This is a genomic window from Nisaea sp. (genome assembly GCF_017640745.1).
GTDB lineage: Bacteria > Pseudomonadota > Alphaproteobacteria > Thalassobaculales > Thalassobaculaceae > Nisaea.
In genome coordinates this window covers 57,672-110,953 of the sequence record NZ_JAEPQA010000017.1, presented here as the reverse complement: position 1 = coordinate 110,953, position 53,282 = coordinate 57,672, and the positions used below count along the sequence as shown (strand labels likewise).

49 protein-coding genes (1 of these 49 only partly in view) are annotated in these 53,282 nt (G+C 64.1%); 25 read left to right on the top strand and 24 right to left on the bottom strand.

From position 1 onward, the window contains the following. Positions 1–78: 78 nt before the first annotated feature. Positions 79–1,749 carry a urocanate hydratase gene (hutU, locus tag JJ959_RS13365; protein WP_292884342.1) on the top strand — a complete coding sequence of 557 codons (1,671 nt, stop codon included), beginning with the start codon at positions 79–81 and terminating at the stop codon, positions 1,747–1,749. A gap of 109 nt (positions 1,750–1,858) precedes the next feature. After that, a complete protein-coding gene (locus JJ959_RS13360) occupies positions 1,859–2,734 on the top strand; it encodes a ferric reductase-like transmembrane domain-containing protein (protein WP_292884340.1) in 876 nt (291 codons plus the stop codon). Here the strand turns inward: JJ959_RS13360 and JJ959_RS13355 are convergent, their stop codons facing one another. Beyond that, positions 2,735–3,361, bottom strand: coding sequence for a DsbA family protein (locus JJ959_RS13355; protein ID WP_292884338.1), 627 nt, complete (start codon positions 3,359–3,361; stop codon positions 2,735–2,737). Positions 3,362–3,446: 85 nt separating this feature from the next. On the opposite strand from JJ959_RS13355, the gene JJ959_RS13350 reads away from it, so the two are divergent. Then, complete coding sequence (locus tag JJ959_RS13350) at positions 3,447–3,635, top strand: DUF2256 domain-containing protein (protein ID WP_292884336.1); 189 nt, start codon at positions 3,447–3,449, stop codon at positions 3,633–3,635. On the opposite strand, the gene JJ959_RS13345 is transcribed toward JJ959_RS13350, so the two are convergent. From JJ959_RS13345 to JJ959_RS13335, 3 genes are all read right to left on the bottom strand, one after another. Then, complete coding sequence (locus JJ959_RS13345; RefSeq protein WP_292884334.1) at positions 3,590–5,119, bottom strand: cryptochrome/photolyase family protein; 1,530 nt, start codon at positions 5,117–5,119, stop codon at positions 3,590–3,592. The two genes, JJ959_RS13350 and JJ959_RS13345, sit on opposite strands and share 46 nt — an antisense overlap. 84 nt (positions 5,120–5,203) lie before the next feature. Next, positions 5,204–5,626 carry a response regulator gene (locus JJ959_RS13340; RefSeq protein ID WP_292884332.1) on the bottom strand — a complete coding sequence of 141 codons (423 nt, stop codon included), beginning with the start codon at positions 5,624–5,626 and terminating at the stop codon, positions 5,204–5,206. Continuing rightward, a complete protein-coding gene (locus JJ959_RS13335) occupies positions 5,623–8,700 on the bottom strand; it encodes an ATP-binding protein (RefSeq protein ID WP_292884330.1) in 3,078 nt (1,025 codons plus the stop codon). Before JJ959_RS13335 ends, JJ959_RS13340 begins: the two co-directional genes overlap by 4 nt. A gap of 228 nt (positions 8,701–8,928) precedes the next feature. Between JJ959_RS13335 and JJ959_RS13330 the strand changes: the two genes are divergently transcribed. The 3 genes from JJ959_RS13330 to JJ959_RS13320 are packed head-to-tail and all read left to right on the top strand — an operon-like array spanning position 8,929 to position 10,773. Then, positions 8,929–9,603, top strand: coding sequence for an ABC transporter ATP-binding protein (locus JJ959_RS13330; RefSeq protein ID WP_366817052.1), 675 nt, complete (start codon positions 8,929–8,931; stop codon positions 9,601–9,603). Then, positions 9,600–10,199: an energy-coupling factor transporter transmembrane protein EcfT gene (locus JJ959_RS13325; protein ID WP_292884328.1), complete on the top strand. Its 600-nt coding sequence runs from the start codon at positions 9,600–9,602 to the stop codon at positions 10,197–10,199. The genes JJ959_RS13330 and JJ959_RS13325 overlap by 4 nt, the downstream gene beginning before the upstream one ends. Positions 10,200–10,221: 22 nt before the next feature. Next, entirely contained in the window at positions 10,222–10,773 is a 552-nt protein-coding gene (locus JJ959_RS13320) for a biotin transporter BioY (protein WP_292884326.1), read from the top strand. A gap of 71 nt (positions 10,774–10,844) precedes the next feature. On the opposite strand, the gene JJ959_RS13315 is transcribed toward JJ959_RS13320, so the two are convergent. From JJ959_RS13315 to JJ959_RS13290, 6 genes are all read right to left on the bottom strand, one after another. Then, positions 10,845–11,129 (bottom strand): hypothetical protein, encoded by a 285-nt coding sequence (locus JJ959_RS13315; RefSeq protein ID WP_292884325.1) that lies wholly within the window; start codon positions 11,127–11,129, stop codon positions 10,845–10,847. 93 nt (positions 11,130–11,222) lie between these two features. Then, positions 11,223–12,200: a PLP-dependent transferase gene (locus tag JJ959_RS13310; RefSeq protein ID WP_292884323.1), complete on the bottom strand. Its 978-nt coding sequence runs from the start codon at positions 12,198–12,200 to the stop codon at positions 11,223–11,225. A gap of 3 nt (positions 12,201–12,203) precedes the next feature. Then, positions 12,204–13,346: a hypothetical protein gene (locus JJ959_RS13305; RefSeq protein WP_292884321.1), complete on the bottom strand. Its 1,143-nt coding sequence runs from the start codon at positions 13,344–13,346 to the stop codon at positions 12,204–12,206. 22 nt (positions 13,347–13,368) lie between these two features. Beyond that, positions 13,369–14,913, bottom strand: coding sequence for an acetolactate synthase large subunit (locus JJ959_RS13300; RefSeq protein WP_292884319.1), 1,545 nt, complete (start codon positions 14,911–14,913; stop codon positions 13,369–13,371). Between the two features lie 115 nt (positions 14,914–15,028). Next, positions 15,029–16,291 (bottom strand): polyhydroxyalkanoate depolymerase, encoded by a 1,263-nt coding sequence (gene phaZ, locus JJ959_RS13295; protein ID WP_292884317.1) that lies wholly within the window; start codon positions 16,289–16,291, stop codon positions 15,029–15,031. Between the two features lie 147 nt (positions 16,292–16,438). Continuing rightward, the gene (locus JJ959_RS13290) at positions 16,439–17,395 is read right to left on the bottom strand and encodes a S1C family serine protease (protein ID WP_292884315.1); all 957 of its coding nucleotides are present in this window, start codon (positions 17,393–17,395) and stop codon (positions 16,439–16,441) included. A 522-nt stretch (positions 17,396–17,917) separates the two neighbouring features. On the opposite strand from JJ959_RS13290, the gene JJ959_RS13285 reads away from it, so the two are divergent. The 3 genes from JJ959_RS13285 to JJ959_RS21355 all read left to right on the top strand — a co-directional run bounded on the left by JJ959_RS13285 (position 17,918) and on the right by JJ959_RS21355 (position 21,209). Continuing rightward, a complete protein-coding gene (locus JJ959_RS13285; RefSeq protein ID WP_292884313.1) occupies positions 17,918–18,433 on the top strand; it encodes an HAD family hydrolase in 516 nt (171 codons plus the stop codon). 125 nt (positions 18,434–18,558) lie between these two features. Further along, positions 18,559–20,733: a malate synthase G gene (locus JJ959_RS13280; RefSeq protein WP_292884311.1), complete on the top strand. Its 2,175-nt coding sequence runs from the start codon at positions 18,559–18,561 to the stop codon at positions 20,731–20,733. Positions 20,734–20,735: 2 nt separating this feature from the next. Further along, complete coding sequence (locus JJ959_RS21355; protein ID WP_366817050.1) at positions 20,736–21,209, top strand: GIY-YIG nuclease family protein; 474 nt, start codon at positions 20,736–20,738, stop codon at positions 21,207–21,209. On the opposite strand, the gene JJ959_RS13275 is transcribed toward JJ959_RS21355, so the two are convergent. Next, the gene (locus tag JJ959_RS13275) at positions 21,210–21,395 is read right to left on the bottom strand and encodes a hypothetical protein (RefSeq protein WP_292884309.1); all 186 of its coding nucleotides are present in this window, start codon (positions 21,393–21,395) and stop codon (positions 21,210–21,212) included. 354 nt (positions 21,396–21,749) lie between these two features. On the opposite strand from JJ959_RS13275, the gene ppk2 reads away from it, so the two are divergent. The 4 genes from ppk2 to JJ959_RS13255 all read left to right on the top strand — a co-directional run bounded on the left by ppk2 (position 21,750) and on the right by JJ959_RS13255 (position 26,201). Next, positions 21,750–22,553: a polyphosphate kinase 2 gene (ppk2, locus tag JJ959_RS13270; RefSeq protein WP_292884307.1), complete on the top strand. Its 804-nt coding sequence runs from the start codon at positions 21,750–21,752 to the stop codon at positions 22,551–22,553. A gap of 97 nt (positions 22,554–22,650) precedes the next feature. Continuing rightward, complete coding sequence (locus JJ959_RS13265) at positions 22,651–23,832, top strand: acetyl-CoA C-acyltransferase (protein WP_292884305.1); 1,182 nt, start codon at positions 22,651–22,653, stop codon at positions 23,830–23,832. A 13-nt stretch (positions 23,833–23,845) separates the two neighbouring features. After that, positions 23,846–25,045, top strand: a complete 1,200-nt coding sequence (locus JJ959_RS13260; protein WP_292884303.1) for an acyl-CoA dehydrogenase family protein — start codon at positions 23,846–23,848, stop codon at positions 25,043–25,045. 13 nt (positions 25,046–25,058) lie between these two features. After that, complete coding sequence (locus JJ959_RS13255; protein ID WP_292884301.1) at positions 25,059–26,201, top strand: acyl-CoA dehydrogenase family protein; 1,143 nt, start codon at positions 25,059–25,061, stop codon at positions 26,199–26,201. Between the two features lie 111 nt (positions 26,202–26,312). Here JJ959_RS13255 and queF read toward each other — a convergent pair whose 3' ends face one another. The 3 genes from queF to JJ959_RS13240 all read right to left on the bottom strand — a co-directional run bounded on the left by queF (position 26,313) and on the right by JJ959_RS13240 (position 31,078). Continuing rightward, positions 26,313–26,783: a preQ(1) synthase gene (gene queF / locus JJ959_RS13250; RefSeq protein ID WP_292884299.1), complete on the bottom strand. Its 471-nt coding sequence runs from the start codon at positions 26,781–26,783 to the stop codon at positions 26,313–26,315. Positions 26,784–26,864: 81 nt separating this feature from the next. After that, on the bottom strand, positions 26,865–29,486 hold the full coding sequence (locus JJ959_RS13245; RefSeq protein ID WP_292884297.1) for a DUF4347 domain-containing protein: 2,622 nt from the start codon (positions 29,484–29,486) through the stop codon (positions 26,865–26,867). A 461-nt stretch (positions 29,487–29,947) separates the two neighbouring features. Next, positions 29,948–31,078: a TauD/TfdA family dioxygenase gene (locus tag JJ959_RS13240; protein ID WP_292884295.1), complete on the bottom strand. Its 1,131-nt coding sequence runs from the start codon at positions 31,076–31,078 to the stop codon at positions 29,948–29,950. A gap of 183 nt (positions 31,079–31,261) precedes the next feature. On the opposite strand from JJ959_RS13240, the gene JJ959_RS13235 reads away from it, so the two are divergent. Next, on the top strand, positions 31,262–32,167 hold the full coding sequence (locus tag JJ959_RS13235; RefSeq protein WP_292884293.1) for a LysR substrate-binding domain-containing protein: 906 nt from the start codon (positions 31,262–31,264) through the stop codon (positions 32,165–32,167). A 205-nt stretch (positions 32,168–32,372) separates the two neighbouring features. Further along, the gene (locus JJ959_RS13230) at positions 32,373–33,137 is read left to right on the top strand and encodes a class II aldolase and adducin N-terminal domain-containing protein (RefSeq protein WP_292884292.1); all 765 of its coding nucleotides are present in this window, start codon (positions 32,373–32,375) and stop codon (positions 33,135–33,137) included. A gap of 153 nt (positions 33,138–33,290) precedes the next feature. Here JJ959_RS13230 and JJ959_RS13225 read toward each other — a convergent pair whose 3' ends face one another. After that, positions 33,291–34,049 (bottom strand): DUF3750 domain-containing protein, encoded by a 759-nt coding sequence (locus JJ959_RS13225; RefSeq protein WP_292884290.1) that lies wholly within the window; start codon positions 34,047–34,049, stop codon positions 33,291–33,293. A gap of 52 nt (positions 34,050–34,101) precedes the next feature. Continuing rightward, entirely contained in the window at positions 34,102–37,590 is a 3,489-nt protein-coding gene (locus JJ959_RS13220; protein ID WP_292884288.1) for an indolepyruvate ferredoxin oxidoreductase family protein, read from the bottom strand. A 315-nt stretch (positions 37,591–37,905) separates the two neighbouring features. On the opposite strand from JJ959_RS13220, the gene JJ959_RS13215 reads away from it, so the two are divergent. After that, positions 37,906–38,898 (top strand): NAD-dependent epimerase/dehydratase family protein, encoded by a 993-nt coding sequence (locus JJ959_RS13215; protein ID WP_292884286.1) that lies wholly within the window; start codon positions 37,906–37,908, stop codon positions 38,896–38,898. A gap of 10 nt (positions 38,899–38,908) precedes the next feature. Here JJ959_RS13215 and JJ959_RS13210 read toward each other — a convergent pair whose 3' ends face one another. The 3 genes from JJ959_RS13210 to wrbA form a co-directional block, all read right to left on the bottom strand. Continuing rightward, positions 38,909–39,226 carry a DNA-binding transcriptional regulator gene (locus tag JJ959_RS13210; protein ID WP_292884284.1) on the bottom strand — a complete coding sequence of 106 codons (318 nt, stop codon included), beginning with the start codon at positions 39,224–39,226 and terminating at the stop codon, positions 38,909–38,911. Further along, positions 39,183–39,596: a type II toxin-antitoxin system RelE/ParE family toxin gene (locus JJ959_RS13205; protein WP_292884282.1), complete on the bottom strand. Its 414-nt coding sequence runs from the start codon at positions 39,594–39,596 to the stop codon at positions 39,183–39,185. Before JJ959_RS13205 ends, JJ959_RS13210 begins: the two co-directional genes overlap by 44 nt. A 647-nt stretch (positions 39,597–40,243) precedes the next feature. Beyond that, a complete protein-coding gene (gene wrbA / locus JJ959_RS13200) occupies positions 40,244–40,876 on the bottom strand; it encodes an NAD(P)H:quinone oxidoreductase (protein WP_292884280.1) in 633 nt (210 codons plus the stop codon). Between the two features lie 127 nt (positions 40,877–41,003). Between wrbA and JJ959_RS13195 the strand changes: the two genes are divergently transcribed. Beyond that, complete coding sequence (locus tag JJ959_RS13195) at positions 41,004–41,924, top strand: LysR family transcriptional regulator (RefSeq protein WP_292884278.1); 921 nt, start codon at positions 41,004–41,006, stop codon at positions 41,922–41,924. A gap of 6 nt (positions 41,925–41,930) precedes the next feature. Here JJ959_RS13195 and JJ959_RS13190 read toward each other — a convergent pair whose 3' ends face one another. Together JJ959_RS13190 and JJ959_RS13185 are read right to left on the bottom strand one after the other, a co-directional pair. Continuing rightward, entirely contained in the window at positions 41,931–42,410 is a 480-nt protein-coding gene (locus tag JJ959_RS13190) for a tetratricopeptide repeat protein (RefSeq protein ID WP_292884276.1), read from the bottom strand. Positions 42,411–42,491: 81 nt separating this feature from the next. Continuing rightward, positions 42,492–43,685 (bottom strand): TIGR04372 family glycosyltransferase, encoded by a 1,194-nt coding sequence (locus JJ959_RS13185; RefSeq protein WP_292884274.1) that lies wholly within the window; start codon positions 43,683–43,685, stop codon positions 42,492–42,494. 523 nt (positions 43,686–44,208) lie between these two features. Between JJ959_RS13185 and JJ959_RS13180 the strand changes: the two genes are divergently transcribed. The 4 genes from JJ959_RS13180 to JJ959_RS13165 all read left to right on the top strand — a co-directional run bounded on the left by JJ959_RS13180 (position 44,209) and on the right by JJ959_RS13165 (position 47,293). Beyond that, positions 44,209–44,934: a glycosyltransferase family 2 protein gene (locus JJ959_RS13180; protein ID WP_292884272.1), complete on the top strand. Its 726-nt coding sequence runs from the start codon at positions 44,209–44,211 to the stop codon at positions 44,932–44,934. Between the two features lie 41 nt (positions 44,935–44,975). Then, complete coding sequence (locus JJ959_RS13175; RefSeq protein WP_292884270.1) at positions 44,976–45,260, top strand: lipid-A-disaccharide synthase N-terminal domain-containing protein; 285 nt, start codon at positions 44,976–44,978, stop codon at positions 45,258–45,260. Positions 45,261–45,349: 89 nt separating this feature from the next. After that, on the top strand, positions 45,350–46,528 hold the full coding sequence (locus JJ959_RS13170; RefSeq protein WP_292884268.1) for an alpha-D-ribose 1-methylphosphonate 5-triphosphate diphosphatase: 1,179 nt from the start codon (positions 45,350–45,352) through the stop codon (positions 46,526–46,528). 39 nt (positions 46,529–46,567) lie between these two features. Then, positions 46,568–47,293, top strand: a complete 726-nt coding sequence (locus JJ959_RS13165) for a hypothetical protein (RefSeq protein ID WP_292884266.1) — start codon at positions 46,568–46,570, stop codon at positions 47,291–47,293. 4 nt (positions 47,294–47,297) lie between these two features. Here JJ959_RS13165 and JJ959_RS13160 read toward each other — a convergent pair whose 3' ends face one another. The 3 genes from JJ959_RS13160 to tsaD are packed head-to-tail and all read right to left on the bottom strand — an operon-like array spanning position 47,298 to position 49,833. Next, positions 47,298–47,717: an EVE domain-containing protein gene (locus JJ959_RS13160; RefSeq protein WP_292884264.1), complete on the bottom strand. Its 420-nt coding sequence runs from the start codon at positions 47,715–47,717 to the stop codon at positions 47,298–47,300. Between the two features lie 20 nt (positions 47,718–47,737). After that, positions 47,738–48,754 carry an NAD(P)H-dependent glycerol-3-phosphate dehydrogenase gene (locus tag JJ959_RS13155; RefSeq protein WP_292884262.1) on the bottom strand — a complete coding sequence of 339 codons (1,017 nt, stop codon included), beginning with the start codon at positions 48,752–48,754 and terminating at the stop codon, positions 47,738–47,740. Continuing rightward, positions 48,751–49,833 carry a tRNA (adenosine(37)-N6)-threonylcarbamoyltransferase complex transferase subunit TsaD gene (tsaD, locus tag JJ959_RS13150; protein ID WP_292884260.1) on the bottom strand — a complete coding sequence of 361 codons (1,083 nt, stop codon included), beginning with the start codon at positions 49,831–49,833 and terminating at the stop codon, positions 48,751–48,753. Before tsaD ends, JJ959_RS13155 begins: the two co-directional genes overlap by 4 nt. A 31-nt stretch (positions 49,834–49,864) precedes the next feature. Here tsaD and hemC point away from each other — a divergent pair, with 31 nt between their 5' ends. The 4 genes from hemC to JJ959_RS13130 form a co-directional block, all read left to right on the top strand. After that, complete coding sequence (gene hemC, locus JJ959_RS13145; protein ID WP_292884258.1) at positions 49,865–50,821, top strand: hydroxymethylbilane synthase; 957 nt, start codon at positions 49,865–49,867, stop codon at positions 50,819–50,821. A 5-nt stretch (positions 50,822–50,826) separates the two neighbouring features. Then, positions 50,827–51,549 carry a uroporphyrinogen-III synthase gene (locus JJ959_RS13140; protein WP_292884256.1) on the top strand — a complete coding sequence of 241 codons (723 nt, stop codon included), beginning with the start codon at positions 50,827–50,829 and terminating at the stop codon, positions 51,547–51,549. A gap of 102 nt (positions 51,550–51,651) precedes the next feature. Then, positions 51,652–53,064, top strand: coding sequence for a mitofilin family membrane protein (locus JJ959_RS13135; RefSeq protein WP_292884254.1), 1,413 nt, complete (start codon positions 51,652–51,654; stop codon positions 53,062–53,064). Between the two features lie 4 nt (positions 53,065–53,068). Then, a protein-coding gene (locus JJ959_RS13130; protein ID WP_292884252.1) for a heme biosynthesis HemY N-terminal domain-containing protein crosses the window boundary here: on the top strand, positions 53,069–53,282 show its beginning. Its footprint extends 1,298 nt past the window's final position; the window shows 214 of its 1,512 coding nt (coding positions 1–214); its start codon is at positions 53,069–53,071; its stop codon lies beyond the right edge, outside the window.

Sequence of the window (53,282 nt, the reverse complement as noted above, 5' to 3'; positions counted from 1 at the left end):
ACCTCAGCATCGTCAAGGCAAGCGGCCATCTGCCGCTGATGGAAATTTCCAGCCGCTACTGATCCCCGGAGAGACGCCATGAAAGATCCCCGCAAGAATGTCCGCGACATCTTCCCGCCGACCGGTCCGGAACTGAACGCGAAGAGTTGGACCACCGAAGCGCCCCTTCGGATGCTGATGAACAACCTGCATCCGGACGTCGCCGAGAATCCCCACGAGTTGGTGGTCTATGGCGGCATCGGCCGCGCCGCCCGCACATGGAACGACTTCGACCGCATCGTCGAGAGCCTGAAGGAACTGGAAGAGGACCAGACGCTTCTCGTGCAGTCGGGCAAGCCGGTCGGCGTCTTCCGTACTCATGCCGACGCGCCGCGTGTTCTGATCGCGAATTCGAACCTGGTGCCGCACTGGGCAACCTGGGAGCATTTCAACGAGCTCGATCGCAAGGGCCTGATGATGTACGGCCAGATGACGGCCGGCTCCTGGATCTATATCGGCAGCCAGGGCATCGTGCAGGGCACCTACGAGACCTTCGTCGAGGCCGGGCGCCAGCACTATGGCGGCAACCTGACCGGGAAATGGATCCTGACGGCAGGGCTCGGCGGCATGGGTGGCGCTCAGCCGCTCGCCGCTGTGTTCGCCGGTGCCTGCTGCCTTGCCGTCGAATGCGACGAAACGCGGATCGATTTCCGCCTGCGCACGAAATATCTCGACGAGAAGGCGACCAGCCTCGACGAGGCTTTGCAGATGATCGAGCGCTGGACCGCAGCCGGCGAGGCGAAATCCGTCGGCCTGCTCGGCAATGCCGCCGACATCGTGCCGGAGATCCAGCGCCGCGGCATCCGTCCCCATATCGTCACCGACCAGACCTCGGCGCACGACCCGGTGCACGGCTATCTGCCGCAGGGCTGGAACGTCGCCGAATGGCGCGAGAAGCAGGAGAGCGATCCGAAAGCGGTCGAGAAGGCCGCGCGCGCTTCGATGAAGAAACATGTCGCGGCCATGGTCGCCTTCTCGGAAAGCGGCGTGCCGACGGTCGATTACGGCAACAACATCCGCCAGGTCGCGCTCGAGGAAGGGCTGGAGAACGCCTTCGCCTTCCCGGGCTTCGTGCCCGCCTATATCCGCCCGCTCTTCTGCCGTGGCGTCGGTCCATTCCGCTGGTGCGCGCTCTCCGGCGATCCGGAGGACATCTACCGCACGGACGAGAAGGTGAAGGAGCTGCTGCCGGGCGACAATCACCTGCATAACTGGCTTGAGATGGCGCGCGACCGCATCGCCTTCCAGGGCCTGCCGGCACGGATCTGCTGGGTCGGGCTCGGCGATCGCCACCGGCTCGGCCTCGCCTTCAACGAGATGGTCCGCAAGGGCGAGCTCAAGGCACCGGTCGTGATCGGCCGCGACCATCTGGACTCGGGTTCCGTCGCCTCGCCGAACCGGGAGACCGAAGGCATGCGCGACGGCTCCGACGCGGTTTCCGACTGGCCGATGCTGAACGCCCTGCTGAACTGCGCCTCGGGCGCGACCTGGGTCTCGCTGCACCATGGCGGCGGGGTCGGCATGGGGTTCTCGCAGCATGCCGGCATGGTCATCGTCTGCGACGGCTCGGAGGCGGCGGACAGGCGGCTCGAGCGGGTGCTCTGGAACGATCCGGCGACCGGTGTCATGCGGCACGCGGATGCCGGCTACGAGATCGCCCTCGACTGCGCACGCGAGCACCAGCTCAACCTGCCCGGCATCCTCGGGTAGGACGAGCGCACGGCATGGTCACGCGATCGTGCGTTCATGTCAGCACCACCACTGACCAGCTTGCCCGGAAGCGCTTGAATTCCGCCTCCGGGCAAGGAGAATGCACCGCATGAGTTCCGCGACCGTCCGCCGGCCTGCCGCCAGCGTGTTTCCACGCCACCTGCCCTGGACCGACCGGGCGGGCCGGCTGTCGCGGCTGAAGCTTGCGGTCTTTCTCGCCCTGCTCGCGCCGGCGCTGCTGCTCCTCGCCGATGCGCTCGCCGGCACCCTCGGCGCGCGCCCCTGGGACGCGGCGGTCCACCGGGTAGGCTGGTGGACCACCCTCTTCCTGATAGCTTCGCTGGCCGTGACACCGCTCCGCCGCGCTCTGCGCTGGGGCGAACTGATGTCGATCCGGCGCATGGTTGGGGTGACGGTCTTTTTCGGCGCCGTCCTGCATCTCGTGCTCTATGCCGGACAGCAGGCCTGGGACCTGCCGAAAGTGGCGAGCGAGATCGTGCTGCGCTTCTATCTCACCATCGGCTTCGTCGCCCTGCTCGGCCTCGGGGCCCTCGCGGCGACCTCGACCGACGGCATGGTGCGCCGCCTTGGCGGGCCGCGCTGGCAGAAACTGCACAAGCTTGTCTATCCGATCGCCTTGCTGGCGCTGGTCCATTTCTTCCTCCAGGTGAAGAACGACGTGACAGAGCCGCTGCTCTTCAGCGGTCTCTTCGCCTGGCTGATGCTCTACCGAGTCTGGAACTGGAAGATCGGCGCGCCCGGGACGGCCACGCTCTCGGCTCTCGCGCTTCTCTCCGCGACGCTGACCGCCGGCCTCGAAATCGTCATCATCACGCTGAAATACCCGGTCTCTGTTGCGACCATGCTGGAGGCGCAGTTCGATTTCGCGGCCGGCATCCGCCCCGTCTGGTGGGTGCTTGCGGCGGGCCTGGCCGTGGTCGTTCTTGCCGAGGTCCGCCGCAGGCAGAAAGCACGCACCGCCTGATCAGGCGAGCCGAGCCCAATTGTCCGCAAAGGGCCTCTCCAGCGCCCGCGCGACCAGTTCCAGCCGATCCTGACCGTAGAAGACGTCGCCGTCGACGACATAGGTCGGCGAACCGAAGAAGCCCCGTTCGATGGCATCGGCCGTGTTCGCCTCGTGCCGCGCGCCGATTTCCGGGGCAGCGGCCGCAGCGATCAGCGCTGCACCGTCGAGGCCGACTGCGCCCGCGAGCTTTTCCAGAGTGAGCAGGTCCGAGAGGTCTGCATCGTCCGCCCAGTGCGCTTCGAGGAAGGCATGCGCGAGGCGGTCGGTTCCGGGATCCGTCTCGCCATTGGCGATCAGCATCCGGTTCGCGGTCTCGTAGGAGGCCTGATGGTACGTCGGCGTCCGTCCCAGCATGCGCACGCCGCGATATTCGGCCCAGCGCTCGATCTCGCGGCGGAAGGCATAGTTCCGGTAGACCGGGTCCGCGATCCGCTCCGCGTTCCCCCGCGCGGCGACAAGCGTCCGGAGATGAAACGGCCGGTGAACCAGCACCGCGCCCGCGGCGGCGGCGATCTCCATAAGTTTGGCGGAGCCGATCCAGGCATAGCCGGAATAGGCGGCGTAGAAATATTCGATGCGCTTCATGCGAGACGGCTCCCGGTACCGGCACTGATCCTTCATGCAGCGCCCACCGTAGAAGGTGACACCGACACCTCTCCGTGGCCAGACAATGAAGATGAAGCGCAAGGGCGACCTGCCCGAGAAGATCTGTGTGACCTGCCGGCGCCCGTTCGCCTGGCGGCGCAAGTGGGCGCGCGCTTGGGACGAGGTGCGCTACTGCTCGGAGCGGTGCCGGCGATCAGCGAAGACCGGTCATGAGGAAAGCTCCGCGAGGAAAGACGCCGCGCTCTCTCGATAGGCGGCCTGTTTGTCCTCCGCCATCCGGTCCCAGGTCCGATAGACCGGACCGAGACGCGGATTGCCGTCCAGCTTCTCGCGGTTCCGGGCGAGGAAATCCCAATAGAGATAATTGAACGGGCAGGCGTCCTTCCCGGTTTTCCGCTTCACGTCGAAACGGCATTCCTCGCAATAGTCCGACATCCGGCTGATGTAGTTCCCACCGGCGGCGTAGGGCTTGGAGCCGAGCAGTCCGCCGTCCGCGAACTGGCTCATCCCGAGCGTGTTCGGCATCTCCACCCATTCATAAGCATCGGCATAGACCGCGAGATACCATTCATGCACCTCGTGCGGATCAACCCCCGCCAGCATGGCGAAATTCCCGGTGATCATCAGGCGCTGGATGTGATGGGCGTAGGCCTCTTCCTTCGTCTGCCCGATCGCGGCCGCGAGACAGGTCATCTCCGTCTTGCCGCTCCAGTAGAAATCCGGCAGCGGACGGTCGGCGCCGAAGAAGTTCGACTCCGCGTAGCCCGGCATCTTAAGCCAGTAGATCCCCCGGACATATTCCCGCCAACCGATGATCTGGCGGATGAAGCCCTCCGCCGCGTTCAGCGGGACGTCACCGTCCCGATACGCCTGCTCGACCTTTCGGCAGACTGCGAGCGGATCGAGCAGCCCCGCATTGATGTAGAGGCTAACGACGGAGTGATAGAGGAACTTCTCGCCCCTCAGCATCGCGTCCTGAAAGTCGCCGAAGCGCGGCAGGGCCTCCCCGACGAAACGATCGAACGCGGCTTCCGCCTGCTCCCGCGTCACCGCGAACCAGAAGGGCTCGAGATCCCCGAAATGATCGCCGAAGTCCTGGGCGACGAGATTGAGCACCCCGCGCGTCACCCGGTCCGGAGCGGTTTCGAGCGGCTGCGGCATGAAGAGATCCGACGAGGCGGGCTTGCGGTTCTCCGCATCGTAGTTCCACTTGCCGCCGGCGGGCTGATCGCCGTCCATCAGCAATCCCGTCCGCCGCCGCATGTCGCGGTAGAAATACTCCATCCGAAGCTGTTTGCGCCCCTCGGCCCAGGCCGCGAAATCCTCCCGGCTCGCTAGGAAACGCGTGTCGGGCAGGATCTCGACGGGGCGCCCGAGCCCCTCGCTCCAAGCTTCCATCTCCCGCAACAGCCGCCACTCGCCGGGCTCGGTCACCACGACGCGCGCGGCATCGTGACGGCGCGCAAAGCGCGCGACCTCGTCGCCGAGCGAACCCGTATTGTCCGGGTCGTCGTACCGGACATAATCCACCGTCCAGCCGTCGCCTCGGAGCTCTTCCGCGAAGTGGCGCATGGCCGAGAAGACGAAGGCAATCTTCTTCTTGTGGTGCCGCACATAGGTCGCTTCCGCCGCGACCTCGGCCATGAGGATTCGGTCAGACGCCTTGCGAGCCGCTGTCAGCGACGAAAGTGACGGCGTTAGCTGGTCGCCGAGAATGAGCACCAGACAGCCCGTCATGCGGATTTTCCTCTCCTGATCGACTAAGCGCTTTACGGAGAGAACACCGCACTGGATTGATCGCGGGGCGGCCGAGGAAAGCGGTCAGCTCTCCCGGCGCGCCTTGTGCTCGGCCAGGACCGTGTCGATCTTGATCTTCAAATGCGCGAGGGATACGGGCTTCGCGATATAGCCGTCCACACGCAGCTCCTTCGCCTTCAGCACCGTGTCGACCTCCGCATCCGCCGTCAGGAAGATGACCGGAAGGTTGGCGACATCTCTCGTGTTCAAGTTCCGGACCGTCTCAAGGAACTTCATGCCGCCCATAGGTTCCATGTGGATGTCGCAAAGGATCAGGTCGGGACGGACCCGGAGCAATTCCTTCATACCGTCAATGCCGTCGCTCGCTTCGTAAATCGTATCGAAGCCGATCTCCCTCAGCAGACGCACGATGATCCTGCGGATATGCGTCTCGTCCTCCAGGACCAGAACGCGTTTCAGGTCGTAGGCGGATTGAGCCCCGGTCATTTCCGATGCCCCTCTTGGTGAAAGATCTCCCGGACTGTCTCTTCGAACTCGGTCAGTGTCGGGGTCAGGATCTCGACCATGATCGAGGCCATAGCCTCGTCCTTTTCGTCGAGCGCTGCCTGCAGGTCACCGGCAATCCGGCCCAATCTGAGCGCGCCGACAGACAGAGCGGCGCCCTTTAGAGAATGTGCCGCATTTCGGGCCGCATGATGGTCACCGGATTCCAGTGCCCGCGCAATCTCCTCGATTCGCGGGCCCCAGACCGCCTGCGCGGAAAGAACGAATGCCCTGGCTTCCCCGTCGAGCGATCCGAATGCCTCTTCCATCGAGGACGGATCGAAGATCTCCCGGTCCCATTTGGCAGCGGCCTCGGCGGGAGCGCGGCTCTCTGCAGCTGCGCTGCGCCTGAGATCAAGCGCTTGCGGCAGGTACTGCGCCAGCATCGCGCCGAGCGCGCGGCTGTCGATCGGTTTCGTGAGGCAGGCATCCATGCCGGCATCGAGGCATTCGGCTTCGGTCTCGGCCATGGCGTCGGCGGTGAGTGCGATCACCGGGAGCCGTCGGCCGGTCTCCCGTTCCCGCAGGGCCCGGGCCAACGCCAAGCCGTCCATCTCCGGCATGTTGATATCGGTCAGCAACAGGCCGTAGCCACCCCGTTCCAGCGCCTCGAGCGCCGCCCGTCCGTCGGGCACCAGTTCGGCGGCAAAGCCCATGCGCGCAAGCATTTTCCGGATCACCGTCTGGTTGGTCTGGTTGTCCTCTGCGACCAGGACCAGCGCATCTGCCGCGCGCGCCGTCTCGGCGGACGGCGGCGCAAAGGAAAGATCCGGACGCGTTTCAGCCTCTGTCGCCCCGGCGGTTTCGAGACCGAGGGCAACGGCCACGGCGCGCCAGAGCTTCGGGCGCGTGAGCGGCTCGGCGACCAGCAGCGCGGCCTTCGCCTTTGTCCCTGGCGCCAGCGATGCCAATTGCTCCCGTCCGCCACAGAAAACGAGTACGCCTCCCGGCTTGCGCAACCGCTCCGCCTCTTCGGCGGCGGCAAGCGGTCCCGAGATCACCAGCTCTCCCGGAGCGGGTTCCGGCCCGGAATCGCTGACGATGGCGATATTCGAAACGCCGCCTGCCTGGAGGTAGCGCGCCGCGATCTCGGTTTGCTCAGGTTCCATGCCGACCAGAATCACCCGGGCGGCGGACAGTCCGTAGGGCGGGACCGGCGGCATGGACTCCACGACCGACAGCGGCAGCTCGAACCAGAAAGTCGATCCCTCCCCTGGCGTACTCTCCACGCCGATCCGCCCGCCCATCAGCTCCGCCAGACGGCGGCAGATCGAAAGCCCGAGACCGGTGCCGCCGAACTTTCGGGCGGTAGACTGATCCGCCTGCACGAAAGGCTGGAACAACAGGCTGCGCTGCTCTTCGGATATCCCGATCCCGGAATCGCTCACCTCGAAGCGGAGCCATCCGGCGCCGCGTGTCGCAAGTGCCCGGACTCGGATCCGGACTTCTCCGAATTCGGTGAACTTGACCGCGTTCCCCACGAGATTGAGGAGGATCTGCTTGAGCCGGGTCGGATCGCCGAGGCGCCGGTCGGCAAGGTCGGTCTGCATATCGACGACAAGCGAAAGCCTCTTCTCCTCGGCGCGGGGAGCGACGATTTCCGCGGCGGCGTCGACGCTCTCCATCAGCGAGAACGGAACCCTCTCCACATCGAGCTTGCCTGCCTCGATTTTCGAAAAGTCGAGGATGTCGTTGATGATGGTCAGCAGAGCGGAGGCGGACTCGCGGATCACCCGCGCCATGCTGCTCTGCTCGGCGTCAAGCTTGCTGACCGCGAGGAGCTCAGCCATCGACATGACGCCATTCATCGGCGTGCGGATCTCGTGGCTCATGGTGGCGAGGAAGGCGGATTTCGCGCGTGTCGCCGCTTCGGCCGCATCGCGGGCCTCCACCAGTTGCGCCTCGGCCCGGACGCGTGCGGCAACCTCGACCCCGAGCTTCACGACATAGAAAGAAACCGAACCGAAGGCCACGATCGCGAGGAACAGGAGCGCCACATTGCGCAGCAGGGTTTCGTGCGCGTCGGCGAGGATCGTATCCATGTCCTGCGCAAGATAGATGCTGATCGGCATCGCCAGATTCGGATCCAGATCGCCTTTGGTCGCGAGATATTCCCCGTCGCCCACATCGACGACCTGGACCGCATCCGTCTGCCGGACCGCCTCGATCAGGATCCGCTCGACGGAATCTTCGGCGCGGTAGCGTTCGAGGAACGCCTCGACGTCGGCCCGCTCCGAAGGACGGGCGCGGACCAGATCCGGATGCGCGAGCATGCGTCCCGCGAGATCCGTGGCGAAAACCATGTCCTCGAAGCGGGTCAAAGTATTGGCCGCATCGAGCAGGGTCAGCGAAAGGGAGGCGAGGGAAAGATCCACCCCGAGCACCCCCCAGAGCGTCCCGTCGTCCCGGTAGATGCGATGCGCGTAGGTGACACCGAGAGATCCGCTGGAGGCGAAGATATAGGGTTTGGTCCAGACCGGACCGCTGGAGGTGACGGCCGCCTTGTACCAGGGACGGCTGCGCGGATCGTACGGCTCGGCCTCGATCTGCTTCTCGTCCCAGCGCCCGTTTCCGCTTCCCGGCTGGAACCACCGGCCTTGAGGAAGACTGACAGGATCGTCGATGATCCGCCGGGTGAGACCGGCGGCGATGCCGCTCTTGCTCGACGGCACGAGGTCCTGAACATGCAGGAAACGGCCGTCCGGGAAACCGAGAAAAATACCGTTGATCTGCCGGGTCCGGAGCACCGGGCCGGTCGCGATGGCGAAGAAAAGTTCGCGGGCCTCGCTCTCGGAACGCGCGGTCAGACGTGCATCGACCATGGCTTCGTAGACCGCCGGTCCAGGCTCGAAGAGCCGGTTGAGCTCTCGCGTGAACGCGCTGCGCGCGACGGCGAGTTGCTCGCTTCCGCCGGCAACGAGTTCGCCGTGCTGCTTCTGATAGACCCAGAAGGATATGCCCGATCCGACTGCAAGGATGAGCAGAAAGGCGGCAAGCGATACCCAGGTCCGTTTCATCGAATTTCCTGAGCCTTCACGAGAGCCGCCCCCACTTATCTAAAATACCATGCAATGATGCATGGAATAACGCCTCTGAGAATCCTTTTTGTCGCCTTCCGATACTTTGCCGCGGCCGAAGGATGGCGCACCGGGCGAAGCCGGAGATCGCGGCGGCGGGCAATCTCTGCTTTCGGCTTGCCTTTGCCGGGCCTGCTGGGGCAGAAGGCCCGGCACGGGGGATGGTGATTGATTTCTCTTGAACAGGTGAATGCAACGGTTCCCGGCCGGACCGTGCTGAAGGACGTGACGCTGACGCTGCGCGAGCGGCGGATCGCCGTGATCGGTGCGAATGGCTCCGGAAAGTCGACATTCGCCCGGCTGCTGAACGGCCTCGTAAGGCCCAGCTCGGGGCGGGTGACGGTGGACGGGGTCGACACCGCGAAGGATGCGAAGGCGGTGCGGCGGCTGGTCGGTTTCCTCTTCCAGGATCCGGACAACCAGATCGTCATGCCGCTGGTCGAGGAGGATCTGCGTTTCAGTCTGAAAGCGCTGAAGCTCGACCGGCCTGAGGAGGACGCGGCGATCGAGCGGATCCTCTCCCGCTTTGCCCTCGGCCATCTCCGCGAGCAGCCGTCCCACAATCTGAGCGGCGGCGAGAAGCAGCTTCTGGCCCTTGCCAACATCCTGCTTCGGGCACCGCGCTATCTGGTGCTGGACGAGCCGACGACCCTTCTCGACCTGCGAAATCGCCGACGTGTGATGGAAGCGATCGACGCACTCCCGGAAACCGTCATCTGCGTCACCCACGATCTCGAAATCGCCGCCGGATACGAGCGCGTCCTGCTCCTGGAGGACGGCCGGGTACTCGACGATGGCCCCGCGGAGGCCGTGATCGCGCGCTACCGGAGCATGGCGGAATGAACCTGTCTCTCTACCAGCCCGGCACCTCGCCTGTGCACAGACTGCACGCAGTCTGGAAACTCGCCGGGCTCTTCGCTGCGGGCATCGCCGTCCTCCTGACGGAGTCTCCGCTCCTGCTCGCGATCGGCCTTGCCTCGGTGCTTGCCTGTTTCATGCTCGCCCGCCTGCCCCTTGGAGCGGTACTCCGACAGGCACTCCCGCTGTTCGCCGTTCTCGCCGTGTTTTTCGCCGCGCATGCCATCTTCACATCGCCGGAACTCGGCACAATCCTGGTCCTCCGTTTCGCGACGATCATCGGCTGCGGCCTGCTGCTCACGCTGACGACCAAGGTCTCGGACATGATGGCCGTGCTCGAGCGCGCACTCCGGCCGCTTGCCCTCTTCGGGATCAATCCGGCGAAGATCAGCCTTGTCTTCGCGCTGACTATCCGCTTCATTCCGGTACTCGCCGACACGTGGATGTCGGTACGTGCGGCCCAGCAGGCGCGCGGGCTCGGCGGCAATCCGCTGGCCCTCCTGGTCCCGGTGACGATCCAGACCCTGCGCCGCGCCGACCAGATCGCGGAGGCCATCGAGGCCCGCGGCGTCGAGCTCTGAGCAAACGAACAAGGAAGTTTTCATGACCACACGCGACCTCGTCCTGATCGCGCTCTTCGCCGCCATAACCGCGGTTCTCGGACTGTTTCCGGCCCTGACCCTGCCGCTGACCGGGGTGCCGGTGACGGCGCAGACATTGGGCGTGATGCTTGCAGGCTCGCTGCTCGGCGCCAGGCGCGGCGGTCTCGCTCTCCTCGTCTTCCTGGTTCTGGTCGCAGTCGGACTGCCGCTGCTCGCCGGCGGACGGGGCGGTGCCGCGGTTTTCGCCGGCGTTACGGCGGGGTTCCTGTTTTCATGGCCGATTGCGGCATGGCTGATCGGCTGGCTGACCGAGAAGACCTGGGAGCGCTACAATCTCTGGCGCGCCGTCGCGATCAATATCGTCGGCGGCATCGTGCTGGTTTATGCGGGCGGGATCGCCTGGATGGTCGCGGTCGCCGGCATCCCGCTGGACAAGGCGCTCTATGGCTCGCTCCCCTTCATCCCGGGCGATGCGCTCAAGGTCGCCGTCGCCGCGGCGGCGGCGATCGCATTGCGGCGCTATCAGCAGCACCCGCTCGGGCACCCCGCCTGAGAGGAAAGATCTTCCTGAACAAATGAAAAGCGGCCCAGTGGGCCGCTTTGTTTTCTTCTGACGCGAGACGCTCAGACAGCTATGTCGAGAGTTGTCCCGCGGTTCGGGTCGCCGGAATTCGGCAGCCGGTCGTCGCGCGCCTGCGTGCCCGCACCCGGATTGTCGTTCTCGCCCCGGCTGCTGGCGGATTCCGCAACGCCGGTCGACGGCTCACTCGCCGCGGTATCGAGCCGCGCCGTATTGCCCCCGTTTTCCTGCACCTCGCCGCGCTCTTCGCTCGCAGGAGCCTGCTCCTGCGGCCGCACGAGGCCCCGCAAATCTGTCAGTGATGCGCTGATCGCTGATCCGACAGCCATGATCGTCTCCAAACGAATGATCCGGAATTCTCCGGAAAACGCCTTCAAATATAGTTGCGGCCCGCGACAAGTTCAATCGCGGATCTTGCCAGCTCAGCCGAACGCGGCCCGGAAATCCTCGGCCAGCGTGGCCGCATCCGCCGCCGGAACGCCGATGCGGACGATCCCGTCAGCGATGCCGAGGGCAAGGCGGATCTCCTGCGGCACCGCCTCGTGGGACCGGCGCGCATAGTGCCAGTAAGTCCCGGGAAGGCCCGGTGCAAGGCCCGGACCGAAACATTGCAGCCGGCCAAGAGCGCCCGCGACTTCCGAAGCCGCCCCTTTCAGCGTCAACGACAGTTCCGCCGCGCCTCCGCCGGGATAGAAGAGGTCTTCCACGAAGTCTGCTTGCGCGAGGATGTCCGCCAGCGCCGCGGCACTGGCCGCCCGCCGCGCCATTTCCTCCGGAAGCCGCTCCAGGTCCCGGAGCATTTCCGCCGCCTGCCCCGGCTGAGGCAGAGCGTCATAGGCCGTCTGCAGAAACGCAAAGCGGTCCTCCGCGAAACCTTTTTCCCGCGAGAACGCGACCAGTCCGCCACGCACACCAGCGTTCTGTTCCGAGAACGCGCGTCCGGGAGCAGCGGAAAAGACGATGTGAGCCCCAGACGCGAGGGACTGTGCGCCCGCATCTGTCCACGCGGAGATATCGACAACGGTGGATATGTCGCGGGACCTGGCGAACCGCGCGAGCGCCGGGAGATCGGGGCTGGAAAGTTTCGGTCCGGCGAGCGCCTCGATCCAGAGCAAGCGCGTTTCGTCAGAGACCGCAGCCTCCACCGCGGCGAGGTCCGCCATGTCGGCGAACCCGACTTTGAGGCCCGCAGAACGCCGGCGAATGCCTTCGATCATCCGGTAGACGTCGGCCTGGAGTCCTTCGGAGACAAGGATATGCGCACCACCGTCGAGCAGATCGAGCAGGGCCGAGACCGCAAGCGGGGCCGACACGAAGGCATAACCGTTGCCCCCCTCGTTGGCCCGCGCGAAAGCCGCTTCCAGCGCCGCGACTTCCGGCGGCCTTTGGAATGCCCGCATGGTTCAGCGTCCGCCCAGGATCCGCACGCTGGTCCGGCCGAGCTCGAAGAGCGGCTCGAAACGGAGAAAACGCATCGAGGAATTGCCGACATAGGTGCGCCAGACCTCGATTGTATGGTCGATCCGGCTCATGCTGTCGCCGAGCTGGTAGAATCGCTTGCCGGCGGTGTTCAGGAACTTGATGAACGGCTCGGGGCTCTTGTGATCGCGGAACAGGATCTCGTAGGAATTGCGGTAGTCGGACAGCATCAGATGCACCGCCTTCCAGCGCTTCTGATATAGTTTCCGCCACTCGCCGAGTTGCTGGTCCATCGACATCTGCGCCATCGACGGCATCGAGTCGAGAGGGCGCGACTCCGAATTCAGCCAGTTCGCATAGTCTTTCCAGGTCTCCTGGCGCCGGGAGAAGACATAGTCGTAATAGATGATGCCTTTCCAGGCATAGAAGGTCTCGGCGGCGTCCGCCTCGCTGATCCGCATCGCCTTGATGACGGGCTTCAGCGCGTCCATGTCGTTGCCGTCCCAGAGCTTGTTCACCAGTGTCTTCAGGTATACGGCCCGGTTCGCATCCGTCACGCCCTCGAACGCGGTTTCGACGATCGGCTGGAACTGGCGCATGACATGGTCGCGAACGCGTCCGAACTCCGCCTCGGTGATCTCGAAATATCCCGGATGCGGATCGAACCCTTCCGACTCCATGCGCTCGCGGAACAGGAAGGGATCCACGGACGGCAATTCGTCGATGATCTTCAGGATCTTCAGATCGGCCGCGGCCTCCTCGGACGCTTCCGAGGCCGACATTCCCGCATGGAACTGCAGGGCGGTCCGCAAATTTCGGTCGTTCAGGAAGATCGACTTGCCGCCCTCGAGATCGGCTTTCTGATTGTAGGAAAAGAAGATCTTGGTTCCGACCGGATTTGTCGACGCCTCCCTCATGTCGTCGTCCGGATAGACTTCCTTCATGAAGATCGCGTTGTTGAGATCGCGAGTCTTGAACAGGAACTGCCCCGGCGCCCCGCCGGCGGCGAGCACATTCCTGTGCAGCGCCGCGCAGTTGAAGACCCGCGACGAGCCGGCCTGCAGCATGCGGGACAGCTGCTCGACGGCAAGTCGCTCTATCGAAACACGTTTACGCGTATGACCCATGGTCGAGAGTATGTACCAAAAGTTACATCCAGGCTTCGATCAAATGCGGGCCGGGCTCGTTCAGTGCGCGTTCGAACTGCTGGTTGAACTCCTCCGCGGTCGTCGCGCGGGTCGCCGGAACGCCCATTCCCGCGGCAAGCTGCCGCCAGTCGAGATCCGGCCGGCCGATCTCCAGCATGTCGAAGGCCTTTCGGCCCGGATTCTGCGCACCGACGTTCATCAGCTCGCCTTTAAGGATCTCATACGTCCTGTTGGCAAATATAACGTTAACCACGTCGCATTTCTCACGCGCCTGGGTCCAGAGCGCCTGAAGCGTATACATGCCGCTGCCGTCGCCTTCGAGGCAAATGACCTTGCGGTCCGGACAGGCGATCGCGGCACCGGTCGCGTAGGGCATGCCGATGCCGATCGAGCCGCCGGTCAGCGCCAGCCAGTCATGCTGCTCGGTACCTGCCGTGAACGGCATCAGACCCCGTCCCGAGGTGACAGATTCGTCCGCGATGATCGCATCCTTCGGCATGAAATGCCCGATGGCCGATGCGATGCTTTCCGGCGTCAGCTCGCCCGTCATCAGGTCAGGCTTCTTCCCTTCCTGACGAATCGGTTCGACATCCGTGGCTCCGACCTCGTCGGCGATGTCGCGCAGCGCCGCCAGCAGATCGTACCCTTCCGGCGCGACCTCGACGACCTTGCAGCTTTCCGGGATCAGCACGCTGGGCTTGTTAGGATAGGCGAAGAAGGCTACCGGAATCGGCGCGCCGAGCAGAATCAGATGCTTTACGGTGCCAAGCTGCTTCAGGGCGATGTCGACCGGATACTGGATGCGCTCGACCGGAACGCGGCCCGCGCCGCGCTCCCAGCGCCGGTTGCTGGTCTTGCAGGACAACCGGCAGCCGGTCTTGGCGGCAATACGCCCGGCCATTTCGAGCGCCTCGCCCATCAGCGCGGTGTCCGACATGTGGATCATGCATTCCTCGCCGGAGACCAGCGCGGCGGCGGCGGCGCGGACCGCCTCTTCCGACGCCTTAGGCCGGGCGACCGGCGGCACCGGCGCGGCCGGACCGTCGGACTCCTCCCAGGCGGTGTTCGCCGGGAGGATCAAGGTCGCGATCTGGCCAGGCACGCCCATTGAGGCCGCGACCGCTTCGGCCCCGTCCTTCGCCACGTCCTTCGCCGACATCGAGGTCCGAACCCAGCCGGAAACCGGACGGGCGATACCCTCGATATCCGCCGTCAGCGGCGCATTGTGCTCGACATGGTAGGTCGCGTGCTCGCCGACGATATTGACGATCGGCGTAAAGGCCTTCTTCGCGTTATGCAGGTTGGCGAGGCCGTTGCCGAGGCCGGGACCGAGATGCAGCAGGGTCGAGGCCGGCTTGCCGGCCATCCGGGCATAACCGTCGGCCATGCCGGTGACGACACCCTCGAACAGGCCGAGCACGCAGCGCATGCCCTCGACCCGGTCGAGCGCGGCGACGAAGTGCATCTCCGAGGTGCCGGGGTTGGAGAAACACACGTCCACTCCGGACGCGACAAGGGTTCGCACCAGGCTCTCTGCGCCGTTCATCTTTGTCCTCTGAAATCAGGGAGGTCGGGAAAGGAACAGGGATGATGGCAACGGGCCGCCGAAAGAGCAAGTCCGGCGGCCGCGTCACCCTGTCCGATTTGGCGTTAGCGCTGTTCTAGCCCGCGATCGCGTGCAGCTTGCGGGACTTGGCGCCGAGCTCGTGATCGTGCGTGCGGATGAATTCCTTCACCATCGGCGCGATCTCGCGCCGCCACCGCCCGCCGTTGAAGATGCCGTAATGCCCGACATTCTTCTGCAGGTGATAGTGCTTCATCGAGTCCGGAAGGTTGGACGCGAGGTCCAGAGCCGCCCTGGTCTGGCCGACACCGGAAATATCGTCCAGCTCACCCTCGACGCAGCAGATCGCCGTCCTGGTGATCGCTTCCGGCTTCACCGGATGCCAGCGCGCGATCATCTCGCCCTTCGGCAGGGAATGCTTCTGGAATACGGTCTCGACAGTCTGCAGGTAGAACTCCGCCGGCAGATCCATGACCGCGAGATATTCCTCGTAGAAGGCCTTGCGCTTATCGGCCTCTTCATCGTCGCCCTGCACCAGATGATCGAACAGCTCGTTCAGCGAGATCATGTGCCGGTCGAGATTCATCGAGATGAAGTTGGTGAGCTGGATGAAGCCCGGATAGACCCGGCGCCCCATGCCCGGATAGGGCGGCGGCACCATGGTCACGACATGGCGCTCGAACCATTCGATCGCGTGTTCCTTGGCGAGCTTGTTGACCGCCGTCGGGTTGCGCCGCGTGTCGATCGGCCCGCCCATCAGGGTCATCGAGGCCGGCGCGCAGATATCGCCCCAGCCGGACATCACGGATACTGCGGCGAGTACCGGCACGCTCGGCTGACAGACCGCGATCACATGCGTGTTCGGCCCGAGATAGTGTAGGAAATCGATGATGTAATCGATGTAGTCATTCAGGTTGAACCGGTCGGAGGTGATCGGCACGTAGCGGCAATCGTTCCAGTCGGTCACATAGACATCGTGGTCCGGAAGCATCGCTTCCACGGTACCCCGCAACAGCGTTGCGTAGTGCCCTGAAAGCGGCGCCACCACCAGCAGCTTCGGATCCTTACGCTTGGTATCGCGCTTGAAGTTCACCAGGCTGCAATAGGCACGATGGATGACGGCGTCTTCCTCGACCGCGACTTCCTTGCCGTCGATCACGGTCTTCTCGAGCCCCCATTCGGGCTTTCCGTACCGCCGCGTAACGCGCTCGAATAGCTCCGCCGCTGATCCGATCTGCCGTCCGATGGGCGTATAGGAGAGCGGGCTCCAGGGCGCCATGACCGAATTGCGCACCGCCTGCGCACCGAGGCGCCACGGCATGATCGCCATGCGGGTGGCTTCATACATATGATACAGCATTGCTTTGGCTCCGTTCTCCGGAGGACGCGGCGAAAGCCTGGGCTGGCCGCCGCAATCTCCACACCATTGACCGATGATACTGTCACTCTCTTTGCTGCATTGCACCAAAGAAAGTGGAACGCGTGTTTCAGATGCCGGACGCGGCGCTTAATGGACCGCCGGCGATTTCAGCAGTGCATCGCGCGAAATCGAGCGAACTTCCGCATTCAGGATCTCGCCGTCCCGCGCGAGAGACAGCGGCACGGTGACTCCCGCCTCGCCCAGTGCCCAGACATGGCGGAAGAACTCCGCAAGCGATTTGACCCGTGCATCGTCCACGGCGACGACGATGTCGCCAACCTGGATATTCGCCTCATCGGCAGGGCCGTTCTCGCTCAAAGCGGCGACCACGACCTGATCCTGAATCTCCGTGCCGAAGATGCCGAGCCAGGGACGCGGCGGCTTTGCGACCCGTCCGAAGGTCGAAAGCTGTTCAAGAATCGGTTTGAGGAGATTGATCGGCACCACCATGTTGCCGTCGATCGCGCCATCTTCCGTGGTCTGCTGCACCATGAGCGAGCCGATCCCGAGCAGACTTCCGTCGGGACCGATCAGACCGCAACCGCCCCAGTTGGGATGCGCCGGCGCGGTGAAGATGGCCTTGTCGAGCAGATACTCCCAGTAGCCGGCGAATTCGCGAATCGCCATGACCTCCGCTGCCACAGCACTCTTCGCGCCGCCGACGCCGCCGAGAATGACCGGATCGCCTTCTTCGAGAATGTCCGAATCTCCAAGCGGAAGCGCCGGGAGATCGAGATGCCCGAGAGCCTGCACGAGACCAAAGCCGGTCTCCTGATCGTACCCGAGCACATGGCCGGCAAGGGCGCGGCCGAAATTGTCGGTGATCCAGACCTGCTCGGCTTCCGTCACGAGATAGCCGATGGTCAGGACCAGTCCGTCCTCGCGGATCACGACGCCGTTGCCGCTCCGCTCCGTGCCGAGAATGTCCGCCGTGAAGGCGTCGTCCGGGATGGCTGTTCTGATACCGACCAGGGAGGCATAGACCCTGTCGAGATCGAAGCCGTAATCCTGCTGTCGAGGCGACTGTGCGCGTTCCTGTTCCATCATGTCCCGACGCTATGACAAATCCGGCCCCGGCGCACCACTATACAGACCCGTTCCGCGGTTGGAAGTCCGCACGGGCAGGGTCGCGAGAGGAACTCGGGCGGATGCGGCAAGACGCGGACTCGCAGAGCTCAGCGGGCCGAGTTGCCACGCATGTAGCGTTTCTCCGGACGATACGGATGAAACAGAGCATGCACGGACTTACGTACAATTTCCATTATGCGGACCATTCTGTCCTACTCCGTCGGCTCTGGGCCGGGCTCCGGCGCCCTTGCGCGATGCCCCGACCCTTTTTTCGGTTTAAATACGAAAGTATGCAATCGACGGGCCAAGGAGAGGCCCGATGCATTACGTTGCCTACTGTGCGATATGGGAATGAAGATAACGTAAAGAAACCAAGGGATTTGACCAAAATGCGCGGTGTGCGGACGGGCTGTGAAAAATCTCACTCCCGGATGGCAGCCGACGGGAACGGGCTTGTCTCGCCCCCCGTGCGCAAAAGATTGGCAGAGCGGCAATCGGATGACCAAAAGACCAGCAGCCTTCCTCGACCGCGACGGCGTTCTCAACCGGGACACTGGCTACCCGCACAAGCCCGAACAGATCGAGTGGATCCCCGGCGCCCGCGAGGCCGTCGCGCTGCTCAAGTCGCACGGGTACCTCGTGTTCGTCGTAACCAATCAGTCCGGAATCGCCCGCGGCTATTTCGGCCCCGAGGAAGTTGAGGCTTTACACGGCTGGATGGACCGGGAATTGCGCGCCGCCGGAGGGGGGATCGACGATGCCCGTTTCAGCCCTTTCCATCCGGATTTCGACGACGGCCGATTCAGTCATCTCGCCCATTGGCGCAAGCCCGGACCCGGCATGATCCACGATCTGCTCGAGCACTGGGACGTCGATCTCTCGCGGTCGTTCCTGATCGGCGACAACCTGACGGACCTGCAGGCGGCCGAGGCGGCGGGGTTGCCGGGTTTCCGGTTCACCGGCGGCAACCTCCGCGAATTCGTCGAAAAGGTCCTCTCGAAGAAAGCCGTCTGAGCGCCCGCAATAAAAAATGGTTTCCGTTTCCGCATCGCGGAACCTCAGCTTGCGCCGCTGCCCGGCGATCACGAGGATGCGCCGCGATTTAGATGATCATGACCCCATGCGGAAAGGGCTTCCCAATGACCAGCCGGACCGAGATCGGCAGCCTGCAGATCGACTCAGGACTTTACGAGTTCATCAATAAAGAAGCCCTGCCGGGCACGGGCGTCGATGCGACGGCCTTCTGGAACGGCCTGGACAAGATCGTCCGCGACTTCGCTCCGAAGAACCGCGTCCTTGTCGCCAAGCGCGACGAGCTGCAGAACAAGATCGACGCCTGGCACAAGGCCAATCGCGGCGCCGGCTTCGATCTCGACGCCTACAAGGCGTTCCTGAAGGAAATCGGATATCTGGTCGAGGAAGGCCCGGCCTTCTCCGTCGGCACCACGAATGTCGACGCCGAGATCGCGACGGTCGCCGGCCCGCAGCTGGTCGTCCCTGTGATGAATGCGCGCTACGCGCTGAACGCAGCCAACGCGCGCTGGGGCAGCCTCTATGATGCACTCTACGGCACCGATGCGATCTCCGACGAAGGCGGCGCCGAAGCCGGCGGCGCCTACAATCCGAAGCGAGGCGCGAAGGTCATCGCCTGGGCCCGCGACCTGCTCGACCGCTCCGCACCGCTCGCCAACGGCAGCCATGCCGATGCCGCCGGCTATTCCGTGTCCGGCGGTGCGCTTTCCGTCGCCCTGAAGAACGGCAGCACCACCGGCCTGAAAGACCCGGCCCAATTCGTGGGTTACAAGGGCGATGCGGGCGCACCGAGCGGGATCCTGCTGAAGAACAACGATCTGCATCTGGAGATCGTCGTCGACAAGAACCACCCGATCGGCAAGGACGATCCGGCGGGCGTCGCCGACGTCATCGTCGAGGCGGCGCTGACCACGATCATGGACTGCGAGGATTCGGTTGCCGCGGTCGATGCAGAGGACAAGGTGCTCGCCTACCGCAACTGGCTCGGCCTGGTGAAGGGCGATCTCTCCGACAGCTTTGTGAAGGGCGGCAAGGAAGTCGTCCGCAAGCTGAACCCGGACCGTACCTACACGGCACCGGACGGCAAGGGCGAGGTCCGGCTGCACGGCCGCAGCCTGATGCTGGTGCGCAATGTCGGCCTGCTGATGACCAATCCCGCGATTCTCTATGATGGCGGCAAGGAAATCCCGGAATGCATCATGGACGGCGTCTTCAATGCCGCCATCGCCCTGCATGACATCCGCGGCGCCAACAACGGCGGCAACAGCCGCGCCGGTTCGGTCTACACCGTGAATCCGAAGATGCACGGGCCCGAGGAAGTCGCCTTCATCGAGGCGCTCTTCGCCGAGACCGAGAAGCTGCTCGACCTGCCCAAGAACACTCTCAAGATGGGGATCATGGACGAGGAGCGCCGCACCACGGTGAACCTCAAGGAATGCATCCGTGCCGCCAAGGACCGGGTGGTCTTCATCAATACCGGCTTCCTCGATCGTACCGGTGACGAGATCCACACCTCGATGGAAGCCGGCCCGATGATCCGGAAGGGCGACATGAAGGCCTCTTCCTGGATCAAGGCCTACGAGGACTGGAACGTCGATATCGGGCTCGAATGCGGTCTGCAGGGCCATGCCCAGATCGGCAAGGGCATGTGGGCCATGCCGGACCTGATGGCCGAGATGCTGAAGCAGAAGAAGGCGCATCCGGAAGCCGGCGCGAACACCGCCTGGGTGCCGTCGCCGACCGCCGCCGTGCTGCACGCGACGCATTATCACGACCTGAACGTGAAAGCCCGCCAGGACGAGCTGAAGTCCCGCGGTCGGGCCAATCTGGACGACATCCTCTCGATCCCGGTCGCCGAGCGGCCGAACTGGGACGCGGAAACGATCCAGCAGGAACTGGACAACAACGCCCAGGGCATCCTCGGCTATGTGGTGCGCTGGGTCGATCAGGGCGTCGGCTGTTCCAAGGTGCCGGACATCAACAATGTCGGGCTGATGGAAGACCGCGCGACCCTGCGCATTTCCAGCCAGCACATCGCCAACTGGCTGCATCACGGCGTCTGCACCGCGGCCCAGGTCGAGGAGACCATGAAGCGCATGGCGAAGGTGGTGGACGGCCAGAATGCCGGCGATCCCGCCTACAAGCCGATGGCTCCGGACTATGACAAGAGCATCGCCTTCAAGGCGGCCTGCGATCTCGTCTTCAAGGGCCGCGAGCAGCCGAGCGGCTACACCGAGCCCGTGCTGCACGGCCGGCGTCTCGAAGTGAAAGCCGCCGGATAACGATGAAGCCGGTGTCCGGGACAGCTCTCGACGGCCTGATAGAGGCCGTCCGGACGCGGGTCCCGGACACCGGCATCGTTCACCGCACAGACGAAACGCTTGATTCGGATCCGGGCAGTTACCTGCTTCTTCTGCGGCTTCGATCGCCGCTGCTCGTTAGGATTGGAAAACGCGAGTCCCGTCTGCCGTCAGGTCTCTACGTATATTCCGGGAGCGCAAAGGGGCCTGGTGGCCTGAAGGCCCGCCTCGGCCGACACCTCCGCGGAAACGGTCAGCTACGCTGGCATATAGACCAGATTACCGCGCATGCGGATGATCGAGCCGGTCTGGCCTTCAGATCGCTCACGGAATGCGACCTGACCGCCAGGCTGCTCGAATGTTCCTCTTTTTGTGTACCTGTTCCGGGATTCGGTAGCAGCGACTGCAGCACCTGCAGGTCGCACCTGATCAGGTTCCAGGCGTCCCCCGAGGACTGATCAGTCGTCCTCGCGCGGCCGCAGGCCCAGATCCATGACCTGCTTGCGAGCCTCTTCGTCCTCGACCCCCTCGACCGCCGAGAGCAGCATCGCCGCCGCGACGACGCCTTCCATGTGGGCTTTGAGGGGCGACAAGCCGCGATCGAACGACTCCGCCACAGTCTCGAAATAGGCGTCTTCGATCATGCTAATCGTACTTTGGTCCACAACAACCTCTAGAGGACGAGGAGTAAACAGTCGATCCCGCCACCGGCCAATTCCGACCTTCCCTGATCCAGAGGATCAGTATTCCCAGGAACACGTTTCCCCGGGGATATCAGAGTGGAAGGCACCCAACCCCGCGCAGCGGCGGATCCGGTTTCCCAGACTAAACAGCAGCTCCTAACAAATAGTGACTCCGGACGTATCTTTCACGCCTTAAGCCATACACGTTTCGCAATCCGGCATTGCGGTTTCCGCCATTCCCGGGCGGGTTCTTCCGGTGGCTGACAGACGGCTCCCACGCGTGATCTAATTCGAACGGCAGCCAAAGGAGATCCCATGGCCAAGGGCAGCGGCGGCAAACACCGGAAACTCGGCCGCAAGGCCTATGAGAAGGCGCTCTATGACCTGCAGGTCGAACTCTGCCGCCTGCAGACCTGGGTCAAGGCAACGGGCGAGCGTGCCATCGTCGTGTTCGAAGGCCGGGACGCCGCCGGAAAGGGTGGGGTCATAAAGCGCATCACCGAACGCGTGAGCCCGCGTGTCTTCAGGGTCGTCGCCCTGCCCGCGCCGTCGGAGCGCGAGAAGACCCAGCTCTACGTCCAGCGGTATATCCAGCATTTCCCCTCTGCCGGCGAGATCGTTCTCTTCGATCGCTCCTGGTACAACCGGGCCGGCGTCGAAAGGATCATGGGCTTCACCGAAATGGAGCGCGTCGAGCATTTTCTCCGTACCATCTCCTTCTTCGAGCGCGAGGTCGCGGAGACGGGAATCAAGCTGATCAAGTATTTCCTCCATGTCGACCAGGAGGAGCAGGAAAGACGCTTCTTCTCGCGCATCACCGACCCGACGAAGCACTGGAAGCTGAGCGCGATGGACATTGAGTCCTTTCGGCGCTGGGACGAATATTCCATCGCCTATGACGAGATGCTGCGCGACACCCACACACCGGATACGCCCTGGTTCATCATCGATGCGAACGACAAGAAGCGGGCGCGGCTGAACCTGATCACCCATCTTCTCGCTCAGTTCGACTACAAGCCGATCCCGTTCGAGGCCCCGACGCTGCCCCCGCGCGAGACCATCAAGGGCGCCCCCCAGGACGGACCGCGCTACGGCGTCCGGATCCCGGAGCCCTATTGACGGCGCCTTGTTTCGCCAAGCGAAACTGAATTTCGAAAAGACTTGTCGCTCTCCCCCTCCGTTCGATATGACATAACAAAACGAATGGGAGGAAACGGTGAAGGAAGCCGTCATTCTGTCGACTGCCCGAACCGGGCTGGCGAAGTCCTTTCGCGGCGCGTTCAACGACACCCACGGCGCGACCATGGCCGGCCATGCGCTGGCCCACGCGGTCCAGCGCGCGGCGGTCGAGCCGGGCGAAATCGAGGACGTGATCCTCGGCTGCGGCCTGCCCGAGGCCGCGACCGGCAAGAACATCGCCCGGCTTTCCGCGATCCGCGCCGGACTGCCGGTCTCGGCCGGCGGCGTCACCGTGAACCGTTTCTGCTCCTCCGGCCTGCAGGCCATCGCCATGGCGGCGCAGCGCGTCATCGTCGACGGCGTGCCGGTGATGGCGGCGGGCGGCGTCGAATCCATCAGCCTGACCCAGGCCAACCTCAACCAGACCCGGCTCGAGGAGCCCTGGCTGATGGAGCACAAGCCCGAACTCTATCATTCCATGATCGAGACTGCCGATCTGGTCGCCGAGCGCTACGGCATCTCCCGCGAGGCGCAGGACGAATATGCCGTGCGGAGCCAGCGGCGCACCGCCGCCGGTCAGGAAGCCGGCAAGTTCGACGAGGAGATCGTTCCGATCACCGTCGAGAAGCTGGTGAAGAACCGGGAAACCGGCGAGACCTCCCGCGAGACGGTCACGCTGACGAAAGACGAGTGCAATAGGCCCGGCACCACGTTCGAAAGCCTCGCCGGTCTCGAGCCGGTGCGCGGCGCAGGACATTTCATCACCGCGGGGAATGCCAGCCAGCTCTCCGACGGCGCCTCGGCCTGCGTCATCATGGACGCGAAGCTCGCCGAGCAGCGCAACCTCACCCCGCTCGGTATCTTCCGCGGCCTCGCGACGGCCGGATGCGAGCCGGACGAGATGGGGATCGGCCCGGTCTTCGCCGTGCCGCGTCTTCTTGAGCGGAACGGCCTCAAGGTGGACGACATCGATCTCTGGGAACTGAACGAGGCCTTTGCCTCCCAGGTTCTCTATTGCCGCGATAAACTCGGCATTCCGGACGAGAAACTGAACGTCAACGGCGGCTCGATCTCGATCGGCCATCCCTACGGGATGACCGGCTCGCGGATGGTCGGGCACGCCCTCATCGAGGGCAGGCGCCGTGGCGCCAAATATGTAGTGACCACGATGTGCGTCGGCGGCGGCATGGGCGTCGCCGGCCTCTTCGAAGTGGCGTAAGGGAGCAGACGATATGGACTTGAACTTCACCCCGGAGGAACTGGCGTTCCGCGACGAGGTGCGCGCCTTCCTGAAGGCCGGCGTGCCCGACGACCTCCGCGCCAAGATCAAGGGCGGCAAACGTCTGGTGAAGGACGATTATTTCCGCTGGCACAAGGCGCTTTCCGAGCAGGGCTGGCTCGGCTCGAACTGGCCGAAGGAATTCGGCGGCCCAGGCTGGACGCCGGTGCAGAAGCATATCTTCGAGGAGGAATGCTACGCCTACGGCGCGCCGCGGACCTTGCCGTTCGGCGTCAACATGGTCGCCCCGGTGATCATGAAATTCGGCAGCCAGGCGCAGAAGGATTACTACTTGCCGCGCATCCTCGACCTGACCGACTGGTGGTGTCAGGGCTATTCCGAGCCGGGCTCCGGCTCCGATCTCGCCTCGCTGCGTACCAGCGCGGTGCGCGAGGGCGACCATTACATCGTCAACGGCCAGAAGACCTGGACGACGCTCGGCCAGTATGCCGACAAGATCTTCTGCCTCGTGCGCACGAACCCGAACGCGGCGAAGCCGCAGGAAGGCATTTCCTTCCTGCTGATCGACATGGAAACGCCGGGCGTCACCGTGCGTCCGATCATCCTGCTCGAGGGCGAGCACGAGGTGAACGAGGTCTGGTTCGACAATGTGAAGGTCCCGGCCGAAAACCTCGTCGGCGAGGAAAACAAGGGCTGGACCTACGCCAAGTACCTGCTGACCCACGAGCGCACCGGCATCGCCAATGTCGGCTCCTCCAAGGCGGCGCTGCTGCATCTCAAAGCCATCGCCCGGGACCAGGTGAAGAACGGCCGCCCGCTGATCGAGGACCCGCTGTTCCGCAACCGGATCGCCAAGGTCGAGATCGACCTGATGGCGCATGAGATGACCAACCTGCGGGTGCTGGCCGAGGTGCAGTCCGGCGGCGCACCGGGGCTGGAAAGCTCGATCCTTAAGATCCGCGGCACCGAGATTCGTCAGGAGATTACCGACCTCGCGAGGCGCGCGATCGGCCCGTACGCGATCCCGTTCCAGTCGGAAGCGCTGGATGAGGGTTTCAACGGGGAACCGGTCGGCCCGGACTATGCCGCGCCGATCGCCCAGCAATATTTCAACATGCGCAAGCTCAGCATCTATGGCGGGTCGAACGAGATCCAGAAGAACATCATCGCCAAGGCCGGGCTCGGACTCTAAGGGATTACAGGAAATGGATTTTTCGCTCAGCGAAGAGCAGCGCATGCTCAAGGATACGGTCGAGCGTCTGGTGCGCGAGACCTATGATTTCGAGACCCGCCAGAAGATCGCCGGCAGTGAGGAAGGCTTCTCCCGAGAGGTCTGGGGCCAGCTTGCCGAACTCGGCATGCTCGGCGTGCCGTTCGCGGAGGAATTCGGCGGACTCGGCGGTGGCGGCATCGATCTGATGATCCTCGGCGAGGCGATGGGCCGTGGCCTCGTGGTCGAGCCCTATCTCTCCACCGTCGTGCTCGGCGGCGGCCTGGTCGAGCTGCTCGGTTCGCCCGAACAGAAGGAAACGCTGCTGGGTGCCGTGGTTGGTGGCGAGATGCTGCTGGCTCTTGCCCATGGCGAGCCGGACAGCCGCTACGAAGCCGCCCATGTGCGCTGCACGGCGGAGAAGACCGGCGGCGGCTGGAAGCTCACCGGGCGCAAGTCGGTGGTGCTGAACGGCGCTTCCGCGGACATGCTGATCGTCTCCGCGAGGATCTCCGGCAACCATGACGACGAGGACGGCATCGGCCTCTTCCTGGTCGAGAAGGGCGCCGCGAACATGAAGCTTCACGGCACGCCCGCGATCGACGGCACCCACGTCGCCGAGATCGCGCTCGACGGCGTCGAGGTCGGCGCCGATGCCGTGCTCGGAACGCCGGGCGCCTGCTTCGCCGCGATCGAGGAAGTGATGGCCCGCGCCATCGTCCTGCTCGCCGGCGAGGCGGTCGGGGCGATGGAGGTCGCGGTCGACACAACGGTCGAGTACCTGAAGACCCGCAAGCAGTTCGGCCGTGCGCTCAGCCAGTTCCAGGTGCTTCAGCACCGCGCCGTCGACATGCGGATCGCGCTGGAGCAGGCGAAATCCCTCGCCGTCCTCGCCGCCGCACGCCTGAACGAGCCGCGGCAGATCCGCGAGCACGCGGTGAGCGCCGCCAAGGCCGGGATCGGCCAATATGCCCGCGCCGTCGGCGAGCAGGCGATCCAGCTCCATGGCGGCATCGGCATGACCTGGGAGGTTCCCGTCGCGCATTACGCCAAGCGGCTGGTGATGATCGATCACCTCTTCGGCGACACCGACCACCATCTCGAGCGCTTCGCCGCGCTCTCGGATGCGGCTGCGTAAGAGCAACCAACTTCAATCGTCATACCGGCGAAGGCCGGTACCCAGGGATGACGGGCTCCACCACATGATCCTCTGGGCCCCGGCCTGCGCCGGGGTGACGATGCAGGAGAGCTATCCCCTACCGCGATAGGGCGGCACGCCCTGGTCCGGCAGCCACACGCCCTCCGGCACCGGACCGGTCTGGAAGAAGACGTCGATCGGGATCCCGCCGCGCGGATACCAGTAGCCGCCGATCCTGAGCCATCGCGGCTTCAGCTCCTCGACCAGCCGCTTCGCGATCCCGACGGTGCAATCCTCGTGAAAGGCGCCGTGGTTGCGGAAGGAGCCGAGGAAGAGCTTCAGCGACTTGCTCTCCACCAGCCATTCGTCCGGCACGTAATCGATCATCAGATGGGCGAAATCCGGCTGCCCGGTCATCGGGCAGAGCGAGGTGAATTCCGGTGCCGTGAAGCGGACGACATAGTTCGTGTCGGCCATAGAGTTCGGCACCTTTTCCAGCACCGCCTCCTCCGGGCTCGCCGGCAGTTCGGTCGCGCCGCCGAGCTGGGTCAGACCGGAGAAACGGGTTTCAGAGGAAGTCATGGCAGCGGCTCCGCGTGTGTTCGGTCAGCGCCTTTTACGCCGATCACGCGTCGCCGCCAATCTCTCTAACCGGAACGCGTTCTAGCCGAGATCCCAGCCGGTCGCGGCGGCGACATCGGTCTTGTTGACACCGATCAGGGTCACCGTGCCGCCGTCCGAGAAGGTGACGACAGTATTGCCGCCGGTCTCCACGCCGCCACTGACGCCGAGCCCGGCCTCCAGAGCCAGCGTGTCCGTTCCCGCAGCGAAGTCGCTGACCGTCTCGTTGCCGCCGCCGAAGCTGAAGACGAACGTGTCCGCGCCGGCCCCGCCGGAAAGCGTGTCGTCGCCGGCATTGCCGGCGAGATAGTCGTCTCCTGACTGTCCATACACCAGGTCATTGCCTTGACCGCCATAGAGCGCGTCGTTGCCCAGATTGCCGTGGAGACTGTCGTTGCCGGCATTGCCGTAGATAATGTCATTGTCCTGGCCGCCAAAGAGCAGGTCCTCGTTCCCGCCGCCGGACAGGGTGTCATTGCCTTTGTTGCCGTAGACCACGTCGTTGTCGTTGTCGCCGCGGACCGTATCCGCGCCCTGCCCGCCATAGAGCGTGTCGAGGCCGCCGCCGCCGAACACCAGGTCCGCACCCTGGTTGCCGTAGACGATGTCCTCGCCCCAGGAAGAGCCGACGGTATCGTTCCCGGCGCCGCCCGCGAGCGTGTCGTCCTCGGCGCCAAGAGAAATGAACTGCGCCGCATCGTCGCCGACCACGTAATTCCGGCCCGCGCCGCCATTCACTGTCGCATTGCCCACGATCGCCGCGAACTCGATATTGTCGAGCTGCAGAGTGCAACCGCCCGGAAAACCCGAAGTGTCGATCACGAAAGCCTCGCCACCGCTTCCGGACTGCCCCGTCAGCTGGACGGTCGCCCCGGAGCTTCCGCCGGAAAAGGAAATCGTCCGTACGTCCAGCAGGGTGCCGCCCATCTGGCTGGTGAAGGTCTGACCGTGCCCCGACAGGAAGTTTTGCGCGCTCACGGACTGTTCCGTGGCCTGGATCTGCTGCGTCAGGGTCGTGCCGGCCGAACTTCCTGCGACCGCGGAGGCGGTTCCGCTGTTGATCAGGGAGACGCCGCTCGGCAGGGTTGCCGTCACCGTGTTGCCGTTGCCGGTACCCGAGACCAGCGTGCCGGTCGCGGGGCTGCCGGAAGTGTTCGCCAGCGTGAAGCTGGACGCGGTTCCGGCAACGTCCGCCGCCGTCTGGTTCGACTTCGGAAGGCCGCTGTCGCCCGAGGAAGAGTTTACCGATCCCGAGGAGGCGTTGGGATCCGTATTTGTCACCGTCATAATGGAGTTGCCGCCCGAGGCCGCCCCCGAGAGGTAGAGGCCGGTTCCGGGACTGGTCAGGGTGATCGTGCTGCTGCCGACGGTCAGGGTGCTGCCGATGCTTGAGGCATGCAGGCTGGTCGCGTAGCTCGTGTCGCCCGTAATCTGAATGACATCGCCGGCGGCAAGGCCGCTGATCGTGTCACCGTTGATTTCGGCGACGGTCCCGACATAGCTGTCATTGCCGTCCCCGCCGAACAATGCGTCGGTGCCGTCGCCGCCGGAGAGAATGTCGTTTCCGGCCTCTCCGGTCAGGTTATCCGACGACGCGCCACCGAGGAGGGTATCGTTGCCGGCCCCGCCGCGAATGAAATCGAGGCTGCCGCCGCCGGTGATGGAATCGTCGCCGTCGCCGCCATTGATCGTGTCGGAACCGAGCGAGCCGAAGATCCTGTCGTTCCCGACGCCGCCATCGACCTCGGCGCTTCCGGCGAGGATGATGCTGTCATCGCCGGCTTCGCCATAGATCGTGTCGCCGCCATCCCCGGTCGAGATGGTGTCGTTTCCATCGCCGCCATAGATCAGGTCGTTGCCGCCCTGAACGTAAATCGCGTCGTTTCCGGTGCCGCCATAGACGACTTCGTTCGCGTTGCCGCCGCCGATGAGATCGTCGCCTGCGTTGCCGTAAAGTATGTCGTTGCCGCCGAGGCCGCTGATCGTGTCGTTGCCGTCACCGCCGTAGATGATGTCGTTTCCGGAGCCCGCCGAGATCTCGTCGTCGTCGGCACCGCCGGAGATCGTGTCGTTGCCGCCGAGGCCGCTGATCGTGTCGTTGCCGCCGGCGCCGTCGAGCGAATCGTCGGAGTTGCTGCCCGTGATGAGTTCATCGGAGGGAAGACCAACGTGGACAGCCAGCCGCGCCGAATAAGAGGCGAGCGCCGTCGGGGCGAAGATCGTCGCGGCGCGCGCGAGCCCGTCCCAGCCGGCATCGCCACCGAGATCGGTTTGCGACGCATGCACAGGTACGCCGAGCCCGGCCTCGAGGCCGTCGACAAAGGCCAGTCCCTGGAGGCCCGCGCCGGTGGAGCAGGACATCAGGACGACATCGGCATCGCGAGAAAGTGCGGACCGGAGACGCGCGAGATCATCGGCCGAGCCGGCGAGAGCAGACCGGTCGATCGTCCGCCCCGACAGCGAAATCGCGCCCGGCTCGCCATGAGCAAGGATTGCGATGCGGCCGACCGGCGCCAGCCCTGATGCAACGGACGCGATCTCCGCCAGAGCATCGCCCTTACCCGTAAGCCGGTGGACCGTCGTCTCCGGGTCCAGCCCCGCGACGAGCAGTTCCGGATTGGGAACCGACGGATCGATGAAAAGCACGGTTGCAGCTCGGGTCATGACCGTACGCGCCTTACTGTCTGTGCGGGAAGGAACTGAATGTGGAGAATTTTCTATTGAAACGTGCAAATGATAATCCTGAGCCGAACGACCCTCGAAAGGGGGATAAGTAAAAATCATTGCTTTATCCCATCTATATTCTATCAAAAATTGAGAGGGTCAGTTCGGGATTTTCTGCGCCGTGCTGTACTCACACCTGGCAACAGCTCGAAATCCATAGGAAAAATTCCGCAGCCTCCTGCATCCGGAACCTGACACACTGTAATCCAATATTGACTATATGGGAATAAGGCAATGCGCGCATTGTCGCATGCCATAGATATTCTATGCCAATACGGCAATCCGTCGACGCAACCCTAAGTATGATAAAAACACTGGGATCTGGTTCCGGGAGACGGGAATGGAGGCCGGATATCCCGGATCGCCTACAGGACTGCTATGGGAAAGTGCGCTTCGAACGGCTAGCCCGCGAACCGGCTGCCGCCGCTCAGCACCCTGTAGGCGCTTCGGAACTCGCCGCGATCGGTATAGCAGCCGCGCAGATGGCGCTCGCCGCTGCTCGCCGTATAGGCCTCGCGGCCATGCACCACGCGGTGATTGTCGAAACAGATGCATTCGCCCGCATTGAGGCGGAAGCGCATGACGTATTTCGGATCGCGCAGCGCCCGGCCGAAGCGGAAGAAGGCCGGGTAGTAGCGGTCGAGGACGCTCTGCGGCAGGTCGAACACGTCGGCGATGTGCTGACTGATCGTGACGCCCTCGACCTCGCCCTCGCGATCGAGTTCGATCACCCGCTGGCGCGCCCGCATGTCAAAACTGTCGTGCTCGCAATAGAACGGTACTTCGGTTTCCGCGAGCAGGGCGAAATCCTCCGGATAATCGCGGCGGAACTCCTCCGCCACCGCCACCGCGTCGACGAAGATGCTGTTGCCGCCCTCGACCGAGTTGGCGCGGCAATGCAGGTACTGCACGCCTGGCGCAAAATCCTCCGACGGCAGGTCCGTGTGCAGTTCCAGTGCGGCCGAGGTGTAAGCCGTGTTGGTCGGGTTGATGTGGGTATAAACCTCGAACACCTTGCCGAAGAAGCTCGGGCGCACATGACCGGCGAGCGAGGCCGTCTCCTCCAGCGCCTCCGGCGTGTCCGGCAGACCGGTTACCAGCGCGACGCCCTCGACCAGGATCGCCTCGAGCCAGTCACGGCGCTTCGCCGCATCCGTCTTCAGCTCCGTAAGCGAGAAGCGCGGCATGTCCTTGTAATGGTCGGCGTACCAGGCGCGGCGCGGAAGATGCGCCACGTCCGGACGCGGCTTGCCGCTCCGGTAAGAGGCGAGAAAGTCGAGCGGGTAACGGCTGCGATGGCCGGAGCGCCAGAGCACGTCCAGCGCATCGCCGTCGAGACCGGCCTCGGCGGCGACCGGCGCTTCCGGCTCGGCGAAGAGATCGTAGCTTCGCTCGCGGGTCACCGGGTCGAAGGAGGTCGGGCAATTGTCCCGGAGCCAGAAATAGTTGAAATAGCCGCTGCTGCCGTCCGGAAAACCGAGATCGAGCCCCTGCTCCCCGAGCGTGACCACGCCGTCCTTGCGCGCCTGCATTTCCGATCCTTTCCGCGGCGAGGCCGCTTCATAAGGAGATATCCGCGAGGAGATGTCGAAATCAGACCAGAAACTGGCTGACCATCGACACGCAACCCCCTGTTTTCCATGAAAAACTTGAACCTCGCCCGGCCTCGTGAGAAGCCTCGAAAATCACAAGCTTCGATAAGATGGATTTATCGAATGCCGCATCACCTGCCGCCGCTCCGCCTCTTCGGCGTGTTCGAGACCGTCTGCCGGTCCGACAATCTGCGCGTCGCCGCGGCGGCTCTGAACGTCTCCCAGCCGGCGGTGAGCCAGTCCCTGAAGCAGCTCGAGGAGCATATCGGTGCCCGTCTGATCAACCGGGAGACGCGGCCCGCCTCGCTGACGCCGGAGGGCGAGATCCTGCTGCGCGCGACCGAGGACGGGCTGGCGCGGATCTCCGGCGCGGTCGAGGAGATCCGCCGCCGGGTCACCCGCAACGGCTCCGCCGTGACCGTCGCCTGTTCGGTCGGCGTCGCGACGCACTGGCTGATGCCGCATCTCGAGAGCTTCTACGCGGCCCACGGCGACATCCAGGTTAACGTCATCACCTCGGAGAGCGGCGCGCCCGCGATCGCCGGAGATATCGACATCGCCATCCGCTTCGGCGACGGGGACTGGAGCGACGGACGGGTCACACATCTCTTCGAGGAGCGCATCGAGCCGGTCTGCACCCCCGCCCTCGCCGCTTCCCTCGCGCTGACGCCGGAAAGCCTGCCCATCGCGCCGCTGATACATGTCGAGACCCGCGATCCGCGCTGGCTCGGCTGGACGGACTATCTGGCGGCTCTCGGCCTCGGCCGCCCGGCCAATCCGGTGCAGCTCCGTTTCTCGAACTATGTGCAGGCGACGCAGGCGGCCCTCGCCGGGCGCGGTCTCGCCCTTGGCTGGCGCTCGATCACCGGCGGCTACGAGGCGGAAGGACGGCTCGTCACGCCGGTCGCCGCTCCGCTTCACCCGCAAAGCGCCTTCTATGCCGTGAGCGCGCATGACCGCGCGGGAGATGCCGCGACGGAACGCATGCTCGCCTGGCTGATAGAGATCGGGGCGCGGTTTTCCGACTGAAAATTGGAAAATGGTCGTCATCCCGGACTTGATCCGGGACCTCATCGAACCCCAGGCTCACAAAGGTCCCGGCTCTACGGCCGGGATGACGGCTTTGATGTTTTCATAACCCCAGCTAATCGCAGCATCCGCATTTTTGCAGTGGCGAAACACGCGCGCCGGCGTCACGCTGAGCCGCAGATTTCCACCCGCCGGGAGAGTTCCCATGACCAGCCCCGTCGCCCTCGCGCGCAAGACCAATCTCGCCCACTGGCAGGAGCGCGTGGACCTCGCCGCCGCCTTCCGCTGGACGGCGCGGCTCGACATGCATGAGGGCGTGGCGAACCATTTCTCGCTGGCCGTGAACGAGGACGGCACCCGTTTCCTGATGAACCCGAACCAGATGCATTTCGCCCGCATCAAGGCCTCGGACCTGCTGGAACTGGACGCCAACGATCCGGAGACCCTGACCCGCCCCGGCGCGCCGGACCCGACCGCCTGGGGCCTGCACGGCTCGGTCCACCGGCGCTGCCCCCATGCGCGCTGCGTCATGCATGTGCATTCGATCCATGCCACCGTGCTGGCGAGCCTGAAGGACAGCCGCCTGCCGCCGATCGACCAGAACTGCGCCACCTTCTACAACCGCATGGTGATCGACGAACAGTATGGCGGCCTCGCCTTCGAGGAAGAGGGCGAGCGTTGCGCCGCAATGCTGACCGACCCGAAGGTCAAGGTCATGGTGATGGGCAATCACGGCATCCTCGTCATCGGCGACAGCGTCGCGGATACCTTCAACCGGCTCTATTATTTCGAGCGCGCGGCGGAGACCTATATCCGCGCCCTGCAGACGGGCATGGAACTGCGCGTGATGCCGGACGATATCGCAGAGAAGACCGCGCAGGAGCTGGAGGATTATCCGGGCCAGGCCGACCTTCATCTCTCCGAGCTGAAAGCGATCCTCGACGAGGAGGGTTCGACCTACGCCGGGTGAGAGTTCGCTCTCTTCCCCCCCCCCTTTTTTTTCAAATACGATCGTGGTCCCCCAAACCGCAGGGAGGTGGAGCCCCATTCGAAGAGCTCAGTTCGTCTTCCCGGGGTCCCCATTTCCATAGGGATCACAACCGTTAGCAGGGCCAGGAAATTATCAGTTCGACATTCCGACCCGGCCGACACCCGGGAGCTTCAGCGCAGGCTTCGTCACATCGACACCGATCGTCAGCCCGAGCACGTTGACCTCGATCCCTTCCTCAACCGCCAGCATCACGCCTGCCAGTCCCAGCAGTGAGATCTGGAATCCCGTCCCGCTTGGCGTCTTCGCAAAGACCCCGCCCTCCGGAATGAAATCCTTGCCGATCGCGGTCGGCGGCAGGTCGAGGCTGAGCTCGGGGACCTCGCGGGCGATATGGGCGGTGAAGGTGTTGCTGTTGGGGCCGGGCCAGATCCGGTACTCGTCCGCATGGGGATAGCTCTCGGCGGCGGCGAGGATGCGGGGGATGAGGATCTCGGCATCCTCGCCGCGCACTTCCGCCAGCAGTTCGGGTTCGGAGCCGAACCAGTAGCCGTCCGGCGTACCGTTCCGTACCCGGACTGCGGTTGAGCCGTAGCGGAGCTGCCAGCCCATCACCTCGAGCCGGGTATATTCCGAAGCGTTGGGCGGCTTCACCGCGAACCAGGTGTGGACGCCGAAGATCCCGCGCCAGCTCCAGGCACGGCCGGCATAGACCTGCACCACCGCTTCTGGCGTCTCTTCGGGTTTAGGCGCGAGTCCGGAAGAATCGCGGCGTGCCTGGCTCCAGTGCGTCGGTCCCTCCGTCAGCCGGTTTACGGCGCTCGCCGCAAGCGGGAGCCCGAGCAGCAATATCAGCGCGAGGCAGAAGAGGGTGAGGCGCTGCAGCCGTTTCAATCCGCGAACCATCGATAAGAAATGGGCGCGGCGCCCCCGGTTGCAAGTCCCGCTATTCGGCGGCACTCCGGCTCGGCTCCGGGTGGCGGAAGGCCTCCAGCGCCTCGGCGCGCCGGCGGGCGGCGTCCTTCAGGTGTCGTTCCTTCACATGGCCGTAGCCGCGGATATGTTCCGGCACCCTGGCCAGCGCGACGGCGGCGGCGTGATTGTCCGCCGAGAGCGCAGACGCGACCGCGTCCATGTCCGCGAAATACTCCTCGATCAGGCGGCGCTCGGTCTTCCGTTCCTCGGTCTTCCCGAAAGGATCGAGGGCGCTGCCGCGCAGCCCCTTGAGGGCAGTGAGCAGCCTGAACGCGCCGAAGATCCAGGGGCCGTAGGCGCGCTTCTTCAGGTGTCCCGTTTCCGGATCGCGCTGCGCCAGCAGCGGCGGGGCGAGATTGACCTCGAGCTTGAAGTCGCCCTCGAACTGCTCGTCGAGCTGCTGGCGGAAGGCGGGATCGGTATAGAGCCGCGCGACCTCGTACTCGTCCTTGTAGGCCATCAGCTTGTAGGCATAGCGGGCGACCGCCTCTGTGAGGCTTTCTTTGCCCGGCAGCGCCTTCTGCTCGGCCTCGCGGATCTTCTCCACCAGCCCCTTGTAGCGCGCGGCATAGGCGGCGTTCTGGTAGGCGGTCAGTTCCGCGACCCGGCGCTCGATCCCCTCGTCGACGCTCTTCGAGAGGTCGAGATGCTTTGGCGGCTCGGTAACCGGGGCGGCGGCCTTCTCCACGGCGGCGAGGTCGTGCGCGGCGCGGCGGCCCCAGAGGAAGGCTTTCTTGTTGAACTCGACGGCGACGCCGTTCAGCTCCACCGCGCGCTCGATGGCGTCGGCGGAGAGCGGGATCAGGCCGAGCTGGTAGGCATAGCCGAGCACGAAAAGATTGGAGGCGATGCTGTCGCCAAGGAGGGCCGTGGCGATGCGGTTGGCGTCGAGGAAATGCGTCGAGTTCTCGCCGCAGGCCTTCTTCAGCGCCGATTTCACCGCTTCGGCCGGGAACTGCAGGTCCGGCTTCTGGGTGAAGGCGCCGTTCATGGTCGCCTGCGTATTCACGATCGCCGTGGTGTCGCCGAGGCTGACCTTGGAGAGGCCTTCCTTGCCCGCCGCCGTGATCATGTCGCAGGCGAGCATCAGGTCGGCGCCGCCGTCGGCGATGCGGACCGCGTGCAGCTCCTCCGGCTTGCCGGCAATGCGGACATGGGTGATGACCGAGCCGTTCTTCTGCGCAAGGCCGATCTGGTCGAGCACGGTGACGCCCTTGTCCTCCAGATGCGCCGCCATGCCGAGGAGGGCGCCGATGGTCACCACGCCGGTGCCGCCGATGCCGGTGACAATGATGTCGTAGGGCTTGTCCAGCTTCGGATGCGCGGGCTCGGGCAGGACCGGGAAGATCTCGCTGCGCTGCGCCGCCGGACGGTCGCCGGTCTTCTTCCTGACCTTGCCGCCGATCACGTTGACGAAGCTCGGGCAGAAGCCCTTCACGCAGGAATAGTCCTTGTTGCAGGTGCTCTGGTCGATCGCGCGCTTGCGGCCGAACTCGGTCTCGACCGGGGTCAGCGAGACACAGTTCGACTGCACGCCGCAATCGCCGCAGCCCTCGCAGACCTGCTGGTTGATGTAGAGCCTTTTCGCCGGCTCCGGCATCAGCCCGCGCTTGCGCCGCCGGCGCTTTTCGGTGGCGCAGGTCTGGTCGTAGAGAATGATGGTGACGCCCTCGGTGTCGCGCAGCTCCTTCTGCACCGCGTCGAGTTCGTCGCGGTGGTGCAGGGTGGCGAAGTCCGGCCAGTCAGTGCCGAGCGGATATTTCTCCGGCTCGTCGGTGACGATGCGCAGCGCCGCGACCCGTTCGGCCGCGACCTGCTTGGCGATCTCCAAGACCGAAAAGGCACCTTCCGCCGGCTGGCCGCCGGTCATCGCGACGGCGTCGTTGTAGAGGATCTTGTAGGTGATGTTCACCTTCGCGGCGACCGCGGCGCGGATCGCCAGCAGGCCGGAATGGGTGTAGGTGCCGTCGCCGAGATTGACGAACATGTGCTTGTGCTCGGTAAAGGGCGCCATGCCGATCCAGGGCGTGCCTTCGGCCCCCATCTGGGTGAAGGTCTTGGTCTCGCGCTCGGGCATCCAGCTCGCGAGGAAGTGGCAGCCGATCCCGGCAAAGGAGAGGCTCCCGTCCGGCAGTCTGGTCGAGGTGTTGTGCGGGCAGCCGGAGCAGAAATAGGGAATGCGCTGGAAGTCGGTCACCTCGGGGATCTTCGACTGCGCGTGGCTTTCGAGGAAGGCGAGCCGTTCCTTCAGGCGCGGGTGATCCTGCAGCTTGAGCAGGCGCGCGCCGAGGATGCGGGCGATCCGGCTCGCCGAAAGCTCGCCGTTCGTCGGCATGATTGTGGCGCCGGTCTCGTCCTTCTTGCCGACGATCTTCGGGCCGCGGCCGTTCAGTTCGTAGAGGATCGCCTTTGCCTGATCCTCGATCAGCGGCCGCTTCTCCTCAATGACGATCAGTTCCTCGAGGCCGGCGGCGAATTCCTTCAGCCCTTCCGGCTCCAGCGGCCAGGGCATCGCGACCTTGTAGACGGCGAGCCCGAGTTCTTCAGCTTCCCTGTCGGAGATGCCGAGATCGTCCAGCGCCTGGCGCACGTCGAGATAGGATTTGCCGACAGTGACGATGCCGATCCTGGGCTTCGCGCTGCCGAGCATCACCTTGTCGAGACGGTTGGCACGGGCAAAGGCGAGCACGGCGGGCAGCTTGAAATCGTGCAGCCGCGCCTCCTGCTCAAGCCAGGGGTCCGGCCAGCGTACATTCAGCCCGCCCTCCGGCATCGCGAAATCCCCGGGGGTAAGGATCTCGAGCGCCATCGGGTCGATCTCGATCGAGGCGGAGCTGTCCATATTCTCCGCCGTCGCCTTCAGCCCCGCCCAGCACCCGCTGAAGCGGGACATGGCGAAGCCGTAGAGACCGTAATCGAGCACGTCCTGTACGCCGGCCGGATGAAGCATCGGAATGCAGGCATCCATGAAGGCGTATTCGCTCTGGTGCGGAATGGTGGAGGATTTGGCGACATGGTCGTCGCCGGCAATCGCCAGCACGCCGCCATGCTTCGAGGTGCCGCAGAAATTGGCGTGCTTGAAAGCGTCGCCGGAACGGTCGACGCCCGGCCCCTTGCCATACCAGATGGAGAAGACGCCATCGTATTTGGCGCCGGGATAGAGTTCGGTCTGCTGACTGCCCCAAACCGCGGTGGCGGCGAGGTCTTCGTTCACGCCCGGCTGGAAATGAATGTGGTTCTTCTTGACGAACTCGCGGGCGCGCCAGAGCTGCAGGTCATAGGTGCCGAGCGGCGAGCCACGGTATCCGGAAATGAAACAGGCGGTGTTGAGACCAGCCGCGGTATCGCGCTGGCGCTGCGCCATCGGCAGGCGCACCAGGGCCTGGATGCCGGTCATGTAGACCCTGCCCCGGTCGAGGGCGTATTTGTCGTCGAGCGCGACGGTCTTGAGTGCCGTCATGGTCTCTCCCCGGTGGCTGCGGGCGCCGGTTTCTCCGGACGCTCCCATTGTTTCATTTGCAATTAAGGTATGCCCTCCGCCGGGGTGCGGCAATCGGCGCCGGGAGCGGGTTCGAAAAACGCAAGAAATCGACAAAGCCGCGCGACAGAACGACGCAGTTTTTCGTTAATCGGGGAGAGCGCGAAACGAAATGCCGGGAGGCCGCCCGCGAGACGCAAATGTGAAATATCCGTTTCGCATGCTTGGCGCCCCGGATTCGTTCCGGCATAAGAAATCCCGGAAAACTAAGGTCCTTCACCGATCCGGAAGAGGTTCATGACGGTACTGCTCACCGGCGCCGCGGGTTTCATCGGCATGCATGTGGCGGAGATCCTGCTGGCGCGGGGCGAGCGCGTCGTCGGGATCGACAACCTGAACAGCTATTACGACCCGGCCCTGAAGCATGCGCGTCTGAAAACTCTGGAAGGCCGCAACGGCTTTACCTTCGAAGAGCTGGAGATCGCCGACGACGCGGCGGTCATGGGACTGACGGAGCGCTATCCCGATATCGACCGGGTGGTGCATCTCGCCGCGCAGGCCGGGGTACGCTATTCGATCGACCATCCGGGCGACTATGTGCGCTCGAACCTGGTCGGCCATGCCAACATGCTGGAATTCGTGCGCGGCCTGATGGGCCGGCCGGGTGGCTGCAGGAGCTTTGTCTACGCTTCCTCCTCCTCGGTTTACGGGGCCAACAAGGAGATGCCCTTCAGCACCGAACAGAAGACCGACAGCCCGGTCTCCTTCTACGGCGCGACCAAGAAGGCGAACGAGCTCCTGAGCTATTCCTACGCCCATCTCTACCGCGTGCCGTCGACGGGGCTGCGCTTCTTCACCGTCTACGGGCCGTGGGGGCGGCCCGACATGTCGCCCTGGCTCTTCACCAGCGCGATCCTCGAAGGCCGGCCGATCCGGGTCTTCAACAACGGCGACATGATGCGGGACTTCACCTATATCGACGACATCGCGAAAGGCGTTGTCGCGGCGCTCGACAACCCGCCGTCGGGCGAAGACGGGGCCTGTCCGCACATGGTCTATAATCTCGGCAACAACACGCCCGTGAAGCTGCTGGACTATATCCGGGTGATCGAGCAAGCCTGCGGTGTTTCGGCGATCATGGACATGCAGCCGATGCAGCCGGGCGACGTCTACGCGACCTACGCCAATATCGACCCGGCGGCGAAGGACCTCGGCTATGCGCCGTCAACGCCGATCGAGGTGGGGATCCCGAAATTCGTCGACTGGTACAAGCGCTATCACGGGATATGATCGGCGACGCCTACGCGATGGAAGAAAGTCCGTTTTTCGCAACCAAAGTAAGCAACTTGAGAGATGCCCCACTGGGCTTCTTCTCTCCTCGTTCCCATTGACTAATCAGATTCTTCGAAACGTTTAGGTAGCGCGCAAAAACGGCTTGGCTTGCTAGTTCGTTTTCTCGAATAGCTCGAATTTCCGAAGCAGAGAACTCTCTTATTGGAGTTAGGCAAATTTCGTCAAATTCACGCAGAGTGCGTTTATCCAACAGCCCAGATTCATAAAAACCGGACACTGTTTCATGGATCGTCGCCATGACCTTGCTGTTGTAGGCCTTCGGCATTCTTACCTTCAATCTCAATCAAGTTGCCGTTTCGCACGGCTATGTCGAGATTATCGTCAGAAAAGCCTGCAATTAGCTTCGCGAATCTTTTAGCCGCCCGGACTTCGTCCGGTTTCAAGCTGGCTTTCTTCTTTTTCGCGTAAAGCCTGAAAAGCACGACCCTCTCTTTCGAGGGCACAATTACTATCGCGCGATAACCTCGGGACTTACCTTGATCGGGCCGCGCTATGCGTACCTTGTAAACGCCACCACCGAAGGAGGCGTCAAACCGGCACTCTTCGCAATGCTCGATCGCATGCCATAGATCATGTTCCGATAGTCCGAGGCGTTTTTGAGATCGCCAAAAATCCAACGTTGCAAATGTACGCACGGGACCCCCCAAAAACGTACGATGAAACCCAATCGGTGCCCGTTATCGTTGCCATTACAACCCCCTAGTTAGTGAACGGCCTAACCCAGATGCTCCATCGGATTCGTCAACCAAAATCCGGCAATCCAAGTTAAATCCAGCTCAACCGTTGACCGCGACGAATCGGCCGTTCAAGAAGATTTCATATTTCAGCATAAACTGCAACACTTAGTGTTACGATTGGCGATGGTTTTTGGCATATATAGAGGCTAATTATTGAGGGGACCAATATCTTGTGCTGTTTTTAGCAAGTTCTGAACCTCGCTACAGAATGACACCAACTCACTGAATTAGATCGACTTTTTGAGAATTCCTGTTGCGTAGTAGAGACGTCGAAGCCCCATAACTCTTAGAGTGACAAAATCGGCATAGCGGGCTGCAAGCGCCGGCTCTCTGAAGCAAAAAAGTCGTCATCCCATGCAAATGAGGACCCAGGGATCGTAGGGTAGCGACCTCGTTCCCTGGGTCCCCGCGTTCGCGGGAATGACGACCGTTTTTTGACACTCTGTTCGTCATCCCGACGGAGATCGGGACCCAGGGATGACGGGCAGAGTTTTATGATCCTCTGGGTCCCGGCCTGTGCCGGGATGACGATCCGGAGAGTTGTTCTAAGCCGCGTGCGCCACCGCGCCGGCCACTTCAGCAGCCTTCAGCTTCGCCGCGATGGTCGCAACGTGACGGCCCTGGCTCTCGGCGATCCGCAGCTCGATCTCGCTCGGCGTGCGGCTGCCGTCCGGGCCGGCGATGGTGCCGGCGCCGTAGGGGGAGCCGCCGCGCACTTCGCCGATCTCGGTGAGGGCCTGCTCGCTGTAGGGCACGCCGACGAAGATCATGCCGTGATGCACCAGGGTCGGCAGGGTGGAGAGAATGGTCGCTTCCATACCGGCGCCAGTGCCGGTCGACGTAAAGACGCTGGCGACCTTGCCGATCAGCGCGCCCTTGGCCCAGAGGCCGCCGGTCTGATCGAGGAAGTTCCGCATCTGGGCGGCCATGTTGCCGAACCGGGTCGGGGTGCCGAAGATGATCGCGTCATAGTCGGCAAGCTCTGAAGGCTCCGCGATCGGCGCGTCCTGATCGAGCTTGACGCCCGCATTCTTTGCGACCTCTTCCGGCATCAGCTCCGGAACCCGCTTCACCGTGACCTCGACCTTGTCGACGGACCCGGCGCCTTTGGCGATCGCGCCGGCCAGGGTTTCGATATGGCCGTAGGAGGAATAGTAGAGCACAAGGACCTTGGTCATGTTTGCCGTCTCCGGACAGGGGTTTGTTTGCTGCCTCCTTACCTGAGGTCATTCCCTTATCCGGACAATCCGGCTAGATTGAACCGCTCTGTTTCGTGGCGGAAACAATAATCATCCCGGGGAAAACATGCTGGAGAACCTGACCGGACTGGTGGTGTTTGCAAAGGTCGTCGAGGAGGGGGGATTCTCGAAGGCCGCGGCGAGCCTCGGAATCTCGAAGTCCTCGGTCTCGAAGCAGGTGAGCGCGCTGGAGGATCATCTCGGCACCCGGCTGCTCAACCGCACGACGCGCCGCTTCAGCCTGACAGAATCGGGCACCCTGCTCTACGAGCGCTGTCAGCGGATCGTCGCCGAGGTCGATGCGGCCGAACGCGAGGCCGGCTCGCTGCAATCGAACCCGAGCGGGCTGCTCAGGGTCAGTGCCGGGGTCTCCTTCGGGCGGGTCCAGCTCGCGAAGCTGCTGCCGGGCTTCCTGTTCGACTATCCGGACCTCTCCGTCGAGCTGGTGCTGAACGATCGCCGTGTCGATCTGGTCGAGGAAGGCTATGACGTCGCGCTCAGGATCGGTGACCTCGCCGATTCCTCGCTGATCGCCCGCAAGCTCTGCCCCGTCCGAGTCATCACCGTGGCCGCGCCGGACTACCTGAAGAAGCGGGGCGAGCCGAAACATCCGGACGAACTCGCCGGGCACGAGCATCTCGCCTACAGCTACCTCAACGAGGGCATGTCCTGGAATTTCAGGGTCGGGGACCGGACCCAGCATGCCCGCATCGCGCCAAGGGCGCTGGCGAACAACGGGGACGCGATCCTCACCATGGCGGAGAGCGGGGGCGGCATCGCGCAGATCCCGACCTTCATCTGCGCGGACAGCGTGCGCGCCGGACGGCTGAAACCGATCCTCTGCGGTTTCGAGCCTGCGGAGTTCGGTCTCTACGCGATGTATCCCCACGCGCGGAACCTGCCACTCAAGGTCCGGGTGTTCGTTGACTTCCTCAGCCGCAAGTTCCGCGGCGAACCCGACTGGGATCTCGGGATCGAAGGGCCCTGAACGGCCTTACCAGTCCTCGCTCACCTTGCCGGTTTTCCGGAAGCTCTCGATCATCCCGGCCAGTTTTTCCCGGTCCTCGCACCCCTTGCCCTCCTTGCAGAGCTCATCAAGCACGGCGAGTCGCTTGTCCGCATCCAGCACGCGGCCGGTTTCGAGATAAAGCGCTCCGGCATAGGCATTTGCAGCGAGGTGCTTCGGGTTGATGTCGAGCGCCTGCTGGTAGGCGTGCTCGCTATCGACGTAACGTTTCAGCTTGCGCAGGCTGAAGCCGACCAGCGACCAGGAATCGGCGTCTTTCGGGTCTTCCTCGACGAAGGAGCGCATGATCTCGAGACCCTTGGCGTATTCCCCGTCCTCGATCGCCTTGACTCCGGCGGCCCAGATCGGCGGGCGCTCGACAGCGCTATCGGTCTCCGGGAACACGGCGCCCGCGGGCTGCTGGGCGGCAAGCAAAATCCCGGCTGCGATCAGTGCGATTCTCATCATGTCCCTACCTTTCCGGCCCTAATTCCTAGAAAAGTCTTAGGTCCATGCCGGCTCACAGGCAACAGCAAGGCCCCGTCATCCCTACGAATTAAGGAACCAAGCGTTCTTCTCGAGAAACGACTGGCAATAGCGCGTCCAGGGCAAAGCATAGGCATAGGTTTCAATGCGCGCGAAGTCCCCCGGCCCCCGCTCCGGAAGGTTCCTGCGGAACCTGTCCAGATGCCGCACCGAGAGTTCAGCGAAGCGGTCCTCCAGGCTGCTCTCGGGCACAAAAGCGCCATTCAAACGGGCTTCCATTTCCATAACCGCGTCCAGCACCTCCTCGGGGCGGTTATCCTCAAGCAAGACCCCCTGATTCTCGAACCCGGCGACAGTGTTCTCGAGGAACAGATCTCGCGCGAGGATTTCGTCATAGGAGAGCGGTCTTCCGGTGGCCTTGTCGCGGTAGGTCTTGAAGAGAAGCAGATCACCCGGGTTCATCCATTGATCGTATTGCGCATACCCGTTGACCATAACCATCGGCCGGTTCATCGCCCGGACGATCGCTTCCGGACCGGACGAACATGTGATCGAGAAACGGGCGGTGGCGATGCAGTAAACATCGAGGATATCGCGATAATTCGGATGGTGGGGCAGGTCGACAAAGTCGCGACTTGGATGCGTCACGGCGACGGAACTCGGATCGCCCAGCCGAAAGATCCGGTAGCCTTTCGAGAGCAGGTAATCGATCGCCGGCATATAGTCGGCAACCCGCGCCGCCCGGAAGAAATTGTGTGTGAATTGCGGAAGAAACTGCTCGTCCCTGACATGCAGGACGACGGACGGCTTGTCGTCCTCGTATCCCATGGATCGAATCAAATCCCGGCCTTCTGCCAGCAGATCCTCCGGAGCGGTGAGATAACGCAGGGGCTTGCCGCTCTCGAGAGCCAGGACAAGGTCGCGTTGCAGAGCATCGTGCGTTGACAGCAGCCAGGTCATGGGCCCGATCTCGACGGCCCCCGCGTCGACATGGCCGAGCGAGATCAGCTTGCGCTTCATCGTTTGAGCGATGGTCATATGCGGCTCGAGCAATCGCCGGACGCCTGTACTGTGTTTGTGAAGCCGGGCGTCGTGGGTGATCACCACGATCGGGGCATGGGACTCACCGTAAAGGTTCATGAGCGCGAGTGGCTCGAGCACCAGATGGCCGATGCGGCCGGGAAGCGGAAATATGTAAGCGAGAGCGCGGCTTCCGTCCTGGATATGCGGTCCGACCGTTTCGAGCAGAGCGGTCATGTTCTCTTCGGAGAAGACATCTGCCGCTGTAAGACGAGTACTTTCTCCGTCAGACCGCTTCGCCCGTTCCATAAATCTCGCTCTCCCGTGAAGTCGCTTTCGTAAGGCTGAGTTTGCGGCGTCACTCCCAATGTGGATACGCCGCGCATCGGTCATTGGCAAATCGAGGCTACAGGGCGCGAGAGAGTCTGTCGTTCGGCAATTAACCCTGCGCGCTTTCACTTCATCATCGAATGCGCGGCGCTCTTGTTTCGCCTCCAGCTCTCCTGTCCACGATCACATCGCAAGACCGCTCGGAAGCCCGTTTCACAGAGGGCCGGACACAGGCCGCGAAGACAGACAATTCCGTCGAGACCAAGACTTCGCCGTACGGCCAGCGCTTTAACCCGCTGCTTCCGTCTCCTATTGGCGGTTGATCGCGACACACCTAAGTCCTATGAACCGCAGATCAGACAAGGTCGAAAGGCCAGACGTGACGCATTCCAACTCTTCCAGTCCCTCCTCTGGAACCTCGGGAGCACCATTGCTTTCCGTCATCGTTCCGGTTCTGAACGAGGCCGACAACCTGGCTCCTCTGATCTCGGAGATCGAGGCGGCGCTTGAAGGCGTCTGCGCTTTCGAGATTCTCTATATCGACGATGCCAGCACCGACCGGACGCCGGGGATCCTGAAGGAGCTTAAGGCAACGCGCCCTCACCTCCGGATCATACGGCACAACCGGACCTGCGGTCAGAGCGCGGGCCTCAGGAACGGAGTTCTCGCGGCGCACGGCGAACTGGTGGCCACGCTGGACGGTGACGGGCAGAACGACCCGGCCGACATCCCGAAGCTGCTTGAAAAGTACCGCGAGGCCGCTACGGGCAGCCAGCCGGTGATGGTCACCGGGCACAGGGTCAACCGCCGCGACACCGCCTCGAAGCGCTGGGCGTCGAAATATGCGAACAAACTGAGGCGCTTCCTTCTCAAGGACGACAATCCGGACACCGGCTGTTCGCTGAAGCTCTATGCCCGCGAAACCTTCCTGCGCTTTCCCTATTTCGATCACATGCACCGCTTCCTGCCGGCGCTTGCGAAACGGGAGAATTGCGTGGTGCATGTGGTTCCGGTAAACCATCGCCACCGCCAGCACGGCCAGTCGAAATATTCTAATCTTGGCCGGGCGCTGGTCGGCATCCCCGATCTTCTGGGCGTGGCATGGCTGCTGCGCCGCAGTCCGGGACGCCTCGAAGCGAAAGAAATCGACACGTGAACCTCGACTCGTTTTTCGACCTCTCTATCGAAGAGATGGTCATGTTGACCTTCGGATTCGTCGCCCAGGCCCTGTTCGCCGCGCGGTTCATCGTGCAGTGGGTGAAGAGCGAGATCGGCCGCAAGAGCGTGGTGCCGGTGGCCTTCTGGTACTTCAGCGCGGCCGGCGGTCTGATGATGTTGGTCTATGCGATCTGGAGGAAGGATCCGGTCTTCATCGTCGGCCAGTCCACCGGCCTCGTGGTCTATCTCCGCAACCTGCACCTGATCCACCGCGAGAAACGGGTCGCGCTGGCGGCAGCCAAGGACCAGGCCGGAGACGACTGAACGGCCGGTAATTTACCGTCTGTCATATTGCTGCAACCATTTCAGGGGACACCTTCCCTCTTTTCGACGTTCAGTTCTCCCGAGGTTCCATGTCCGTTTCCCTCACCAATGCCCGTGTACTTCTTGAAAGCGGCGCCATCGAGAAAACCGAACTGCTGATCGAAGGCGGAACGATCCAGGCCATCGGCGGCGGCACCGGGCGCGCGAGAACGATCGACCTCAGGGGACGGCTGCTGCTTCCCGGCATCATCGACCTGCATGGCGACGGTTTCGAGCGGAGCCTTGCGCCGCGCGCCGGCACCGAGTTCCCGATCGATATCGCCCTGATGGATGCGGATCGTGCCATCCTCGCCTCCGGCATCACGACGGCGCTTCTCGCCCAGGGTGTCAGCTGGGAAGGCCGGCTGCGCAGCGGCGCGACGGCGGAGCGGATCCTCGATGCCATCGAACGCGGCCGGCGCCGCTTCGGCGCTGACCTGCGCTTCCATCTCCGCTTCGAGATCTTCGCCATGGAAGAACAGGAGCGCGCGCGGAAATGGATCGAGGCGGGACGGGTCGCGATGATGGTGTTCAACGATCACTTGCCGCAGTACGAGGAAGCGCTGCGCGTCAACCCGGAGCGCATGCAGCGCTGGTCGCATATCATCGGCATGAGCTTCGACGAGTTCCGCGCCGAGCTGAAAGCGCGACGGGCCCGTGAAGCCGAGGCCGAGGAGAATGTCCGGGCGATCGCCGAAGTCGCCCGACGTGCCGGCGTTCCGACCGGTTCTCACGACGACGACACACCGGAGATGCGGGAAAAATACAATGCCCTCGGAGCGGAGGTCGCCGAGTTCCCGGTAAACATGGAAACAGCCCGGGCCGCGGGTGCGCTCGGCAACCCGGTCGGCATGGGAGCGCCAAACGTGCTGCGCGGCGGCAGCGCCTCGGGCAATGTCTCCGCGCGCGACGTCATCGAGGAAGGCCTCTGCGACTACCTGATCTCGGACTATTATTACCCGGCCCAGTTCCATGCCGCCTTCAAGCTTGTCGCGGACGGAGTCTTGCCGCTCGGAAAGGCGTGGTCCCTGGTTTCGGCGGGTCCGGCCCGTGTCGGCAACCTCCCGGACCGTGGCACCATTGCCGCCGGCAAGCGCGCGGACCTCATCGTGGTCGACGACAGCGAGGCCGGCCTGCCGCGCGTCGAGGCGGCCATGGTCGAGGGTAAGGTGCGTTATGCCGCCTCGGATCTCGGATTTTCCGCGGTTTCCGGACTGGTGCCGGCCTGACCGCTTCCCGCGTCGGCGGCGGAATGCGACACTGACCGCATGGACGATCCCGAACCTTTTCTCCTGAATGCGCATATCGCCGCCGGCGCCGTGTCGCTCGGCGCCGCGGCGATCGCCATCGCAGCGCCGAAAGGACGGCGCGTGCACCGTTTCGCGGGCCGGTTCTTCGTTCTGGCGATGACCGTCGTTTTCGCCAGCGCAGTGATGCTGAGTCTGCGTACGAATGACCTCTTCCAGCTGACAGTCGCGATCTTCAGCTACTACATGGTGCTGAGCGGCTACCGGGCGCTCTACCTGAAGCAACCGACGAAATCGGCCGATCTGCGCTTCCGAGCCGGTGCGCTCGACAAGGGAGCGGCCCAGTTCACGCTGATCGCCTGTTCCGGACTCTCGGCCTACGGGGCCGTCTACTGGTACACGGACCTGGCGCCGGTTCTGATGATTCTCGGCAGCATCGGCGCGCTGATGGCCTTGTTGGATCTGCGCCGGTTCCGGTCCGCGAGCGTCGGGCCAACGCGATGGTTCTTCACCCATATGATCCGCATGCTCGGCGGCACCATCGCGTCGGTCACGGCGTTCATGGTCACCAACATGGACATGTTGCCGCCGCTTGTCCGCTGGCTCGGGCCGACGCTGGTCGGCACCGTCGCGATCACGATCTGGGTCAGCGTCTACAAGGCCCGGTTCGCCAGGGGCGCCGGGCCGGAAGACGTGGCTGAGGTGCGGATCGTAGAGCCGTCCGAGGTGGACGAAGAGGAAGCCTAGATCTCTAGAGCTTGGTTCCGGCCATGGAGAGGATCAGTTTCCACTGCTCCGCCGTGACCGGGACGACGGAGAGCCGGGACTGCCGCACCAGGCCAAAATCCTCCAGCCGCGGGTCCGCCTTGATGTCCGCCAGGGTCACCGGTTTCTCGACCGGCTTCACCGCCTTGATGGTCACCATCCCGAAGCGGCCTTTCGCGTCGGTCGGGTCCGGGTGGTATTCCTCGATCACTTCGACAATGCCCACGATCTGCTTCTCGTTGACCGAGTGGTAGAAGAAGCCGAGATCGCCGATCTTCATGGCCTTCATGTTGTTCGAGGCCTGGTAGTTCCGCACCCCGTCCCAGCCTTCGCCCACCGCGCCTTTCTTGACCTGATCATCCCAGGACCAGGTATTCGGCTCGGATTTGAACAACCAGTAGGCCATCTGATCAGTCTCCTTGCAGGTCAGGAAGCGGACGGTCCCGCGTCCGCGAACTCCCAGCCGATCGGCCGGGAGAGAAGCTCTTTCACCACCGTGCCGGGATCGATGCCCCGGTTCAAGACCGCATCCACGCCCTCTGCGATTGGCATTTCCACGCAGAGGACACGGGCCCGGCGGTGCAGGGCGGCGGCGGTGAACACGCCCTCGACGACAGACGGGCTGGCGCCGAGAATTTCCTCCAGCGCCTCGCCTTTGCCGAGTCTTGTGCCAAGGGTGAAATTGCGCGAACTCGTACTCGAGCAGGTCAGCACCAGGTCGCCGAGCCCCGAGAGCCCCATCAGCGTTTCCGGCCTGCCGCCCAGAGCGACGGCAAAGCGGGTCGCTTCGGCAAGGCCTCGGGTGATCAGCGCGGCGCGGGCATTCTCTCCGAGTTCCATACCGGAGACGATCCCGGCGGCGATGGCGAGCACGTTCTTCACCGCGCCGCCGACCTCGGCGCCGATGAGATCGGTCGAGGCATAGGGCCGGAAAGTGCCGGAGCCAAAGGCCTCTCCCAGTTTCAGGGCCAATGTCTTGTCGGCAGCAGCGAGGGTGACAGCGGTCGGCTTGCCCACGGCGGCCTCACCGGCGAAACTCGGTCCGGAGAGAACGGCGACCGGATTGTCCGGCAGCAGCTCCGCGAGGACCTGGCTCATGGTCTTGTCGGTGCCGTTCTCGATCCCCTTGGCGGCGGAGATCAGCGGGACACCGGCTGGAATCGAGAATTCCGCGAGAGCGGCCCGCATATGCTGTGCCGGGACGACCAGAAGCAGGGCGTCTGCGCCGTCGATTGCGGTCGCAGGATCGCTCGTAACCGAGATCTGGTCAGACAGACGGACCCCCGGAAGGTAGACCCGGTTTTCGCGGAGGCGCTGCATTTCCTCCGCCTGTTCGGCCCGGCGAGCCCAGAGCGTGACCTCGCGGCCGGCTCTGTACGCCGCAAGTGCGAGCGCGGTACCCCAGGCACCGGCGCCGAGCACGGCAATCCGCTCGATTTTCATGCCTTCACTCCGGCGCCGATCGCCTTCGGCGCACCCGGATCGAGCGGCCAGCGCGGGCGCGGCGCGAAACTGAGCGGGTCGCTTTCTCCGGCACGCAGCCGTTCGATCCCGGCCCAGGCGACCATGGCAGCGTTGTCTGTGCAGAGCCCGATCGGCGGCGCGACGAATTCCATCCCGCTCTTCATCGCCAGTTCCGAGAGGGCGGCGCGGAGATGTTTGTTCGCGGCGACCCCGCCGGCGACAACCAGCGCATGTCCGCCCCCGTGCGTTTCGGAAAACACCTGGATCGCGTTGCGGCAACGATTTACGAGGCTTGCGGCAACCGCGTGCTGGAACGCGGCGGCAATGTCCGCGATGTCCTGCTCAGATGGGTCGCCAAGCGCAGAGACCTTCTGCCGGACCGCCGTCTTCAGACCGGAGAAGGAAAAGTCGCAGCCTGGCTTGCCGACCATCGGCCGCGGAAGCTCGAAGCGGTCCAGGTTGCCCGTCTCCGCGGCTTTCTCGAGCTCGGGACCGCCGGGATAGCCCATGCCGAGCAGCTTCGCGGTCTTGTCGAAGGCCTCGCCGACCGCATCGTCGATCGTCGTCCCGAGACGGCGGTACTTTCCAAGCCCCTCGACGGCGATGAGCTGGCAATGACCGCCGGAAACGAGGAGCAGTAGGTAGGGAAAGGGCACATGGTCGGTCAGCCGGGCGGTCAGCGCATGAGCTTCGAGATGATTGACCGCGAGATAAGGAATACCGCGCGCCATCGCGATGGCCTTCGCCGTCATGGTGCCGACCAGCACGCCGCCGATCAGCCCGGGCCCGCCGGTCGCGGCGACCGCGTCGAGCGCGTCGAAGCCGATACCGGCCTCCTTGAGCGCGCGGTCAATCACCGGACGGAGATGGTCGAGATGGGCACGCGCGGCGATCTCCGGGACCACGCCGCCGAAAGGCGCATGATCCTCGATCTGCGTGAAGACCACATTGGCATGGATCCGCCCGGAGCCGTCGACGACGGCAGCCGCGGTCTCGTCGCAGCTGGTCTCGATCCCGAGCACCAGCGGGTTCCCGCCAATTTCTCTTTGCTCTTCCAATGCCATGCGCTCCGGTCTACACAGTCCGCCCATGGAAGACCAGTCGAAAGCAAACGCTCTGATCCGCCTCGGCACGCGCGGCTCCAAACTCGCGCTCGCCCAGGCCTACGAGACCAAGCGCCGGCTTGGTGAAACCTTCCCGGAACTGGCGCCTGAGGGTGCGGTCGAGATTGTCGAGATCAAGACCACCGGCGACCGGGTACAGGACCGCGCGCTGGCCGAAATCGGCGGCAAAGGCCTGTTCATGAAGGAGATCGAGGCAGCTCTTCTGGAGTGCCGGATCGACATCGCCGTGCATTCCCTGAAGGATGTCGAGACCTTCCTGACCGAAGGCACCGAACTCGCCGCGATCCTGCCCCGTGAGGACCCTCGCGATGCGCTGATCTCGTTCAAGGCGGAGCGTATCGAGGACCTTCCCGAAGGCGCGGTGATCGGCACCGCATCCGTGCGCCGGGCGGCACAGCTCCTCAGCAGGCGGCCGGATTTCAAGACCGTCCTTTTCCGCGGCAATGTCGAGACACGGCTGCGCAAGCTGGCCGAAGGCGAGTGCGACGCGACACTTCTGGCGATCGCCGGCCTCTCCCGTCTTGGCCTCGGCGACCGCGCGACCCGGGTTCTGGAACCGGAAGAAATGCTCCCGGCGGTGTCCCAGGGCGCGATCGGCATCCAGTGCCGGATCGGAAATACGCCGGGCGACAAGCGGATCTTCGACTGGGCCCGCGGGATCAATGACGCCGAGAGCGAGACGCGGGTCAAGGCCGAACGGGCCATGCTTGCACGCCTCGACGGGTCGTGCCGCACACCGATCGCCGGACTTGCGGAACTGATCGGCGGCGGCATGCTCCGCCTGCGCGGCCAGCTTGCCGCGCTCGACGGCTCCGCGCTCTGGTCCGCCGAGGCGACCGGACCGGCAGACGCCCCCGAGACGCTTGGGGAACTCGTCGGCGAGGATCTGATCGCGCAGGCAGGCCCCGGCTACAAGGTCTGACCGTCGTGCGCGTCCTCATCACGCGAGCGGTTGAGGATGCACGGGCCCTGGCGGAAGACCTGGCCGCTGTGGGAATCGAAAGCGTGCTCGCCCCGATGCTGTCCTGCACCTTCCTCGACCCGAAACCGGATCCCGCGCTCCGGCCCGCTGCATTCATCGTAACCAGCCGCAACGGCGCCGAAGCGCTGGTCCGCTACACCCAGGAGCGCTCCGTTCCGGTTTACGCGGTGGGCGATGCCACGGCCGAACGCCTTCGCCAGCGGGGATTCGAGACCGTGGAAAGCGCGGCCGGCGATGCGGCGGCGCTTGTCGAGTTGATTGGCCGGCGGATGGAACCGGATGGAGGCCCGCTCGCTTTTGTCTGTGCCGAGGAGGTCGCCGGGGACGTTGAAGGGACGCTACGGGCGCGCGGATTCGATCTGCGACGCATCGTCGCTTACAGAAGCGTGCCCGCAACCGGACTTCCGCGAGAAGCCGAGACCGCGCTGCGCGACGGGACGCTGGACGGCGTGCTGTTCTTTTCGCCGAAAACCGGCCGCAGCTTCGTCTCCCTTGTCGGGAACGCGGACCTCACGGCATGCTGTGAGGGGATGACGGCTTTCTGTCTCAGCGAGGCCGTGGCCGGGAGCGTCGCAGCGCTTCCGTGGAGCGCGGTCCGGGTCGCGGAGCGGCCGACAAAGATGGACTTACTCGGGCTGTTGACCGCCCTATGTAACAAAGACGACTGAAAAAAATTTGCTGATTCCGCTGCGCCTAGATGCTTCGATGGCAGCGGAGCCTGAACGGGATGCAACGCGACCCGTGTCGTGGAACTGGAAAGACCTGAGGCGATGAGCGATCCAAAGAGCGATACCGGCGGACTCTCCGACAAGGAGGCCGTGGAGACGTTGAAAGACGTAGAGGATGCGACGGTGATCGATGCCGAGCCGGCCGAGAACCTCACACCGAAAGCGGTGTTCTCCTCGCGGACGAAGGTGATCGGGATTCTTGTTGTCCTACTGCTTCTCTCCGGCGGCGTCGCAGCGGCGCTCTACCCGCTCTGGCAGAACCATGCCGAGGAATTCGTCGAGGAAAACGGTCTTCCGGTTACCGTGCCCGAAGTGCCGCAGAACAGCTTTTACGCCGTCGTCGAGAATGCCATCGCCTTCCTGCGCGGGACGCCGGGCGAACCGGCGCCGCAACAGACCGCGGAACCTGCCGCCGGGGCGGAGCAACCGGTGGCGGAAGCGGATCCGTTGACGATACTTGCCGACCGCGTGGTCGCACTCGAGGCAGAGGTCGCAACTCTGACGCAGGACCTGCAGGCGGCCCGGGCCGCCGCCGACGCAGCGGCGCAGGCCGCGGGCGAGGCGTCTAACGCCGTCGGCGCCCTCACGGCCGGCTCCGAGGGGCCGTCCGAAGCGGAAGACGGACTGAAAGCCCAGATCGAGGCCCTGCAGGCCCGGATCGACGAACTCGCGGCACGGCAGGCCGTCGCCGTCGATAGCGCCGGCGGAGGCGGTTCCGCAGTCAACGAAGCGCTGCTCGGTACCATCGGCGCATTGCGCGAGCGGATCGTCGTCCTGGAAGCGCAGGAGAAAGTTTCCCCGTCAGACCTCAATGCCGTGGCCAGCCGCATCGAAACGGCCGAGAGCGGCGCCGGAGAACGTATTGCCAGCCTCGAAGCCGAACTCTCCGCGGTCCGCCAGCTTGCTGAAAAGCGCGCGCCCGAACGGGAGCGGGCCGGGCTGCTGCTGCTCGCGGTCGGCCAGTTGGAAGCCGTGACTGTCACCTCCGCGTCTTTCGCCGGTCAGCTTGGCGCCGTAAAGGATCTGACCACCGACGGAGACCCGGCAGTCATGGCGGCAGTCGAGACTCTCGAAGGTCACAGCGGCGGGGTGCAGACGATCGCCGCGCTTACGGAACGCTTCGACGGCATGGCGAAGGCCGTGACGCAGGCGAAAATTGCGGGAAGCGACGAGGGCCTTGTCGGCAAGACCCTGAATACGATGGCCGCTCTGGTGACGGTGCGCCGCACGGACGTCGCCGATGGCCCCAGCGTCGATGCCATTCTGGTGCGCGCCGAAACCGCGCTGGATGCCGGCGATCTCTCCGGCGCCCTTTCTGCGCTCGAGGAACTCAGCGGTCCGCCCGCGGATCGCGCAGCTGACTGGATCGCTGCGGCGAAGGCCCGCCTCACGGTCGACGACGCGGTCTCGAAGCTCCGTGGCGCCGCGCTTTCCTCCGTCGCGAAGGCTGGATAGCGCCATGTTCAGGATCTTCGGATTTTTCATCCTCGTCGGCGCGCTGGTCTTCGCCTCGATCCAGCTTGCCGATAATCCGGGACGGCTCACCGTTGAGTGGCTCGGCTACCGGATCGATACCTATTTCGGCGTCGCCCTGCTGGTTCTGCTGGGCGCACTCTACCTGCTGCTTATCGCCTATCGTCTGGTGCGTGGTCTGCTCGGTCTACCCGGCGGAT

Bases quoted from the DNA above. Each gene is read 5' to 3' on its own strand.
- hutU (WP_292884342.1), top strand. From the start codon at position 79: ATGAAAGATCCCCGCAAGAATGTCCGCGACATCTTCCCGCCGACCGGT.
- JJ959_RS13360 (WP_292884340.1), top strand. From the start codon at position 1,859: ATGAGTTCCGCGACCGTCCGCCGGCCTGCCGCCAGCGTGTTTCCACGC.
- JJ959_RS13355 (WP_292884338.1), bottom strand. From the start codon at position 3,361: ATGAAGCGCATCGAATATTTCTACGCCGCCTATTCCGGCTATGCCTGG.
- JJ959_RS13350 (WP_292884336.1), top strand. From the start codon at position 3,447: ATGAAGATGAAGCGCAAGGGCGACCTGCCCGAGAAGATCTGTGTGACC.
- JJ959_RS13345 (WP_292884334.1), bottom strand. From the start codon at position 5,119: ATGACGGGCTGTCTGGTGCTCATTCTCGGCGACCAGCTAACGCCGTCA.
- JJ959_RS13340 (WP_292884332.1), bottom strand. From the start codon at position 5,626: ATGACCGGGGCTCAATCCGCCTACGACCTGAAACGCGTTCTGGTCCTG.
- JJ959_RS13335 (WP_292884330.1), bottom strand. From the start codon at position 8,700: ATGAAACGGACCTGGGTATCGCTTGCCGCCTTTCTGCTCATCCTTGCA.
- JJ959_RS13325 (WP_292884328.1), top strand. From the start codon at position 9,600: ATGAACCTGTCTCTCTACCAGCCCGGCACCTCGCCTGTGCACAGACTG.
- JJ959_RS13320 (WP_292884326.1), top strand. From the start codon at position 10,222: ATGACCACACGCGACCTCGTCCTGATCGCGCTCTTCGCCGCCATAACC.
- JJ959_RS13315 (WP_292884325.1), bottom strand. From the start codon at position 11,129: ATGGCTGTCGGATCAGCGATCAGCGCATCACTGACAGATTTGCGGGGC.
- JJ959_RS13310 (WP_292884323.1), bottom strand. From the start codon at position 12,200: ATGCGGGCATTCCAAAGGCCGCCGGAAGTCGCGGCGCTGGAAGCGGCT.
- JJ959_RS13305 (WP_292884321.1), bottom strand. From the start codon at position 13,346: ATGGGTCATACGCGTAAACGTGTTTCGATAGAGCGACTTGCCGTCGAG.
- JJ959_RS13300 (WP_292884319.1), bottom strand. From the start codon at position 14,913: ATGAACGGCGCAGAGAGCCTGGTGCGAACCCTTGTCGCGTCCGGAGTG.
- phaZ (WP_292884317.1), bottom strand. From the start codon at position 16,291: ATGCTGTATCATATGTATGAAGCCACCCGCATGGCGATCATGCCGTGG.
- JJ959_RS13290 (WP_292884315.1), bottom strand. From the start codon at position 17,395: ATGGAACAGGAACGCGCACAGTCGCCTCGACAGCAGGATTACGGCTTC.
- JJ959_RS13285 (WP_292884313.1), top strand. From the start codon at position 17,918: ATGACCAAAAGACCAGCAGCCTTCCTCGACCGCGACGGCGTTCTCAAC.
- JJ959_RS13280 (WP_292884311.1), top strand. From the start codon at position 18,559: ATGACCAGCCGGACCGAGATCGGCAGCCTGCAGATCGACTCAGGACTT.
- JJ959_RS21355 (WP_366817050.1), top strand. From the start codon at position 20,736: ATGAAGCCGGTGTCCGGGACAGCTCTCGACGGCCTGATAGAGGCCGTC.
- JJ959_RS13275 (WP_292884309.1), bottom strand. From the start codon at position 21,395: ATGATCGAAGACGCCTATTTCGAGACTGTGGCGGAGTCGTTCGATCGC.
- ppk2 (WP_292884307.1), top strand. From the start codon at position 21,750: ATGGCCAAGGGCAGCGGCGGCAAACACCGGAAACTCGGCCGCAAGGCC.
- JJ959_RS13260 (WP_292884303.1), top strand. From the start codon at position 23,846: ATGGACTTGAACTTCACCCCGGAGGAACTGGCGTTCCGCGACGAGGTG.
- JJ959_RS13255 (WP_292884301.1), top strand. From the start codon at position 25,059: ATGGATTTTTCGCTCAGCGAAGAGCAGCGCATGCTCAAGGATACGGTC.
- queF (WP_292884299.1), bottom strand. From the start codon at position 26,783: ATGACTTCCTCTGAAACCCGTTTCTCCGGTCTGACCCAGCTCGGCGGC.
- JJ959_RS13245 (WP_292884297.1), bottom strand. From the start codon at position 29,486: ATGACCCGAGCTGCAACCGTGCTTTTCATCGATCCGTCGGTTCCCAAT.
- JJ959_RS13240 (WP_292884295.1), bottom strand. From the start codon at position 31,078: ATGCAGGCGCGCAAGGACGGCGTGGTCACGCTCGGGGAGCAGGGGCTC.
- JJ959_RS13235 (WP_292884293.1), top strand. From the start codon at position 31,262: ATGCCGCATCACCTGCCGCCGCTCCGCCTCTTCGGCGTGTTCGAGACC.
- JJ959_RS13230 (WP_292884292.1), top strand. From the start codon at position 32,373: ATGACCAGCCCCGTCGCCCTCGCGCGCAAGACCAATCTCGCCCACTGG.
- JJ959_RS13220 (WP_292884288.1), bottom strand. From the start codon at position 37,590: ATGACGGCACTCAAGACCGTCGCGCTCGACGACAAATACGCCCTCGAC.
- JJ959_RS13215 (WP_292884286.1), top strand. From the start codon at position 37,906: ATGACGGTACTGCTCACCGGCGCCGCGGGTTTCATCGGCATGCATGTG.
- JJ959_RS13210 (WP_292884284.1), bottom strand. From the start codon at position 39,226: ATGCCGAAGGCCTACAACAGCAAGGTCATGGCGACGATCCATGAAACA.
- wrbA (WP_292884280.1), bottom strand. From the start codon at position 40,876: ATGACCAAGGTCCTTGTGCTCTACTATTCCTCCTACGGCCATATCGAA.
- JJ959_RS13195 (WP_292884278.1), top strand. From the start codon at position 41,004: ATGCTGGAGAACCTGACCGGACTGGTGGTGTTTGCAAAGGTCGTCGAG.
- JJ959_RS13190 (WP_292884276.1), bottom strand. From the start codon at position 42,410: ATGATGAGAATCGCACTGATCGCAGCCGGGATTTTGCTTGCCGCCCAG.
- JJ959_RS13185 (WP_292884274.1), bottom strand. From the start codon at position 43,685: ATGACCGCTCTGCTCGAAACGGTCGGACCGCATATCCAGGACGGAAGC.
- JJ959_RS13175 (WP_292884270.1), top strand. From the start codon at position 44,976: ATGTTGACCTTCGGATTCGTCGCCCAGGCCCTGTTCGCCGCGCGGTTC.
- JJ959_RS13170 (WP_292884268.1), top strand. From the start codon at position 45,350: ATGTCCGTTTCCCTCACCAATGCCCGTGTACTTCTTGAAAGCGGCGCC.
- JJ959_RS13165 (WP_292884266.1), top strand. From the start codon at position 46,568: ATGGACGATCCCGAACCTTTTCTCCTGAATGCGCATATCGCCGCCGGC.
- JJ959_RS13160 (WP_292884264.1), bottom strand. From the start codon at position 47,717: ATGGCCTACTGGTTGTTCAAATCCGAGCCGAATACCTGGTCCTGGGAT.
- JJ959_RS13155 (WP_292884262.1), bottom strand. From the start codon at position 48,754: ATGAAAATCGAGCGGATTGCCGTGCTCGGCGCCGGTGCCTGGGGTACC.
- hemC (WP_292884258.1), top strand. From the start codon at position 49,865: ATGGAAGACCAGTCGAAAGCAAACGCTCTGATCCGCCTCGGCACGCGC.
- JJ959_RS13135 (WP_292884254.1), top strand. From the start codon at position 51,652: ATGAGCGATCCAAAGAGCGATACCGGCGGACTCTCCGACAAGGAGGCC.